The sequence below is a fragment of the Desertihabitans aurantiacus genome, from assembly GCF_003344635.1.
GTDB classification, from domain to species: domain Bacteria; phylum Actinomycetota; class Actinomycetes; order Propionibacteriales; family Propionibacteriaceae; genus Desertihabitans; species Desertihabitans aurantiacus.
This window is the reverse complement of the sequence record NZ_QPKK01000005.1, coordinates 1-42526: the sequence shown is the minus strand read 5'-3', so window position 1 is coordinate 42526 and position 42526 is coordinate 1. Positions and strand designations below refer to the sequence as shown.

Genomic DNA, 42526 nt, shown 5'->3' with positions numbered 1-42526 from the left:
CGGGCGCAGGGGCCTGCCGGGAGGGGCCGTCGACCCGTGGGAGCTCCTCGGTGGGGACGTCGTCGGAGACGGGCAGGATCGACCAGGGGTCGTCGGTGGCGCGGCGGGCGGGGTCCGGCGTCGCGGCGGGACCGTCGCTCACCGCTGCAGCACCGTGGCGGTGACCCGCTGCCAGCCCTCGAGCACCCGCGACACGGCGCTGCGCTCCCGCGGCGGCTCGTGCGGCAGCTCAGCGACCGCGCGGGCGACGACGTCGGCCGGGGCGTCGGTGCTCACGGTGAGCACCCGCTCCCCGCTCTGCCAGGCCAGCGTGGTCGGCACGGTCTGCTCGCTGCGCCAGACCCGCGCCGCCTCGTCCCACTCGTAGCCGGACGCCGGCGCACCCAGCTCCCCGGACTGCTCGGCCACGTCGAGGACGTGCACCCCGTCGCTGTAGGTGGCGTGCAGCACCCCGTCGGGGGTGGCGCGCAGGTGCACCAGCGGCAGCCCGCCCAGCGTCTCGTGGCAGGACCAGCCCTGGGCGGTCAGCCGGTCGGCGTCGGCCACCGGCAGCGCCCCGGCGCTGCTGAAGGCGGCCAGCCCGGGTGCCAGCCGGGCGTCGAAGGTGCTGGCCCCGATCTGCAGCTGCGTGTAGCCCACCGACTCCCGGACCTCGCCGGTCTCGTCATAGCGCTGGGCCTGCAGCACCAGCCCCGAGTCCTCGTCGACCCACCACCGGGCCACCAGCCGGCCCCGGTCGCGGGCGTCCACCACGGTGGCCGACCGGCCGGCGACCTCGGCCGCGCCGAGGTGGCCGGTGAGCTGGTGCTCCCGGCCGAGCAGCTCCGGGGAGATGGTCGCCTCCGGCAGCGGCATCGAGCCCTCGCCGACCTGACGGTCGGCGGCGTCGTGCACCCGCACCTGGGCGCTCTGCCCGGGCTGCACCACCACGTCGACGCTGGCCCGCACGCTGCGGCCGGCGTCGCGGAACCAGACCTGCTGGGTGCCGGTTCGGCCGAGCACGGACCCGGCGACGGCGCTGTTGCGCAGCACCACCAGGGACTCCTCGTGGCTGAGCTCGCTGCGCCGGACGACCTCGCCGACCGCGGGCGCGGCCCCGCCACCGAGCTCGCCGCGTCCGCCCGGGGTGGTGAGCAGCACCGCCGCCAGCCCCTCCGGGACCAGCGGCACCTCGGTCAGCGCCACCCCGAACGAGGCGTCGGTGCCCTCGTCGGCCAGGTCGACCCGGCGCACCTCGTCGGGTGCGGCGGTCCAGCCGACGGTGGTGAAGGCGATGAGCAGCACCGAGGCCAGCACGCCGGCCGCGCCGAGGCGGCGGCGCAGCACCCGGTGGGTCATGGGCAGCGCGGCCGGCTGGCGCGGCTGGTCGAAGGGCCGGGTCCACAGCGGGACCGAGGCCTGCTCGCCGGCGATCCCCACCAGCCGGCGGGAGAGGTCGTCGGGGGCGCTGCCGCCGGCCAGCCGGCTGGAGCCCAGCAGGTCGCGGACCCGTCGGAGGGACTCCGCCTCGGCGCGGCAGGCGTCGCAGCCGGTGAGGTGGGTGAGCAGCCGCTCGCGCGTGGCGTCGCCGAGCGCGCCGTCGACGAGCGCCGACAGCTGGTCGGGACGGGTGCCGCAGGGACGGCGAGCGGGCAGGGCCATCAGGTGACGGCCCCCCGGACCCGGTCGACCGACTCCGGCACCCCGCGGTAGCGCTCGCGCCCGGCCAGCGGGCTGCGGTGGGCCAGCGCGGCGCGCAGCTGCGCCCGGCCCCGGTGGATGCGGCTGCGCACGGTGCCCAGCTTGGTGTCCAGCACCTGCGCGACCTCCTCGTAGCTCAGCCCCTCGATGTCGCAGAGCACGACCGCGGCCCGGAACTCCGGGGACAGCGCGTCCAGCGCGGCGGCGACGTCGTGGTCGAGGTTGAGGTCGTCGACCTGCTCGGCCGGCGCGGCCTCGCGGGAGACCAGCCGCTCGGCGGTGCCGTCGGCGAACCCGTCGAAGCGGATCCGCTGCTTGCGGCGGGCCTGGTCGAGGAAGAGGTTGGTGGTGATGCGGTGCAGCCAGCCCTCGAAGGTGCCGGGCTGGAAGGTGTGCAGGGAGCGGAACACCCGGACGAAGACGTCCTGGGTGAGGTCCTCGGCGTCGTGCGGGTCACCGGTGAGGCGGTAGGCCAGCCGGTAGACGCGGGCGGAGTGCTCGGCGACGACCTGCTCCCAGCTCGGCGGCGTCCACCCGGTCTCGGGGGCCTGCGCGGGCGGCTCGGGGGCCTCGGCGGGGCGCCGGCGGCTCGTGCCGCGGGACCGGATCGGAGACCATGCCGCCATGTCGTGCACCCCTTCCAACCAGCTCGCGCCGCGCGAGTGGACCACCACCGTGGACCACCCACCTGTGCCGGACCTGTGAGCCGGCTGTCCACCGGCCCGGTCCGCGCACCAGTGTAGGTGCTGGCACCGTCCCCCGGGCCCGTCGACGGCGGCACGCCCGCCGCCCGCGGAGCCCTCAGCGGTCGACGACCAGCCGCATCCCGGTGTGGCCGAGGGAGGAGTCGTCGGTGACCGACGTGCGCGCTGCGACCCGGTACCGGTTGCAGTAGGAGCGGTGGCACAGGTAGGAGCCGCCGCGGACCACCCGGGTCACACCGAACCGCGGTCCCTGGGGGTCGACGCGGGTGGCCGGCTTGTCGTGGCGGTGGTAGGTGGCCGAGAAGCGGTCGGAGGTCCACTCCCAGACGTTGCCCGAGGTGTTGTACAACCCGTAGCCGTTGGGCTGGTAGGCGTCCACCGGGGCGGTGCCGAGGTAGCCGTCCTCCCCGGTGTTCACCGTCGGGAAGGTGCCCTGCCAGATGTTGGTGCGGTGCTCCCCTCCCGGGGTCAGATCCTCCCCCCACGGGTAGGTGGCGCCCTCCAGACCGCCGCGGGCCGCGCGCTCCCACTCCGCCTCGGTGGGCAGCCGGCCTCCGCGCCATCGGGCGTAGGCGCGGGCGTCGTCGTAGGACAGGTGCACCACCGGGTGGTCGAGGACGTCCTCGACGTCGGAGCCCGGACCGCGCGGCGCCCGCCAGGTGGCCCCGCGCACCCCGCGCCACCACGGCGCACCGGGGACGCGGGCCTCCATCACGTGGTCGGCGGCGGCCGGGTGCACCAGCAGGTGGAAGACGAAGGACCAGCCGAACCGCTCGGCCTCGGTGCGGTAGCCGGTGGCCTCGACGAACTCGGCGAAGTCGGCGTTGGTGACGGCGTGCGCGGCGATCGCGAAGGCGCCGGTGGAGACGCGCCGGACCGGGCCCTCCCCGTCGGCGGGGAACACCTCCGCGGCTTCTGAGCCCATCCAGAACTCCCCCGCCGGGATCTCCACCAGCGGCGAGCGCGGGCTGGGGTCGACCGCACGGGCGGTGCCCCCTCCGGCCGGTGCGGCCGGGACGGGGTCGGCGGCGGGGGCGGTCGGCGTCCCCAGGCTCTGGCGGGTGGGGCCGCAGCAGCCCCCGGCGTCCTCGTGCATCAGCGGTCCGTGCTCAGAGCAGCCCGGCCCCGTCGAGCTGGCGCCAGAACGTGTCCAGCTCCTCCTCGGTGGCCTCGACCATCGGCGGGCGGACGCGTCCGACCGGACGGCCGAGCCGGCGCAGCACGCCCTTGACCATGGAGCAGCCCTGGGTGGCGAAGACGCCGGTGTAGACCGGCAGCAGCCGGCGGTGCAGGGCGAGCGCCCCGGCGACGTCGCCGGCCAGGTGCGCGCGGACCAGCTCGGCGGTCTGCGGTCCGCAGAAGTGGGTGGAGGTGCCGACCACGCCGACCCCGCCGACCGCCAGCATCGGCAGCGTCGCCGCGTCGTCGCCGCAGTAGTAGGCCAGCCCGGTCTCGGCCACCACGCGGGTGGTGGCGACCAGGTCGACCTTGGCGTCCTTGACCGCGACGATGCGCTCGTGCCGGCCCAGCTCGAGCAGGGTGGCGGTGCTGATCTCGGTGCCGGCCCGGTGCGGGATGTCGTAGAGCATCACCGGCAACGGGGTGCTGTCGGCCACCCGGGTGAAGTGCTCCAGCAGCGCGCGCTGCGGCGGCTTGGAGTAGTACGGCGTCACCACCAGCAGCCCGTGGGCGCCGGCGTCGGCGGCCTGCTCGGCCAGCTCGAGGGTGTGCCGGGTGTCGAAGGTGCCGACCCCGGACACCACGCTGGCCCGGTCGCCGACGGCCTCGACGACCGCCCGGACCAGCTCACGCTTCTCGGCGTCGGTGGTGGTCGGGCCCTCCCCGCCGGTGCCGTTGACCACCAGCCCGTCGTGCCCGCCCTCGTCGACCAGGTACCGGGCCAGCGCGACGGCGACGTCGAGGTCGAGCGAGCCGTCCTCGGCGAAGGGGGTGACCATTGCCGAGAGCACCCGTCCGAAGGGCGGCTCCATCAGCGGACCTCGCCGATGACGACCAGCGGGTCACCGTCGCGCACCACGTCGCCGGGCCGGGCGACCACCTCCAGGACGGTGCCGGCCCGCTCCGCCAGGACGGGGATCTCCATCTTCATCGACTCCAGCAGCACCACCTCGTCCTCGGCGGTGACGCTCTGCCCGACCGTCACGTGCACGCGCAGGACAGAGGCGACGAGCTCGGCGGACACGGTGTGGCTCATGCCCGGCATCGTAGGCCGTCACGACGGCCGGCGCCGCACCGGCGAAACCCGGCGCGCGTCCCGGCTGCGGGCGGTCGGGCGGGTCTAGGCTGTCGCGGGTGAACCAGTCGCCGCACGGTCCCACCGCCCCCACCCCCGACCTGTGGGCCTGGACCGAGACGTTCGTCCCCGAGCCGCCGCACGCCGCCGAGGCCCGGGCGTCCGCGGAGCAGGCCGGTGAGCCGACGGTCAGCCGCGGCGGCGCCGCCCTGCTCACCCTGCTGGCCCGCACCGTCGCGGCCCGGGCGGTCGTCGAGATCGGCTCCGGCGCCGGCGTGTCGGCCCTGGCGCTGTTCGCCGGGATGGCGCCGAACGGGATCCTCACCAGCGTCGACACCGAGGCCGAGCCGCAGGCCGACACCCGCCGCACCCTCCTGGCCGCCGGCATCGCCAGCAACCGGTTCCGGCTGATCTCCGGACGCGCGCTGGACGTCCTCCCCCGGCTCAGCGACGGCGGCTACGACCTGGTGCTCGTCAACGGCGACAAGCTGGAGTACGTCGAGTACATCGCCCAGGCCCAGCGGCTGCTGCGCAGCGGCGGGCTGGTGGTGGTGGAGGGCGTGCTGCTGGGCGGGCGCACCGCCGACGCCAGCAACGAGGACGACGAGACCATCGTCGTCCGCGAGGCGCTGGAGGCGGTCGCCGAGGCCGAGGACCTCACCTACTCGCTGCTGCCGGTCGGCGACGGCGTGCTGGTCGCGGTCAAGCACTGACCCGGGAGAGGCCCGCGCGGCTGGGTAAGGCTGCTGGCATGACCGCTCCGCTGACCCTCGTCGCTGGCGCCTCCCGTGGCCTCGGCTTCCTCATCGCCCGCGAGCTGCTCCAGCGCGGGCACCGCGTCGTGCTCTGCGCCCGCGACCCCGACGGCGTGCAGAGCGCCGTCGAACGGCTGTCCGAGCACGGCGAGGTGCACGGGGACACCTGCGACGTCGCCGACCGCGCCGACGTCGAACGGCTGATCTCCTCCGTCGAGGCTGCGCACGGCCCGCTGGACGCGCTGTTCTGCGTGGCCGGAGTGATCCAGGTCGGCCCGGCGGAGGAGATGACGCTGGAGCACTTCGACACCGCGATCGACATCATGCTGCGCGGCCCGCTGCACCTGGTCTGGACGGCGCTGCCGGGGATGCGGGAGCGGCGTCGGGGCCGGATCGGCGTGGTGACCTCGGTGGGCGGGGTGGTCGCTCCCCCGCACCTGCTGCCCTACGCGACCGCCAAGTTCGGCGCGCTGGGGTTCGCCGAGGGGCTGGCCGCCGAGCTCGCCGGCAGCGGCGTGACCGCCACCGCGGTGGTCCCCGGCCTGATGCGCACCGGCTCCCACGAGGAGGCCCTCTTCACCGGCGACCAGGCGCTGGAGTACGACTGGTTCGCCCCGGCGGCCTCGCTGCCGCTGCTGTCCACCAGCGCCGAGCGCGCGGCGGCCCGGATCGTCGCCGGCGTGCTGGCCGGCCGGGCCCGGATCGTGCTGACCCCGGCCGCCTCGCTCGCCCAGCGGGTGCACGGCATCGCCCCCGGGCTCACCACCCGGGCGATGGGGCTGGTCTCCCGGCTGCTGCCCGACGCCGCCGACGGGCCGACCGGCACCGTCCCCGGGCACGAGGCCGAGCGCCGCTCGTCCTCCCGCCTGGTCAAGGTGCTGACCACCCTGGGCCGGCGCGCGGCCGACCGCTACAACACCCGGGCGCACCGCCGCTGAGGCACCGGCGTCCGGGCCGGCGGCTCAGGTCGCCGGCACCCGGACGTTCTTGCCGACCACGGTGATCCCGCCGTCGGAGACGGTGAACCCGCGGGCGCGGTCCTGCTCGTGGTCGACCCCGATCTCGGCACCGTCCTCGACCACCACGCCCTTGTCGAGGATGGCGTTGCGGACGACGGCGTTGCGGCCGACGGTGGTGCGGTCCAGCAGCACCGAGTGCTCGACATTGGCCCACTTGTCCACCCGCACCCGCGGGGAGAGCACCGAGGAGTCGACGTCGCCGCCGGAGATGATGCAGCCCGGGCTGACGATGGAGTCCTCGGCCGTCCCGCGCAGCACGAACTTCGCCCCCGGGGCCTGCGGGGCGTTGGTGAAGATCGGCCACTCCTCGTTGTAGAGGCTGAAGGCCGGGCGCACCGAGACCAGGTCCATGTGGGCGTGGTGGTAGGCGTCGATCGTCCCCACGTCGCGCCAGTAGCCGCGCTCGGACTCGCTGGTGCCGGGGACGGTGTTGTGGGTGAAGTCGTACACCTGGGCCTGCTCGCGCTCGACGAAGTAGGGCACGATGTCGCCGCCCATGTCGTGGCGCGAGGACGGGTTGGCCGCGTCCTCGCGGAGCGCGGTCTGCAGCGCGGAGCGGGTGAAGATGTAGTTGCCCATCGAGGCGTAGGACTCCTCGGGGCTGTCCAGCAGCCCCGGCGGGTCGGCCGGCTTCTCCAGGAAGCTGCTGATCCGCGCCGACGCGTCGGCGTCGATGATGCCGAAGGCGCTGGCCTCCGAACGGGGGACGCGCAGCCCGGCCACCGTGCAGGCCAGCCCGGACTCGATGTGGGCGTTGAGCATCTGGCCGATGTCCATCCGGTAGATGTTGTCGGCGCCGAAGACGACGATGTAGTCGGGGTCGGCGTCGATCACCAGGTTCATCGACTGGTAGAGCGCGTCCGCGCTGCCCAGGTACCAGCGCGGGCCGAGCCGCTGCTGGGCCGGCACCGGGGTGACGAAGTCGCCGAGCATGGTCGCCATCCGCCAGGTCTGGGAGATGTGCCGGTCCAGGGAGTGCGACTTGTACTGGGTGAGCACCGCGATCCGGTGCAGGCCGCTGTTGGCGAGGTTCGACAGCACGAAGTCGATCAGCCGGTAGGTCCCGCCGAACGGCACGGCCGGCTTGGCCCGGTCCACCGTGAGTGGCATCAGCCGCTTGCCCTCGCCACCGGCCAGCACCATCGAGAGGACCTTGGGACGCGACATGCCCCGAACCTAGACCGCGGTGGTACGACGCGACAACGCGGCCCGCCGCCCGTCTCACCCCGCCCGTGGCGCGGCCGTGCGGGACCGCGCCCCGGCGACGCCGGACCGCTGTGCCACGATGCCGCCATGAGCAGCGTGACGGACCGGCTGTCGGTCTCGGTCCTCACCCGGGAGTACCCCCCGAGCGTCTACGGCGGCGCCGGGGTGCACGTCGCCCAGCTGGTCCCCCAGCTGCGCCGGTTGTGCGAGGTGGAGGTGCACTGCACCGGCGAGCCGCGCGAGGGGGCGACGGCCCACCCCGAGACGTTCCCGGCCGGGGCCAACGCGGCGTTGCGGGTGTTCGGCGCCGACCTGTCGATGGCGGCCGCGATCGGGCCGGTGGACCTGCTGCACTCCCACACCTGGTACGCCAACCTGGCCGGCCACCTCGGCTCGCTGCTGCACGACGTGGCGCACGTGGTGACCGCGCACTCCCTCGAACCGCACCGGCCGTGGAAGGCCGAGCAGCTGGGTGGCGGGTACCGGTTGTCGTCGTGGGCGGAGCGGACGGCCTACGAGGCCGCCGACGGTGTGATCGCGGTGAGCGCCGGGATGCGGCGTGACGTGCTGGTCTCCTACACCGACCTCGACCCGGACAAGGTGCACGTGGTGCGCAACGGGATCGACCCCGAGGAGTTCCGGCCCGACCCCGGCACCGACGTGGTCCGCGGGCTCGGCATCGACCCGGACCGTCCGTCGGTGGTCTTCGTGGGCCGGATCACCCGGCAGAAGGGGCTCATCCACCTGGTCCGGGCGGCCGAGCAGCTGGACGCCGGCACCCAGCTGGTGCTGCTGGCCGGGGCTCCCGACACCCCCGAGATCGGCCGCCAGCTCGAGGAGGCGTTCGAGGCGCTGCGGCGGCGCCGCGGCGACGTCATCTGGGTGCAGGAGATGCTCCCGCGCGCCAGCGTCCGGCAGGTGCTCACCGCCGCCACCGTCTTCGCCTGCCCGTCGGTGTACGAGCCCCTGGGCATCGTCAACCTGGAGGCGATGGCCTGCGAGACGGCGGTGGTGGCCAGCGCGGTCGGCGGCATCCCGGAGGTGGTGGTCGACGGCGAGACCGGGCTGCTGGTGCCCTACGACGCCGCCCGGGCCGACGACCCGGCCGCGGTGGCGGAGTTCGAGACGGCCTTCGCGGCCCGGCTGAACGAGCTGGTCGCCGACCCGGAGCGGGCCGACCGGATGGGCCGGGCGGGCCGGCAGCGCTGCCTGGAGCACTTCAGCTGGGAGCGGATCGCCGCCGAGACGGTCGCGGTGTACCGGGCGGCGCTGGAGCGCCGGGCCGGGTAGCCGGAGCAACGAGTGGGTGTGGCAACGGCGAGGAGGAGTTCGGACGACGCCGAAGCGGGGCGGAGGCGTGGCTGACGGTGACGGTGTGGGTGATCAGGTGTTCCCTTCAAGACACTCGGTCGACCTTGGTTCACGGTGAACGGAACCGGCAGCTCGGAACGTTCGGGGTATCGGTGTGGATCTGAGCGCCGCCGTCGATGTCCGGCTTCCCGACGACACCCCGGCCCGGCGTAGCGGTGTGCCCCCCGACCCTCACACCAGGCGTCCACTACGCCGACGCACGACGCCGTTGCAGTGACCCGAGGTGAGGAAGGGACTGAACCGCGCACCAGAGTCACCGGCGCGGGGAGCAGGGGTAGGGTCCGGTCCATGGACATGCTGGGTGGCAGTCAGATCGCTGAGGCAGGCCTGACCGACTGGCGCAAGCTGGCCCAGGGACTCCATGCCCGTTACCTGGTCGGAGACTTCCGTGCCGCGGTGCGCTTCGTGACCGCAATCGCCGAGGCCGGCGCCGCGATCGGGCACCATCCGCTGGTGGCAATCGGCCCGGGCTACGTCCACCTCGAGCTGGTCAGCAACGACGCCATCTACCGCGAGGCCGACGGCACTGAGCACGTCGTGGAGTGGGTGACCCAGCGGGACGTCGACCTCGCACGACAGATCACCGAGATCGCCGCCGACCACGAGCTCGTGGCGGACCCGGCCTCGGTGAGCGTCCTCGAGCTCGGCCTCGACACGGCCCGCTCCGCGACCATCGCCCCGGTGTGGGCCGCCCTGCTGACCGGGCGACCGGAGGCCCAGGGCCACGGGTCGCCCAGCGACGAGGTCCGCGACCCCCTGGGACGCGTCCCCAACCTGTGGTTCGGGGACACCGACGAGCACGACGACGACCCTCGTCAGCGCTTCCACGTCGAGGTCTACGTCGCACCCGAGGTGGCCGAGCAGCGCATCGCCGCCGCGCTCGCCGCAGGCGGTACCGTCGTCGACGGGAGCGGCGCACCAGGGCTCACCGTGATCGCCGACCAGGACGGCAACACCGGCATCGTGTGCGTCGACACCTCCGCGGTGAAGAAGAGCTGACCGCGATCGCGGTTGCAGAGCGGCCGCGCCGGAGGTGGCAACGGCCTGCGACGGCCGCATGTTCGCGGTCATCGACTCAGCGGCCAGATCGACCCCGAGGGTCCTTCCACCGCTCCGAGTAGCCATCCCGGCCCAGCGCCCGGACGGCGGGGCCGGGCACGACGACGGCCGGCGCCCCGGTCGTCCTGGGTGCGCCGGCCGTCGGTGCGGTCGGAGGGGTGCGGGCACCCCGTCGGGGGTCGGCGTCAGCCGACCACACCCTGCAGCGCGCCGGCCAGCTCCTCGGCCTCCTGGGCGTTGAGCTCCACGACGAGTCGACCGCCACCCTCGAGCGGGACCCGCATCACGATGCCCCGGCCCTCCTTCGTGACCTCCATGGGACCGTCGCCGGTGCGGGGCTTCATTGCAGCCATGCCAACCTCATCTCTGTTCGTGGGACGGAGCCATTATCCCGTACGGGGAGACCTGCGTCATACCGACACCCGCCCGGCCAGCTCCGAGAGCGAGCGCAGGCTGCCGCGCAGACCGATGCGCAGCGCGGGCCCGGAGAGCGGCGCGAGCGCCACCGCGGGGGCCGGGCCGGAGACCTCCTCGAGGCTGGTGATGCAGGTGCCCTCGCCGTCGCTGACCAGCGTGAACCGGCCCAGCCCGCGGAAGACCGGGCCCAGGTGCTCGACCTCCAGCAGGTAGCCCGGCACCGAGCGGGTGACCCGCATCCGGTCCACCAGCCCGTGCCGACGGACACCCCAGCCGGGCCGGCTGACGGCCTCGACCAGGTCACCGACCCGCGACCCGTCGCCCTCCAGCACCCGGACGCTGGTCAGCGGGATCCAGCGGTGCTGGCCCTCCCAGTCGCTGAGCACCGACCAGACCTGCTCGGGCCGGGCCGGGCTGCGGTGCTGGACCTCCAACCGGTACGCCATGGTCATCTCCCCGGCTCGACGTGGCAGTCGACGAGGTGGTCGTCGACCAGGCCGACGGCCTGCATCAGCGCGTAGGCCGTGGTGGGGCCGACGAAGCGCAGACCGAGACCCTTCAGCTCCCGCGACAGCTGCTTGGAGCGGACGGTCTGGGCCGGCACCTCGGCGAGCGTGGCCGGTCGCGGACGGTCCGGCTCGGCGAAGGAGAGCACGGTCTCGGCGAAGCGCTCCCCCGCCGCCACCACCGCGCGGGCGTTGTCGACGGCCGCCTCGATCTTCAGCCGGTTCCGCACGATCCGGGCGTCGGCCAGCAGCCGGGCCACGTCGTCGGCGTCGAAGGCGGCCACCTTCTCGGGGTCGAAGCCGGCGAAGGCGTCCCGGAAGCCCTCGCGCTTGCGCAGGATGGTCAGCCAGCTGAGCCCGGACTGGAACGCCTCCAGGGTCAGCCGCTCGTACAAGCCGCTGGTGCTGGTGACCGGACGCCCCCACTCCTCGTCGTGGTAGCGCACGTAGTCGGGGGTGGACAGACCCCACGGGCAGCGCAGCAGGCCGTCCTCGCCGCGGACGGCCCCGGAGGCGGTCACCTCCACGGCCGCTCGGCGTCCTGGGGCACCAGACCGGGCTGAGAGGGCGGTGCGGGCTGGGAGAGCGGTGGGGTCTGGGACCCCGGGCCGGACGGCGCCCGCCGGGCCAGCGTCTCCTCCAGCTCGGCGATCCGGGCGTCGCGCCGGTCCAGCTCGCGGGCGAGCCGGTCGACCACCTCGTCCACCTGGTCCATCCGGTAGCCGCGCAGCGCGGTGGAGAACCGCAGGGCATCGAGGTCGGCACCCGACCAGTGACGGTCCGGCAGCGCCGGGGTGAAGGTGTCGCGCACCGGCTCCTCGGCCATGCCGCCGAACCGGCCCGCAGCGGCGACCGCGCCGACGGCGAGCACGCCGACGGCCACCACCAGCAGCACCCACTCCATGGCGGTGATCGTAGCCACCACCGGTCGGCACCGGGTGAGGGCTCTCCCCGGTCGCCTACCCTGGCGCGGTGAGCACGAGCACCTGGACCGTCACCGGCATGACCTGCGAGCACTGCGTCGCCTCCGTCACCGAGGAGGTCGGCGAGCTCCCCGGCGTCCGCTCGGTCGACGTCGACCTGGCCTCGGGTCAGGTCCGGATCAGCAGCGAGGCGCCGCTGCCGCGCGAGCAGGTGGCCGCCGCCGTCGAGGAGGCCGGCTACACCCTCGGCTGACCGGTCCTCACCGAGCCGCTGCGGCCTCACCCGGGTCGAGGGCCCGACGGTAGGCCTGCGGGCTGATCCCCCGCGCCGTCTTGAACACGGTGCTGAGCGCCGAGCCGTCGCTGTAGCCGACCCGCCTGGCGATCGCGTCGAGGGTGAGCTCCGGCTCGAGCAGCAGCTCGGCCGCCCGGGTGAGCCGCCACTCCCGCAGGTAGCTCATCGGTGGGACACCGACGGTCTCGGTGAAGCAGCGGGCCAGTGCGGAGCGGGAGGTGCCCACCGCGGCCGCCAGACCGGCCACCGTCCAGGCCCGCTCGGGGTGCTCCTACAGCAGCCGCAGTGCGGGGCCGGCCACCGGGTGCAGCGAGGCGGCGTACCAGCCCGGGACCTCGGCCCCCTGCCGGGCGAACCAGGCCCGGACCACCGAGACCAGCAGCAGGTCGAGCAGCCGGTCGAGGACGGCCTGCTGCCCGAGCTCGTCGCGGCCGATCTCCTCGGCCAGCAGCGGCACCAGCGGTGAGCTCCAGGTCGACGGCTCGAGCACCAGCAGCGCCGGCAGCGCTTCGACGACGCGGCCGCTGATCTCGCCGCGGAGGTGGTAGCAGCCCAGCAGCAGCACCGTGGACCCGTCCGGGTCGTTGCCCCAGGTGCGGGTGCCCAGCCGCAGCCGGTCGGCCAGGTCGGTGCCGTCCGGGTCGGTCCGGCGCCCGCCCGGCCCGCAGACGACCTGCGGCGCCAGCCCCGGCTCGCTGGACAGGGTGACCGGGTCACGTCCGCGGGCCACCGCCACCGACCCGGCGGGCACCTCGCGCGTCGCGCCGCCGGGCGACTCCACCCACACCGTGCCGGTGAGGACCGCGACCAGCCCGAGCGGTGTGCCGTCGTCCATCCGCAGCGACCACGGCGGCTCCATCACCGTCCGGAAGAGGAAGGCCCCGCGACCCCGTGGCCCATCGAGGAGGTTCGCCAACGCGTCCACCTCCACGAGCCTAGGACGACCGAGCACGCGAGCGGGACGGCCGGCCCTTCCGCGTGGGGTGGGGACCGGCGGTTGGCTCGGTCCATGACGATCTCTCCTCCATCAGACCGCACCGTCCACCAGCCGGTGCCGACCGGCGAGTTCACCGCCGGGCTGACCGCAGCCGGCGTACCGGCCGAGCTGGTCGCCGTGCTGGCCGAGCTCTTCGACGAGCTACGCAGCGGCCGGAACGCGACACCGACCGACGTGCGCAGGGCCACCGGCCGGCCGCCCCGGAGCCTCGCCGACGTCCTCGCCACCGCCGCAGCGGATCCGGCTCCGGCACCCGGGCGGTGAGGACGGTGCGCACCGTGGTGATGACCGGCGGCACGTCGGGCCTGGGCGCGGTCGCCGCGCAGCGGCTGACCCGCGAGGGCGGTGTCCGGCTGCTGCTGGGCGCCCGGCGCGAGACCGCCGGAGCGGAGACGTCCCCGCTGCACCTCGACCAGCTGGCCTCGGTGCGGGAGTTCGCGGATGCTGTGCACCGCTGGTTGGACGGGGCCGCCCTCGACGGGCTCGTGCTCAACGCCGGGACGCTGCGGGCCGACGCCGACGGCCGGACCGTCGACGGCGTCGAGACCACCTTCGCGGTCAACCACCTGGCCCACCACCTGCTGCTCCGCCTCCTGCTGCCGGCCCTGTCGACCCGGGCGGTGGCGGTGCTGACCACCAGCGGCACCCACGACCCTGCCACCGGTGCCGGACTGCCACCGCCCCGGCACGCCGACGCCGGGCTGCTGGCGCACCCGGAGCGGGACCCCGGCCGCGAGAGGAGCCCGCGCCGGGCGGGCCAGCACGCCTACACCGCGTCCAAGCTGTGCGCCCTGCTCACCGTCCGCAGGCTGACCCACCTCCCGGGTGGCCCGCCCACGGCGATCGCGTTCTGCCCCGGGCAGGTCTTCGGCACCGGGCTGGCCGGGCAGCTTCCGCTGCGGTCGCGGGTGGCCTGGTCCGTCCTCGGCCACCCGCTGCTGCGGCGGCCGCTGCGCAGGCTCGAGCCCGCCCTCAACGGTGCCGAGGAGGCCGGTGCGGCACTGGCCGACCTCACGCTGGGCCGCCTCACCCCACCACCTGGCCGCTGCTACGCCGCGCTGCGTTCCGGTGTCCTCAGCTGGCCCGACCCGTCCGCTCCGGCCCGCGACGACCAGCTCGCGCAGGCGCTGTGGGACGACAGCGATCGCCTCGTGGGGTACCGGTCCTGAGCCGCGCTCAGGACTCGGTCTCGGCGGTGCCGGCCCGTTCGGTCAGCCGCGGGACGCGGTGGTTGACGATGATGTCGAGCGCCTCGTCGACGTCGTCGGTGAGCTGGAGCAGGTCGACGTCGCGGGGGCTGATGCAGCCCTCCTCGAGCAGCCGGTCGCGCACCCAGTCGACCAGGCCGCTCCAGTAGCGCGTGCCGAACAGCACCACCGGGAAGTTGGTGACCTTCTGGGTCTGCACCAGGGTGAGGGCCTCGAACAGCTCGTCCAGGGTGCCGAACCCGCCGGGCATCACCACGAAGCCCTGGGAGTACTTGACGAACATCGTCTTGCGGGCGAAGAAGTAGCGGAAGTTGATGCCGAGGGTGACGTGGTCGTTGAGGCTGCTCTCGAAGGGCAGCTCGATGCCGAGCCCGATCGAGGTGCCGCCGGCCTCGGCCGCGCCCTTGTTGGCCGCCTCCATGATCCCCGGTCCACCGCCGGTGATGACCGCGTAGCCGGCCCGCACCAGCCGGGCGGCGATCTCCTCCGCGGCGGCGTACATCGGGTGCTCGGCGCCCAGCCGGGCCGAGCCGAAGACCGAGATGGCCGGACCGGTCTCGGCCAGCGTCCCGAAGCCCTCGACGAACTCGGACTGGATCCGCAGCACCCGCCACGGGTCGGAGTGCACCCAGTCGGTCGCGCCGCGGCTGTCGAGCAGCCGCTGGTCGGTGGTGCTCTGGTCCTCCCGGCGCCGCTCCACCGGGCCCTGCCGGTGCCGGGAGACGGGCCGGGACTCCACCGGCGCGGGGCCGGTGGACGGGTTGCGCGGCTCGGGGGTGCTCACTGGCCCCTCCTGGGACGGTCTGCGGCGCTGCTGGTCACGCGCACACCCTAGGAGACACCCGCCGGGCTCGGGGACGGGCCATGATGGGCCCATGCCTGCCCAGGGTCAGCAGATCACCGTCGACGGCCGCACGCTGAGGCTGACCAACCTGGACAAGGTGCTGTTCGCCGAGACCGGCGCCACGAAGGGCGAGATGCTGCACTACTACAGCGAGATCGCCCCGCTGCTGCTGCCCCAGCTGCGGCGGCGTCCGTGCACCCGCAAGCGCTGGCCCGAGGGCGCCGGCGGCAGCGGGCGCGAGCTGGTGTTCTTCACCAAGAACCTCGACTCGGGGACGCCGGACTGGGTGCCGCGGGTGCGGGTCGAGCACTCCGACCGCCCGGTCGACTACCCGGTGGTGGCCGACGTCGCCACGCTGACCTGGCTGGCCCAGCTCGCCGCCGTCGAGCTGCACGTGCCGCAGTGGCGTTTCGACGACGACGACACCCCCGGCCACCCCGACCGCCTGGTGCTCGACCTCGACCCCGGCCCCGGCGTGGGGCTCACCGAGTGCGCGCTGGTGGCCCGCAGCGCCCGCGACCTGCTGGCCGAGATCGGGCTCTCCTCGGTGCCGGTCACCAGCGGCAGCAAGGGCATCCACCTCTACGCCGCCCTGGACGGCGAGCGGACCAGCGACGAGGCGAGCGACCTGGCCCGCCAGATCGCCGGTGTGCTGCAGAAGATGCACCCCGACCTCGTCATCGCGGTGATGCGCCGCAGCGAACGGGTCGGCAAGGTGTTCATCGACTGGAGCCAGAACAACGCCGCGAAGACCACCATCGCGCCCTACTCGCTGCGCGGCCGCGGACGCCCGCGGGTGGCCGCCCCGCGCACCTGGGAGGAGCTGGACGACCCCGACCTCACCCAGCTCGAGCTGGCCGAGGTGCTCGAGCGGGCCGCCACGATGGACGACCCGATGGCCGCCCTCCTCGACGAGCGCCCGACCCGACCCCAGCGCCCGAGCCGACCCCAGCGCCCTGAGCCTGTCGAAGGGCGATCCTCTGGCCGTCCGACCCGACCCCAGCGCCCGAGCCGACCCCAGCGCCCTGAGCCTGTCGAAGGGCGATCCCCCGACCCCACCGCCGACACCGAGCAAGCACCCTCCCCGCTGCCGGCCCTCTCCCCCATGATGGCCACCTCCCCCCGCGGCCGCACCGCCGCGTTCACCGAGACCGGCGACTGGGTCTTCGAGATGAAGTGGGACGGTGTCCGGGCGGTCGTCGCGGTGGACGCCGACGGCGCTCAGCTGACCTCGCGGCGTGGCCTGGCGATGAGCGCCACCTACCCCGAGCTGGCCCGCGACCTGGCGGCGCTGGCGGGACGCCGGGTGGTGCTCGACGGCGAGGTGGTCGCCCTCGACGAGCAGGGACGTCCCAGCTTCGAGCGGCTGCAGCACCGGATCAACCTCACCCGCCCCTCCGACATCACCCGGGCGATGACGTCCACGCCGGTCCAGCTGCTGCTGTTCGACCTGCTGGTGCTCGACGGCGAGCCGGTGGTCGACCGGCCGCTGGAGGAGCGGCGCACCGCGCTGGAGGAGCTGGTGCAGGGCACGGCGGGCCTGGGCGCCCGGGTGCAGGTGCCGCCGGTGCTCGGGCAGGACTTCGACACCGCCATGGAGGTGAGCCGCGGCCTCGGCGGGGAGGGGCTGGTGGCCAAGCGCTGCGGCTCGCGCTACACCCCCGGGGTCCGCTCCGAGCAGTGGCTGAAGGTGAAGAACATCCGTACCCAGGACGTCGTCGTGGTCGGCTGGACCGAGGGCCGCAACGGCCGCACCGGCGAGATCGGCGCCCTGGTGCTGGCCGTGCAGGGCGAGGACGGGCTGCACTACGTCGGCAAGGTGGGCAGCGGGTTCAGCCAGCGCTCGCTGCGGGAGGCGGCCGGCCTGCTCGAGCCACTGGCCCGCTCCGACGCACCGGTGGGCGACATCCCCCGCGCCGACGCAGCCGGGGTGCACTGGGTGGATCCGCTGCTGGTCGGCGAGGTGCACTACATGGACTGGACCGACGTCCGGCGGCTGCGCCACCCCACCTGGCGGGGGTGGCGGCCCGACGTGCTGCCCGAGGACGTCCGTGCCGAGCAGCCCCTCCCCTGACGCCCGCTCACCACAGCGCCGCCACCAGCCGCCCGAACAGCTCCTCGGCGTCGACGTCCAGACCGCGGCGACCGAACCAGTCGCCGACGTTGCGGCAGTCCCGGTGCAACAGCTCCATGCCGTTGGGGTTGACGGTGACGTCGACCACCTGCGGCAGGTCGATGACGACGACCCGCGAGCCGGCCAGCAGCAGGTTGAAGGGCGAGAGGTCACCGTGGGCCAGTCCGAGGGAGGCCATCCGCTCCATCGCGTCGACGACCTGGTCGTACCAGCTCCGCAGCTCCTCCGAGGTGCCGCGGCAGTCGGCCAGCCGCGGCGCGGCCTCCCCGTCGACCGCGATGTACTCCATCAGGATCTCGGTGCCGTCGACCTGCACCGGGTACGGCACGCCGACCCCCGCCTGCCACAGCCGGACCAGGGTGTCCCACTCGGCCTGGGCCCACTGCCCGGCCGCGACGGCCCGTCCGTGGCTCGAGCGCCGGGCGAGCGCCCGGGCGTCCCGGCTGTTGCGGGTCCGCCGGCCCTCGGTGTAGACGGTCGAGCGCTGGAAGTCGCGCCGGTCGGCGTCGAGGTAGCGCTTGGCCACCAGCAGCGAGTCGCGGTCGGGGTCGCCGGGCACGGCCCGGCGCAGCAGGTGGCAGACGGCCTCCTTGCCGCTCTTGAGCACGCCGAGCTCGGTGTCGACCGCGGCGTCGGCCGTGACCACCCAGGAGGGGCGGGGTTCGGGGCCGCGGCTCAGCCGGGTGACCGAGGTCTAGGTGGACCAGCGGCCCTCGGGCGGGTCCTCGACGGTGACCCAGTCGACGGGACGGGGCGCGGCCTCAGCGGGATGCGGTTCGGCCGGGGTGTCCGGCCGGGAAGTGCGTTCGGGCACGGGTGGAGCTCTCCCAGTTCGGGTGGGGCACGCGGAGCGTGCACGTGGTGGTGGGCACTGCTCGACCTCCTCCCGGACTGGGCCCCCCGCGGGGCCCGGCACGGACAGCCTGACCGCACCGGCGGGTGGTGTCCACGGGTTTTCCTCCGCCCACCCCGGTTGACCCGCCGCCCGGCAGGATGAGGGCCGTGGACGAGCAGCAGCGGGCCTTCATCGAGACCTTCCGGCGCTTCATCGACGACGTCGTCCGCGAGCGGGTGGCCAGCCGGCTCACGCCGCTCGGGCAGCTGGTCGAGGAGCACCTGGGGACGGGGCTGGCCGAGCTGCCGGTGGTCAGCGAGCCGGTGCCCACCCACCGGCTGGTGGACGCCGACATCGCCCTGGAGGCGCTGGCCGCGGCCGACCCGCAGGCCCGGCTCGTCGGGGTGGATGCGGGGCGCGGGATGGCCTCGGAGTCGGTCTCGGAGCTGCTGAGCAGCACCCACACGATGGTCGAGCCCGGTGCGGTGGACTACACCGAGGTCGCCACCGGCCCGGACACCCAGCGCCAGGTGGTGGCGCTCGGGCTGCGGCTGTTCACCTTCGACTCCGCACCGGTGGCGGTGCTGCAGGCAGCGGCGAAGCCGCAGTACGGGATGGACAGCGCCCGGCTCGACGTGCTGGCGGCCGACCCGGCGGTGGCCGGGCGGCTGCTGGCCGAGGTGCGCCGGCTGATGCGCGAGCGGAGCGTGCTGCGCGGTCAGGTGGTGACCTTCGCCGACCACTCCTACGACGGCCGTCCGGCCGGGGCGACGTTCCTGGCCCGTCCGCGGATCGCCGAGTCCGAGATCGTGCTGCCCGACGGGGTCCTCGACCGCGTCGTCGCGCACGTCGTGGGCATCGGTGCGCACCGCGACGCCCTGCGCGCCGCCGGGCGCCACCTCAAGCGGGGCGTCCTGCTCTACGGACCTCCGGGCACCGGCAAGACCCACACCGTCCGCCACCTCATCTCCCGTACCGAGGGGACGACGGTGGTGCTGCTCACCGGGCCCGCCATCGCCCAGATCGGCGTCGCCACCGAGCTGGCCCGGGCGCTGCAGCCGGCGATGGTGGTGCTGGAGGACGTCGACCTCATCGCCCAGGACCGGGACCAGTACGGCCCCCAGCCGCTCCTGTTCGCCCTCCTCGACGCGCTCGACGGTCTCGAGGGTGACGCAGACGTGGCCTTCGTGATGACGACCAACCGGGTGGAGCTGCTCGAGCGCGCGCTCGCCGAGCGTCCCGGCCGGGTCGACCTGGCCGTCCCGGTCGACCTGCCCGACGCGGCGGCCCGGGTCCGGCTGTTCGCCCTCTACGCCGAGGGGCTGGGACTGGGCGCGGATGCGCTCGCCGCCGCGGCGGCCCGGGCCGAGGGGGTCACCGCCTCCTTCGCCAAGGAGCTGATGCGGCGGGTGGTGCTCCGTGCCGTCGAGCGCGGCGCCGAGCCCGACGACGACGACCTGGCGGCGGCCCTCGACCAGCTGCTGTCCGGCCAGGAGGAGCTGACCCGCTCGCTGCTCGGCGGCCGGCCGGGCTGAGCCGCCGGAGGCGCGGATCTCAGGACGTGAGCCAGCGCCGCAGGGCGTCGGCGCAGGTGCGGAGGTCGGCCACCGGGCAGAACTCGTCGTCGGCGTGGGCCTTGCTGGGGTTGCCGGGCCCGAAGTTGACCGCCGGGACGCCGAGGGCGGAGAAGCGGGCGACGTCGGTCCAGCCGAACTTCGCCTGCGGCTCCCCACCCACCGCGGCGAGGAACTGGGCGGCAGCCGGGCGGTCCAGCCCCGGGCGGGCGCCGGGTGAGAGATCGGTGACCTCGACCGGCAGCGGGGCGAAGAAGTCGGTGACGAAGTCCACCGCCTCGGCCTCGGTGCGGTCGGGGGCGAAGCGGAAGTTCACCTCGACCACGCACCGGTCGGGGATGACGTTGCCGGCGATGCCGCCGCTGATCCGCACCGCGTTGAGGCCCTCGTGGTAGCGCAGGCCCTCCACCTCGACCTGGCGCGGCTGGTAGTCCCGCAGCCGCTGCAGCACCTCCGCCGCGTCGTGCGCGGCGTTGTGGCCCATCCAGGCCCGGGCGGAGTGGGCGGCCGTGCCGGTGAGGGTGATCTCGACGCGCAGGGTGCCCTGGCAGCCGCCCTCGACCCGGGCGTTGGACGGCTCCCCCAGCACCGCGAAGGACCCCTCCAGCCACTCCGGGTGGGTCCGGGCGACCCGACCGAGCCCGTTCCGCTCGGCCTCGACCTCCTCGTTGTCGTAGAAGACCCAGGTGACGTCGCGGGTGGGCTCGGCGAGCTCGACCGCGAGCGCCAGCTGCACCGCCACCCCGCCCTTCATGTCGCAGGCGCCGCGGCCCCAGACCGCGTCCACGCCGTCGACCTCGCGACGCTGCGAGGGCAGGTTGCCGGCGACCGGCACGGTGTCGAGGTGCCCGGCGACCACCACCCGCTCGTCGCGCCCGAGCTGGGTGCGGGCCACCACGGTGTCGCCGTCGCGGAGCACCTCCAGGTGCCCGCAGCCGCGCAGCACCCGCTCCACCTCGTCGGCCAGCGGCCCCTCGGCCCCGCTCACCGACTCCAGGTCCATCAGCTGCTGCAGCAGGTCGGGCAGGTCGGCGCGGGGGTCGAGGCTCATGCCGCGACCCTAGGGCAGAGAACTCCGACGACACCGCCGGCCGGACGGCCTACCGTGCTGCGGTGACCGGCTACCGACGTCCCGCGCTGGACGCCCCCGAGCTGCGGGACGCCCGGGGTCAGGTCATCCCGCTCGGACGCCGCTGGCAGCACCTCCCCGGGCCACCCGACGAGCTGTACAGCGTCGGCCGCTACCCGGAGCGGTTCGAGCCCCTGCACCAGGTGGCCGACGCCCTCGTCGAGCACCTGCAGCACACCTACCGGGTCCAGGTCGCGCCGGACGCGTTGCGGCGCCGGGGACCGCTGGACACCGAGGAGATGCTCCGCGCCATCCGGTTGCAGCCGACGACGCCGGACACCTCCGGCCTGACCGTCGCCTGGAGCCGGTACCCGGGGCTCCGGCTCGAGTGGGGCCACCTCGGCCGGGCCGCCTACCCGCAGTGCGGCTGCGAGGCCTGCGACGAGACCTGGGAGTCGGCGGCCGACGAGCTCGAGGAGGACGTCTTCGCCCTGGTCGAGGGCCGCTACGGCGAGCACCTGACCGAGCTCGACGGCCGTCCGGCCACCGGCACCGTGGTGGTCGACCCGGCCGGCCTCCCCGTGCGGAGCAGCCGCACCACCTCCGACCTGCCGCCGCGGGCCCGGGCCGAGCTCGGGCGGCACCTCGCCCGGCTGCCGGACGGTCGCTGGCCGGCCTGGCCCCGACGTGACGCCGACCCGACCGGCTGACAGGGTCCTCCTGTGCGCTGCCTGCTGCTCGACCTCGACGGGGTCCTGCGCCACTGGGACCCCGACATCATCGCCGCCGCGGAACGACGGGCCCGCCTGCCCGCCGGCTCCCTGGCCGCCGCCGCCTTCGACCCCGAGCTGCTCGGGCAGGTGGTGACCGGGGCCGTGGACGACCCGGGCTGGCGGCGCAGCGTCACCGAGCGCCTGGTGCGGGAGCACGGACCGCGGGCGGCCCAGGCCGTGGCCGAGTGGTCGCAGCCGGCCGGCGCGGTCGACCGCGAGGTGCTCCAGGTGGTGCGCGAGGTCCGGCGCACGGCCGAGGTCGCCCTGCTGACCAACGCCACCAGCCGGCTGCGCGACGACCTGGCCGCTCTCGGTCTGCTCGACGAGGTGGACCACGTCCTCAACAGCAGCGAGCTCGGGGTCGCCAAACCGGACCCGCGGGTGTTCGCCACAGCGGCCGAGCGGGCCGGGCACCCGCTGGAGTCCTGCTGGTTCGTCGACGACACGCTCGGCAACGTCGAGGCGGCCCGGGCGGTCGGGCTGCGCGCGCACCACCACACCACGGTCGACGCCCTGCGCGCCTTCCTCGGGTGACCGCTTCCTGGCGGGCGGCCGCCCTCAGCGGGGCCGGAGGACGTAGCTGCGACCGCGTGTCGTGTCGAACTCCACGACCCCGGGCTCGGGCGAGCTCAGCTCCACCTGCGGCCGCACCACCAGCGGGACGGGTGTGCGGAGACGGACCCGGTTCCCCAGCTCCGACCTCAGCTTCACCCTGGTCAGGCCTCCGTCGCGCCAGGCGGCGTCGACGGTGAAGCCTCCCCGGGCCCGCAATCCGCGGACGGAGCCCTCCGGCCACGCGGCCGGCAGCGCGGGGAGCAGCCGGATCTCGTCCCCGACGCTCTGCACCAGCATCTCGACGATGGCCGCGGGACCGCCCAGGTTGGCGTCGATCTGGTAGTAGGTGGTGCCGTTGAGCACGTTGGGGTTGTGCCGCTCGGGCCAGAACAGCACCCGCAGCGCCCGGTGGGCCTGCTCGGCGTCTCCGAGCCGCGCCCACAGCACCGCGCGGAGCGCGACCCCCCAGCCGTCGTCCTCGGTGCTGTCGGTGCGCAGCTCCAGCGACCGCCGGGCCGCCGCCGCCAGGTCAGGCGTGCGGTGGATGTCGATCTGGCCGCTGGGGTACAGCCCGTAGAGGTGGGAGATGTGCCGGTGCGCGGGCTCGGGCGCGGTGGCGTCCCAGTCCTCGAGCCACTCCTGGAGCTGCCCCGAGCTGCCGATCTGGTGCGGTGCCAGACGTGACCGCGCCTCCGCCAGCTCGGCCCGCAGCCCGGTGTCCAGGTCGAGCACCTCGGCAGCACGGACGGTGTTCGCGAACAGGTCCCGCAGGATCTGCAGGTCCATGGTCGGGCCGGCGCACAGCTTCTGCCCGGGGTGGTGGCTGTTCTCCGGGGAGTTCGACGGGTTCGTCACCAGCCAACCGTGCTCCGGGTGGGCCACCAGGGTGTCGAGGAAGAACTCGCACGCCCCCCGCAGCAGCGGGTACACGCGAGCGAGGAAGTCGGTGTCGCGGTGGTAGTCGTAGTGGTCCCACAGGTGCTGGCACAGCCAGGCCCCACCCATCGGCCACAGCCCCTGGGGTCCGTCGTAGGGAGCGGTCCCCCGCCAGAGGTCGGTGTTGTGGTGGGCCACCCAGCCGCGAGCGCCATACATCTCGGCGGCCGTCACGGCGCCGGTGACCGCCAGCTCGCCGACCAGGTCGACCAGCGGCTCGGTGCACTCGGCCAGCGCCGTGGGCTCGGCCATCCAGTAGTTCATCTCGGTGTTGATGTTGAGCGTGTAGTTGCTCTGCCACGGCGGGGCGACCTGGTCGTTCCACAGCCCCTGCAGATTCGCGGCCTGGGTGCCGGGCCGGGAGCTGGAGATCATCAGGTAGCGGCCGTACTGGAGGTAGAGGGCGGCGAACGCCGGGTCGTCCAGGGCGGCCGACTGCTCCACCCGCTCGTCGGTGGGCAGCGTGGCGGCCGGGCTGGTGCCGAGGTCGATCGACATCCGCCGGTACAGCCGGCGGTGGGCCTCCTCGTGCTCCTGGAGCAGACGCCGGTAGGAGACCTGCGCGACCTCGTCGAGCTGGTCGTGCGCCCGTCGTCCCGGGTCCGCGGCAGCCGGGTCGTCGACCGGGTGGTTGGTCGCGGCGGTGAGCAGGACGACGACCTCGGTCGCGCCGCGCACCGCGACGGTGTCGGAGGTGCGCTCCACCTCCCCACCGGTCCGCAGCACCCGGGCCCGACCGGCGAAGCGGATGGCCGGCGGCACGCCGAACAGCGGCGAGGGCGAGCCGGTCAGCACGAGGTCGCCGTCGGCGTCGACAACGCTCGACCACGTCGGGGACTCGGTCGGCGCGGCAGCCCACGGTGGCTTCGCCGGCACCTCCGGCGGGCCGTCGAGGGTGACGTCGAGGTCGAGCGTCCCGACCCGGTCGGCGACGACCCGCAGCACGACTGCCTGGTGGACGGAGGAGACGAAGGCCTCCCGGGTGAACCGCACATCGTCCTGGCGGTACCGCGTCGTCGTGACGGCCCGGTCGAGATCGAGCTCGCGGGTGTAGTCCGAGACCGCCCCCGGACGCCCGGACCGGATCCGCAGGTCACCGAGGGGTTGGTAGCACATCTCGTTGTACCGGGACACCACCTGCTCGGCCGCCAGCGCCTGGGCCTCGTCGTAGCGGCCGGCGAAGACCAGCCGACGCACCTCGGGCAGCGCCTCCCGGGCCCCGGGCCGGAGTGGGTCGTGCGGGCCGCCGGCTGTGATGGTGTCCTCGTTGAGCTGGAGCCGTTCCTCCTCGACACCGCCGAAGACCATGGCACCGAGGCGCCCGTTCCCGATCGGCAGCGCCTCGTGCCACCGGGACGCCGCCGCGCGGTACCACAACCGCTGCGGACCCGGCGTCGAGGAGTCCGCGGCGGCGCGGGGGGCGGTGTAACCGGCGAGCCCGGTGGCGACGGCTCCCGCCATCGCGCCCAGGAGCGCCCGTCTCCGACTGATCTCCATCAGGTCTCTTCTCAGGTCGGGCTGAGGGGGTGTGCCAGCAGCCTGGGATGTATGGGACGTCATACAACCTAGGCACGGCTCGTGGACCGTGACAAGGGCGACGCCGAGCATCCACGGGGGGTGAGGGCGAGAAGGCCGTCCGCCGAGGGCTTGTCAGCCCGGACCCATGTGGGCGAGTATTCATACGTCATACGTCCACCCTGGGAGTGCATCAATGGAGATCCGACGCCCACGTGGAGGCCTGGTCGCGGCGCTCGCCGCCGCCGTCCTCCTGACCACGGCACCCACAGCCGCCGCCGACCCGGCGCCCTCGGACAGCGGGAGCCGGCTGACCGTGTTCGTCTCGCCCGACGGGGACGACGCGAATCCCGGGACCGAGTCCGCGCCGCTGCGCACGATCGAGGCCGCCCGGGACGCGCTGGCCGGCCGGACCAGCGCCGAGGAGCCCGGCACCGTGTGGCTCCGGGGCGGTGACTACGTCCTCGACCAGGCGGTCCTGCTCGAGGGGGCGGAGCACTCCTGGGTGACCTACGCGGCCTACCGCGACGAACCGGTGCACCTCACCGGGGCGCACGAGCTGCCGACCGACGGCTGGCGCCGGCTCAGCGACCTCGGCGCGGACGAGCTGGCCACGCCGGAGCTCTCCTCCCACAGCCGGCTGCACTCCGAGCAGCTGCGCGACGGCGTCTGGGTCTTCGACCTCGGCGCCGCGGGGATCGAGCCCGGCACCCTCTACAAGAACGGCTTCAACTGGCTCCCCCAGCCCTTCGCCCCCGAGCTGGTCGTCGACGACCGCACCCAGACACTCGCCCAGTTCCCCGACGCCGAGGACTGCGCGGAGGGCGACGCGAGCTGCTTCCTCTACGGCAACGGCGGGAAGTGGGACGTCGAGCCCACCGCCGACCTGCTCCAGCCGGACCTCCTCGAGCGGTTCGGCGCGGAGCCCGACTGGGCCGTCAGCGGGACCACCCCGCGCGCCCAGTTCGAGGACAAGAAGCAGATGCTGCCCGACCCGGAGGACCGCGACACCTGGTCCCAGGACGAGATGCGGGCGATGACGCCGCCGCTGTACGAGGTCGGCGGCCGGCTGCTGGAGGACGACCGCTACCAGCGCTGGGCCCCGGAGGCGGTGCCGACCATCGAGGACTCGGGCGCCCGCGGGTTCGGCGAGTACAGCTCCATCCCGGTGCAGGCCGACCCGGGGTGGGTCGAGGACATCGACAACAGCCGCTACGAGACCGAGGGCTGGCTCTCGGGCTACCTCGGCAACAACTACGCCAACGACATGGTGCGGATGCTGTCGTGGAGCGGGACCACCCTCTACGCCAAGTACCCCTCGATGTACATCCCCCGCGACGACTACACCAAGGTCAAGGCGATCAACGTCCTGTCCGAGATGGACTCCGAGGGCGAGTACTACATCGACCGGTACCAGGACAACGACCTGCTCTACTTCAAGCCGGCCGCGGGCACGGTCGAGGGCAAGCAGGTCACCCTGCGGGCCTTCGACGACAACCACTTCCGGCTGGAGGGCACCACCGGCGTCACCCTGCGCGGGCTCGCCCTCTCCGACTCGCTGATCAGCAGCATCCAGCTGCTCGACGCCGAGGACACCCTGCTCGACGACCTGGAGGTCTTCAACGTCAGCATGGACGCGGTGCGGATCGGTGAGACGACCGAGTCGATCACCGCCCTCCCCGACTACGAGACCGTCCGCGGCGGGCACGGCAACGTGGTGCAGAACTCCTACCTGCACGATCTCGGCGGCGGCGGCGTCCTGCTCGGTGGTGGCGACCGGACCACGCTCGAGCGCGGCGACAACGTGGCACGCAACAACGAGATCGCGCGCTTCTCCGAGCTCGCGACCTACACCCCGGCCGGCTACCTGTACGGGGTGGGCAACCGGTTCGAGAACAACTACGTCCACGACGCCCCGCACATGGCCGTGCAGATCATGGGCAACGACATGCTGGTCGCCCACAACTACTTCTACGACCTGGTGCAGAACGCCGGCGACCAGGGCGTGGTCTACACCGGGCGCGACTACACCTACCTGGGCAACGAGATCGCCTACAACGTCTTCGAGAAGATCGGCGGCGACAACGACGCCTTCTACATGGACGACGGCGTCTCGGGCATGCGGTTCCACCACAACCTCATCAAGGACGCCCACTCCGGGGTGTTCTTCCAGTCCGGGCACAGCAACACCGCGACCGACAACGTCTTCATCGACGTCGACCGCACCGGCCACGACCAGCTCTACCACCGCAACGGCGAGAAGGGCCTGCCCGTCCCCAACGGCTGGGTGGTGCAGAGCCGGTACAACGCCTTCCTCGACGTCCGCGAGGGCGAGAAGTACAGCGCCACCCCCGAGGACGTCGAGCGCTGGCACCAGCACTACACCGACGGCCGCGCGCGGTACTCCGACGGCGCCCCGATCGTCTTCCCCGAGATCCGCGACTGGTACGTGCCCCGGGTGTCGGCCACCGGAGAGGACTGCAAGGCCGCCCACTACTCCGTGCACGCGACGAACGGCTGCGACCGCGGAACGGTGTGGGAGGACCCGGACTCGGTCTACGTCCCGGCCCGCAACGTCATCGACCACTCGGTGATCATCGGCGGTGGGGAGTACCAGGCCGGCGAGAACAGCTTCGACGACCCGCCGGCGACCTACCGGCTCGACCGGTGGAGCGACCGCATCAACACCAACCTCGCGAAGCCGGCGTCGGTGGAGGAGGCCGGCCTCGACCTGTCGACGCTCAGGTTCTCCTACCGCAGCGGCGTCGCCGAGACCTTCGGCCGGGGCTGGGCGGCTCGCTGGAACCGGCACATGACCCTCGAGGGGATCGGTCTCCCGGGCGGTCCCGCCGACGGCGGCGGCCTCGGCTCCCTGACGCGGTGACCACCGCGCCGGAGGCGGCGGCCGGACACCGTCGAGCAAACATAGGATGTGTTATGTTCTGCCTGCCGCAGATCACTTCCCCCGCCTCGCGAGAGAGCCAGGGGCACGGTCGGCGGCGTGAGCAACGGCGCACACGCACGAGCGGACGGAGCAGGGGATGACCAGACGAGGGACGGGTGTCGTGGGGGCCGCGCTGGTGGCCTCGCTGCTGGCGGTGTCGGCCTGCGGGAGCGGCCCGGACAGCGCCAGCGGGAGCAACGAGGTGCGGATGCTGGTCAACCTCACCGACAACCTGACCCAGGAGTACTGGAACGAGCTGGTGCAGCCGTTCGAGGAGCAGACCGGCATCGACGTCCGGATCGAGGGCCCCACCGGCACCAACGTCAGCGAGACGTTCAGCTCCCAGCTCGCGGCCGGCACCGGTCCCGACGTCATCCAGTCGATCTTCCCCGACGAGCAGATCGCCCCCGAGCTGGTCGACCTCACCGGCGAGACCTGGGTCGCCGACACCCCGATGGTCGACACCTACGCGATGGAGGGGAAGCACCTGGTGGCCGGCATCGGCTCCCAGGCGCAGTCGCTGGTCTACTACAACAAGACCGCCTTCGAGGAGGCCGGGATCGAGGCCACCCCGCAGACCTGGGAGGAGTTCTCCGACGCCCTCGCCAAGCTCGCCGATGCCGGCTACACCCCGCTGCAGACCGCCGGGCAGTGGCAGACGGGTCTGCAGCTGCAGCAGCTCTCCCACCCGACGGTGAACACCTTGCACCCGCGGTGGCAGTCCGCCGTCAGCGCCGGGGAGCTGACCCTCGGCCAGGTGTTCCAGCCGATGTTCGAGCGGTACGCGACCTGGATCGAGGCCGGCTACGTCCAGCAGAGCGACGTCGGCCTGGACCCGAGCACCGCCGATGCCAACTTCATCGGCGGGAAGGTGGGCATGTACCCGCTCGGCAGCTGGCTGGTAGCCAGCATCGACAACGCCGGGGAGCTGCCCTTCGAGGTGGGTGTGTTCTCGCCGCCGGTCGAGGAGGGCATGAGCTACCCCGGCCCGCAGGGCGCGACGATGGCCTCGCCCTACATGGTCTACGCCGGCAGCGAGCGGACCGACAACGCGCTGCAGCTGGTGAAGTACCTGGTGACCGACCAGGCCGCGATCGAGAGCCAGCTGGTGCAGGACGGGGTGTTCCGCACCGGTACCGCCGTCCAGACCTCGCCGGTCGGCCAGGAGATCCAGCAGATCGTCGACGAGGCCCCCGAGCTGGTCGCCGTGGGCGAGGGCGCGGGCGACACCCGGCTCCCCGTCGTGGGGCTGAACGACAAGTTCACCGAGATCACGCAGAGCCTCTACACCGGCACCTCCCCCGCGGACGCGGCGGCCGAGCTGGACGCCTGGGCCGAGCAGAACCGCTGACGCGGCGAGCCGACCAGAGCGAGGAGGGAGCCGTCATGAGCAGCACCGTCGTCGACCGGACCCGGGCGCCGAGACGTGCCGTCGGAGGCGACACGGTCGTCGGGGCACCGCAGGGGCCGCGGCGTCGTCGGGGCATCGGTGCCGTGCTGGTCGAGGCGTCCATGGTGGTGCCTGCCCTCGTGGTCTTCGTCGCACTCCTCGTGGTGCCGGTGGGCTACGCCGTCTACTACAGCTTCACCGACTACAACGGGTTCCCGAACCGGACGCCGGAGGTGGTCGGGCTCGACAACTACGTCCGGCTCTTCCAGAGCACCGACGTCACGGGCGCCCTGGTGGTCACCGGTGCGGTCGCGGTGGCCGGTTCGCTGCTGGTCAACGCGCTGGCCCTCGGCCTGGCCCTGCTGCTGTGGCGCACCACCCGGTTCACCGCGATCGCCCGCGTGGTGATGTTCTACCCGCACGTGCTGAGCCTGGTCGCCGTCGGCTTCCTCTGGTCGGCGATCCTCGGCCCGCAGGGTGCGGTGAACTCGCTGCTGGGCTCCCTGGGCGCCAGCCCGCTGCCCTTCCTCAGCGACGAGACGTGGGCCCTCGCCACCCTGATCGGCGTCATCGCCTGGGCCCAGTTCGGGGTCCAGCTGCTCATCTACCTGGCGGGGCTGCAGGCCGTCCCGGCCGAGCTGCTGGAGGCGGCCCGGGTCGACGGCGCGGGACGCTGGCACACCTTCCGCCACGTCACCTGGCCCGGGCTGGCGCCCTCGGTGACGGTCGCGCTGGTGACCTCGATGATCTCGCTGCTGAAGACCTACGACGTGGTGGTCTCGCTCACCGGGGGCGGTCCGGCCGGGTCCACCAAGACCTTCGCGTACCAGATCCTCGCGGTGGACTTCCCCAAGCGGCAGGTCGGGCTGGCCTCGGCCGAGGCCGTGGTGCTGATCATCATCGCGGCGGTGCTGTCCTTCGCCGTGCTCGCGCTGCGCCGGCGCCACGACGAGGCGGCGGCATGAGCACCGACGTCCAGGGCCCGTCGCGCCGCCGGCGTCCGTCCGGTGAGCAGCGCTCCCCCGGCTGGTACGTCTCGGTGGTGGCGATCTGCGCGTTGATGCTGGTGCCGATGTACCTGCTGGTGGTCAACGCCTTCAAGGACCAGCAGGACATCGTCAGCCGGCCCTTCGCCCTCGACCCCGGGTCGATGACGCTGGAGCACCTGGCGGCCGCCTGGAGCAACCCCGACTTCGACATCGCCTTCGGTTACGCCGTGACCACCGCCCTCGTGCTCTGCGTCAACATCGTCTCCATCGGCGTCTGCCTGCCGGCGGCCTACGTCATCGCCCGGTCGTCCCGGCGCATCTTCCGGGTCGCCCTGCTGTTCTTCATCGCCGGCATGTTCGTGCCCACCCAGGTGGTGCTGGTGCCGGTGATCTTCGTGCTGCGGGCGCTCGGGCTGATGGCGACGTTCCCGGGGCTGGTGCTGTTCATGGCCTCCACCACCATCCCGTTCACCGTCTTCGTGTTCACCGGGTTCATCCGGATGCTGCCGCCCACCCTGGACGAGGCGGCGGCCATCGACGGCGCGGGCCGGTACGGCACGCTGGGACGGGTGATCATGCCGTTGATGGCCCCGATCATCGCCACCGTCTTCATCCTCAACTCGCTCAGCGTGTGGAACGACTTCGCCAGCCCGCAGCTCATCCTCGGCCCCGGGTCGGGTCTCTACACCGTGACCACCGGCATCTACGCCTCGGTCGGGGAGTACTCGGCCAACTACACCCGGGTGTTCCCCACGCTGCTGCTCGCGGTGCTGCCGATCCTGGTGGTCTTCGTGCTCACGCAGCGCTGGGTGATGAGCGGGCTGACGGCCGGCTCGATCAAGGGCTGACCGGTCGGGGCTCAGGCCTCCGGGCTGCCGGCGTGGTCGGGCAGCCGGCGCCGGCGCCAGGCCTCCAGCACGTGGGCCGACATCGCGTCCCGTGCGAGCTCGGGGTCCTGACCCGCGATGGCCGCCCGCACCGCCTCGTGCTCGCGCAGGGTGAGAGCGAAGGCGTCGGCCCGGTCGACCCCGTGGTAGCGCATGCTCTCCAGCGCCCGCTCCATCAGGGTCTGGGCGATGCTGCGCGCCAGGCGGTTCGCCGACAGCGACATCACGGTGTGGTGGAAGGCCACGTCGGCCGCGCGGAAGGCCGCCTCGTCCTCGACCGTCTCCCACATCCGCGACATCGCCAGGTCGAGCTCGGCCAGCTGCTCCCGGGTGCGCAGCCGCGCCGCCTCCGCCGCCATCACCGACTCCAGCTGCGCGCGGACCGTGCTGAGCTCGTCGAGGATGCCCAGGGTCTCGTCGTGCTTGATCAGCGAGGTGAGGACGATGCGGTCGAGGGTGTCCCAGTCGGCCATCGGTCGCACAGCGGTGCCCCGGCCGCGGGCGATGGTGATCAGGCCCTTCTCCTCGACCCGCTTCACCGACTCGCGGATCACCGTGCGGCTCACCCCGAACTGCTCGCTCAGCGCCCCCTCCGCCGGCAGCACCTCGCCGGGCTGGAGCCGTCCGCCGACGATGGCGTCGACCAGCTCCTCGACCACGGCGACGCCCAGCATCGGGTTGGGCGGCCGCTTCTCGGCCAGGATCGGGCGGGGTCGCACCAGCTCGGACGTCATGGAGTGAGTGTAGGACATCATACCTCCACTGCCTCCGACCTCGACCGAGCCGGCCGCACGACTTCGTCCTGCGCGACCCGGCGCACTAGCCTCTGCGCCATGACCGACGCGAGCCGCAACGCCTCCGGCTGGGGCCTGGCCACCATCAGCGACGCCGGCCAGGTGCTCGACACCTGGTTCCCTGCCCCAGTGCTGGGCGCCACCACCGGTGCGGCGCCGGCCGAGCTGGTCCCGACCACCGACGCCACCCGACGGGTGCGCACCGAGGTGGTCGAGGTCTCCGTCGACCTGGACGCGCCCCCGGCGAGCACCGCCGACGCCTACCTGCGGCTGCACCTGCTGAGCCACCGGCTGGTCCGGCCCAACACGGTCAACCTCGACGGACTGTTCGGGGTGCTCCCGAACGTCGTCTGGACGACCGCCGGGCCCTGCGCGGTCGAGGGCTTCGAGCTCGTCCGCGCGACGCTGCGGGCCCGCGACGGCCACGTCACCGTGCTCGGGGTCGACAAGTTCCCGCGGATGGTCGACTACGTGGTGCCCGCCGGCGTCCGGCTGGCCGACGCCGACCGCGCCCGCCTCGGCGCCCACCTCGCCCCCGGCACCACCGTGATGCACGAGGGCTTCATCAACTTCAACGCCGGCACCCTCGGCTCCTCGATGGTGGAGGGCCGGATCAGCCAGGGCGTGGTGGTCGGCGACGGCTCCGACATCGGCGGCGGGGCCTCGATCATGGGCACCCTCTCCGGCGGCGGCACCGAGGTGGTCTCGATCGGCGAGCGCTGCCTGCTCGGCGCCCAGTCCGGGCTGGGGATCGCGCTCGGCGACGACTGCGTGGTCGAGGCCGGGCTCTACCTCACCGCCGGCACCAAGGTGCTGCTGCCCGACGGCGCGGTGGTCAAGGCCCGCGAGCTGTCCGGGGCCAGCGGGCTGCTGTTCCTGCGCAACTCCCAGAGCGGGGTGGTCGAGGCGCGGCCGCGGGCGGGGAAGACGTTCTCGCTCAACGAGGCGCTGCACGCCAACTGACCCGCGCCGCGACCTGGCGGTGTTGACCGTCTCGGGCAGAATCGGGCTGCTCGCCCGACCGTGGGCCCCGACCCCGAGGACCAGATGACCGAGGACCGCCCGCGCCGGGGCGCCACCGCCGTCGGCTGCCTCGTCGTGCTGGCGCTGGTGCTGGCCGTGGCCGGCGGCGGCTACACGCTGGTGCGCTCCCGCGGGGTGCTCGAACCGCCACCGCCGCAGAACCGGTGCGTGGCGACAGCCGACGAGCGCTCGGTGACGCTGACGCCGGACCAGGCCCACTACACCGCCATCGTCACCGGGGTGTCGGTGCGCCGTGGGCTGGCCCCGCGTGCGGCCTCGATCGCGATGGCGACGGTCTACCAGGAGACCGACATCCGCAACCTCGACTGGGGTGACCGCGACTCGGTGGGGCTCTTCCAGCAGCGCCCGTCCCAGGGCTGGGGCACCGTGGAGGAGATCCTCGACCCGCACTACGCGACGGGACGCTTCTACGACGCGCTGGTGCGGGTCGACGGCTGGGAGAGCGGTGACATCAACGACGTCGCCCAGGCCGTCCAGCGCAGCGGCTACCCCGAGGCCTACCGCGACCACGAGGCCGACGGACGGGTGCTCGCCAGCGTGTTCACCGGCCACTCCCCCGCCGGGCTGCGCTGCGCCCTCGGCCCGCTGACCGGTGCCGACCCCGACGCGCTGGTGGACTCCCTCACCGAGACCCTCGGCGACCTCGAGACCGACCTGCGCGAGGCGGGCGAGGACGGCCCGGCGGTGCTCGAGGTCGACACCGACGCCGACGCCACCGCGTGGGCGGTGGCCTCGCACGCACTGGTCGAGGCCGCGCGCCACGGCGTCACCACCGTCGCCGTCGGCGACCGGGTGTGGCAGCACGACCCGGACGCGCTCGCCGGCTGGGAGCCGTCGGAGGAAGACCTCGGCCGCACCGTGCGGATCACCTTCGCCCCGGGCTGAGGGGCCCTCCGGCGAGGTCGGGTCCGAGGTGGTCCGGGTCGGCGAGGACGTCGATGGCGAGGATCTTCTCGTCCGCGACGGTGAAGGCCATCACCGAGAAGGGCTCGCCGCCCGGGGCCACGACGACGCCCACCACGCCGGCGGCCGCGTCGACCAGCACGACGCGGGCGCTGGGCGCCAGACCCGCGTAGGTCCGGGTGCTGACGGCCACCGACCGGGCGCCGCGGACGACCATCGACGCGCTCCGGCGGCGGCGACCGCCCTCGGAGCGCAGCACGACGTCGGGGTGCAGGAGCTCGATCAGCCGCTCGAACTCGCCGCGGTGGGCGGCAGCGAGGAAAGCCTCGACCACCGCACGCTGACGGGCGCCGTCGGCGTCGGAGCCCGGCGCCCGCCCCTGGACCTTGCGGCGGGCCCGGCTGACGAGCTGGCGGGTGGCCGCCGGGGTCCTGTCGATGATCGGCGCGATCTCGGTGAACGGCACCGAGAACACGTCGTGCAGCACGAACCCGAGCCGCTCGGCCGGGCCCAGGGCGTCCAGCACCACCAGCAGCGCCAGCCCGACCGAGTCGGCGAGCAGCACCTGCTCCTCGGGCCCGGTGTCCACCGGATCGGCCCCCTCCAGCGGACCGGGCTCCCGCTCCCTGCGGGTGCGACGGGACCGCAGCAGGTTCAAGCAGACCCGGGCGAGCACCGTGGTCAGCCAGCCGTCGAGGTTGTCGATCGCCCCGGCACCGTGGCGTTGGAGCCGCAGCCAGGTCTCCTGGACCGCGTCGTCGGCCTCGCCGGCCGACCCGAGCAGCCGGGAGGCCATCGCGTGCAGCCGGGGGCGCCGCTGCTCGAACTGCTCGGCCAGGTCCTCATCCACCATCGTCACACTCCTCCGTCGCCGCGGGTCGATGGGGTGACCCCCCAGCAGGGGCCGGTGTGACACCGACCCACGACGACACAGGAGCCCTCCGATGATCATCATGACGATCCGCACCCAGGTGCGCCCCGAGCACGCGGCGGAGGTCGAGTCCGCCGTCGCCGGCTTCTTCGCCGCCCTGCGCCGCGAGGAGCTCGCCGGCATCCGCTACACCTCCTGCCGGCTCGCCGACGGCGTCACCTACCTGACACTGCTCGAGCTCGCCGACGGGGTGGAGAACCCGCTGCCCACCCTGCCCGAGTTCGCTGTGTTCCAGGACGGCATCCGTCGCTGGGCGGCGGCCCCGCCGGTGGCCGAACGCTGGACCGTCGTCGGCCGCTACGCGGGCTGACCCCCGTCCGGGCCGACATCGTGCTCCTCGTCTACCTCGTGATCACCCTCGTCACGATCGTCGCGAACACGGCCATCGCGGTCGCCGACCTGCGTCGGTCCGCCTTCGTCGTCGCCAACGCCACCGAGGTCGGCGTCCCGGCGTCCTGGCTACCGCTGCTCGGCGCTCTCAAGGCCGCCGGCGCCGCCGGGCTGCTGGCCGGGCTCGTCGGTGTGGCAGTGCAGGTACCGCTGCTCACCCGGCTGGGGCTGGTGTCCGCGGCTGGCCTCGTGCTGTTCTTCTCCGGCGCACTCGTCACGCACCTGAGGGCGGGGGTCCTGCACAACCTCCACGTCCCCGCCGCCTACTGGCTGCTGGCCGTCGCCAGCGCCGGTTCGCTGCTCGTCGTCGGCTGACCCGGACGCGGTGCCCGGGCGGGCTCACCGCCCGGGTCACCCGCATCAGAGCGGGCGCAGCCGCAGCCCCTGCATGCCGCCGTCGACGGCGAGCTCGACGCCGGAGGTGGAACCGCTCAGCGGGCTCGCCAGGTAGGCGATCGCCAGGGCGACCTCGTCGGCGCTGACCAGCCGGCCGTGCGGCTGGCGGGCCTCCAGCGCGGCGCGCTCGGCGGCCGGGTCGTCGGCGCGCTCCAGCAGACGGCCGATCCACGGCGTGTCGGCGGTGCCCGGGTTGACGCAGTTCACCCGGATCCCCTCGCGCAGGTGGTCGGCGGCCATCGCCCGGGTGAGCGCGGAGACCGCGCCCTTGCTCGCCGAGTACAGCGCCCGCTGCGGCAGCCCGGCGGTCGCCGCGATCGAGGAGGTGTTGACGATCGCCGCCGACGGCGAGCGGCGCAGGTGCGGCAGCGCCGCCCGGGCCACCCGCACCATGCCGACGACGTTGACGTCGAGCACCCGGTGCCACTCGGCGTCGTCGTTGCCGGTGACGTCGCCCTGGGCGCCGATGCCGGCGTTGTTGACGACGACGTCCAGACGTCCGTGCTCGGCGACCACCGCCGCCACCGCCGCCTCCACCGACGCGGTGTCGGTGACGTCGACCCGGTGCGAGGTGAACCTCTCCGATGGCTGCAGGTCGAGCACGGCGACGCTGGCCCCGCGCTCGGCGAGCACCTCGGCCGTCCGCGCCCCGATCCCGGACGCGCCGCCGGTGACGACGGCGACCAGACCCTCGAACTCGGCTGCCACGCTCACTCCCCGCTCCGGTAGGTCTGGCGCTGGCGTCCGAGGCCGTCGATCTCCAGCTCCACCACGTCACCCGCGCCCAGGTAGGGGAACCGCCCGGACAGCGCGACCCCCTCCGGGGTGCCGGTGAGGATGAGGTCGCCCGGCTCGAGCGTCATGTAACGGCTCAGGTCACGGACCAGGTCGGCGACGGAGAAGACCATGTCGGCGGTGCTGGAGTCCTGGCGCGGCTCGCCGTTGACCCAGCTGCGCAGCCGCAGCCCGGCCGGATCGATCTCGTCCGCGGTGGCCACCCAGGGCCCGAGCGGGAGGAACCCGCGGCAGCACTTGCCCTTGCTCCACTGCCCGCCGCTCTCCTCGATCTGGAAGGTGCGCTCGGACAGGTCGTTGGCCAGCACGTAACCGGCGACGTGGGCCAGCGCGTCGTCCTCGGGGCCCAGGTTCGCCGCCTCGCGACCGATGACCACGCCGAGCTCGACCTCCCAGTCGGTCTTGGTGGAGCCGCGCGGGATGGTCACCTCGTCGTCGGGTCCGGCCAGGGTGGCGGGGCTCTTGAGGAAGATGATCGGACGCTCCGGCGGCGCGGATCCGCTCTCGGCGGCGTGCGCGGCGTAGTTCATGCCGATGCAGATCAGCGCGCCGCCGCGGGGCAGCGCCGCCCCGACCCGCTCGCCCTCGACGCTGGTGACGGGCAGGGTGCCGGCGCGGGCCGCCTCGGCCAGCCGGGCCGGGCCGTCGGCCCAGAAGTCGAGGCCGTAGTCGGCCACCACCCCGCTGGCGTCGTAGTGCTGCCCGTCCAGCTCGACCACCGGGCGCTCCTGGCCCGGTGCCCCGATCCGCATCAACCTCATCGTCGCTCTCCTCCGTCGTTCTCGTCGTCCCAGCTCATCGTCGGGACCCGGCCACCAAGCCGCGCGCGTCCAGCTCCTCGAACAGCGCCTCCGGGACGTCCTGCGCGGCCAGCGCGAGGTTGTCCCGCACCTGCCCGGCGTCCTCCACCCCGAGCGCCACCGCGGTCACCCAGCGCTCGCGGAGCGGGAAGGCGATCGCGGCCGCCGGCAGCGTGGTCCCGTACTCGCGGCAGACCGCCGCGATCGCGCGGGCCCGCTCGAGGACGTCCGGCGTCACGGGGGCGTAGTCGAAGTGGGTGTCCGGGCCGGGCTCCTCCACGGCCAGCACGCCGGAGTTGAAGACCCCGACCGCGACCACGGTGACCCCGGTCTCGTCGCAGGCCTCGAACAGCTCGTCGCCCTCCTGGCGCAGCAGGGTGTGCCGCCCGGCCATCATCATCACGTCGGCGTCGGTCTCCCGGGCGATCCGGGCCAGCGCGGGCGCCTGGTTCATGCCGGCGCCCCAGGCCCGGACCAGCCCCTCGTCGCGCATCCGCGACAGCTCGGGCCCGCCCTCGGTCAGCGCCTGCTCGAGGTGGTCGTCGCAGTCGTGCAGGTAGACGATGTCGATCCGGTCCAGCCCCATCCGCTCCAGCGACTCCTCCACGCTGCGGCGCACGCCAGCGGCACTGAAGTCCCAGACCCGGACCAGGTCGTCCGGCACCTCGAACAGGTCGCTGTCGCGCCCGCGGGCGTCCGGGTTGGGCCGCAGCAGCCGTCCCACCTTGCTGGAGACGACGACCTCGTCCCGTGGCAGCTGCTGCAGCGCCCGGCCGAGCCGGCGCTCGGACAGCCCGAGCCCGTAGTGCGGGGCGGTGTCGAAGTAGCGGATGCCGCCCTCGAAGGCGGTGACGACCGCCTCGGCGGCCACGTCGTCGCCGACCTCGCGGTAGAGGTTGCCGAACGGGGCGGTGCCGAGGCCGATCCGGCCCAGCGCGATCCCCCGGGACTGCAGTCGTGTCGTCATCGTCGTCAACGCTCCCACCGGTAGACGCGTGCCGCGGTGCCGGTCAGCACCGCGGTCCTCTCCTGCGGCGACGCCCCGGTCAACGCGTCGCCGACGAGCTGCAGCCACCGGTCCCAGCTGATCGCGGCCGAGACCGGCCAGTCCGAGCCGACCAGGCACCGCTCGGCGCCGAACAGCTCCAGCGCCTGCTGCAGGTACCAGGGCACCTGCTCGTCCGCCGGACGTCCCGGGTCGAGCTCGGCGCCCAGCCCGGACAGCTTGCACACCACCTGCGGCAGCTCGGCCAGCCGCCGCAGGTCCTCCAGCCACTGCCGGACCCGTTCGGGGGCCCGCAGCGGCGGCTTGCCGAGGTGGTCGAGCACCACGGTGGTGCCGGGGGCGGCCCGGACCAGCTCGGTGGCCGCCGGCAGCTGGTCGGCGGTGATGCAGACGTCGAACGCCAGCCCGCGCTCTCCGAGCAGCCGGAGCCCGCCGAGCAGCTCCTCCGAGCGCAGCAGGGACGGCGGCTGTCCCTGCAGCGGACGTCGGATGCCGACCACGAGCGGACGCTCGGCCAGGGCGTCGAGGTGGCGCGCCAGACCGGCGTCCTCCAGCGGGGCGTAGGCGACCATGCCGACGAGGTCGATCCCCAGACCGCGTCCGAGCTCGGTCTGCTCCTCGACCCAGGCGACCTCGTCCAGGGCCTGGTCGGGTCGGCAGTCGGCCTGCATCATGATCGACCGGGTCGCCGGGACGGCCGGAGCCGCCTCGGTCACGTCGTGGGTCCGGTCCAGCCGGGGCAGCCCGCGCAGCCATGGGTGGTCGAGCCGGTCGACGTCCCACAGGTGCAGGTGGGTGTCGGTGACCGGCTCGGCGGCGGGCACGGTGCTCACCGGCTGTCCTGGGCGGCCCGCTCGCGCCAGTAGCTGCCGTCGGGGAAGGAGTGGCTGGCCAGCGTCTCGGTGCGGATCTCGGCGGAGTAGCCCGGCTGGCTCGGCAGCACGTAGGCGCCGTCGCGCACCACGCAGGGGTCGACGAAGTGCTCGTGCAGGTGGTCGACGAACTCGGTGACCCGGTTGGTCAGGTCGCCCGAGACGGCCACGTAGTCGACGATCGACAGGTGCTGCACCAGCTCGCACAGCCCGACCCCGCCCGCGTGCGGGCAGACCGGCACACCGAACTTGGCCGCCATCAGCAGCACCGCGACGATCTCGTTGACGCTGGCCAGCCGGCACGCATCGATCTGGCAGAAGTCGATCGCCTCCGCCTGCAGCAGCTGCTTGAACAGCACCCGGTTCATGCCGTGCTCGCCGGTGGCGACGCCGACCGGGGCCACCTGCCGGCGGATGGCGGCGTGGCCGAGGACGTCGTCGGGGCTGGTGGGCTCCTCGATCCAGTGCAGGTCGAACTCCGACAGCGCCCGCACCCACTCGACCGCCTGGCCGACGTCCCACACCTGGTTGGCGTCGATCATCAGGTGACCCTCGGGCCCGAGCACCTCCCGCGCGATGGCCAGTCGGCGCTTGTCCTCGGCCAGGTCGCGCCCGACCTTGAGCTTGATGTGGGTGTAGCCCTGGTCGACGGCCTCCTGGGCCAGCCGGCGCAGCTTCTCCTCGGAGTAGCCCAGCCAGCCCGCCGAGGTGGTGTAGCAGGGGTAGCCGGTGCGCTCCAGCTCGGCGATCCGCTGCTGGCGGGTCGGCTCCTGGCGGCGCAGCAGCTCCAGCGCCTCCTCGGCGGTGAGGACGTCGGACAGATACTGCAGGTCGGCCACCTCGACCAGCTCCTCCGGCGTCATCCGCGCCAGCAGTCGCCACAGCGGGACGCCGGCCCGGCGCGCGGCGAGGTCCCACACCGCGTTCATCACCGCCGCCATCGCCAGGTGCACCGCCCCCTTCTCCGGGCCGAGCCAGCGCAGCTGGGAGTCGGTCTTGAGCTCGCGGTAGAGCGCGGTCGGGTCGAGCGTGTCGGCGTCCCGGCCCACCAGCCGGTCGGCCCAGGCCCGGATCGCGGCGCAGACCACCTCGTTGCCGCGGCCGATGGTGAAGGTGAAGCCACAGCCGTACAGCGGCCCGTCGGTGACGATGCGCAGGTAGGCCGCGGAGTAGTCGGCGTCGACGTTCATCGCGTCCGATCCCGCGGCGTCCAGGGAGGTGGGGAACCTCAGGTCGCTGACTTCGACCCCCGTGATCGTCGACATGGTGCTCCTCGTGCTCGGCGTGCGGTGGTCTGGGCGACCCGCCGCTCGGACTCTAGTAAAGATCGGATGAATCCTCCACACTGACTCCCATGAGTGACCAGCGTTCCCAGACCGACGTGGTCCTGCACGCGGTGCAGGAGATGATCGCCTCCGGCCGGCTGCGGCCCGGCGACCGGCTGCCGGTGGAGAAGGACCTGGCCGAGGAGCTGCAGGTCTCGCGCGGGTCGCTGCGCGAGGCGGTGCGGGCGCTCTCGGCGCTGGGGGTGCTGCAGACCCGGCAGGGTGCCGGCACGTACGTGACCAGCCTGGCGCCGGACCGGCTGCTCGGCGGGCTGGGGTTCTGGGTGCGGCTGCAGGCCGGGGACGGGGCCGAGCACGCCCACAGCGTGCGGCGGGCGCTGGAGGTGGAGTCGGTGCAGCGGGCGGCGGTGCGCTTCACCGCCGAGCACGCCGCACGCGGACGGGCCATCCTCGACGACGCGCACGCGGCGATCTTCGCCGACCAGGTCGACCACGAGCGGGCGATGCAGGCCGACCTGGAGCTGCACCGGCTGATCGCCGAGGCGGCGGAGAACCCGGTGCTGGCGGCCCTCATCGACGCGATGTCCGCCCCCACGCTGGCCAGCCGGTGGCAGGCGCTGTTCAACTCCCCGCGGCTGCACGACACCCACCGCGAGCACGAGGCGATCCTGGCCGCCTGCACCGATCACTCCCCCCGCCGGGCGCGCAGCTGGATGGAGGTGCACCTGTACGGCGTGGAGGGGCTGCTGCCGGACGCGCTGTCCGACCCGGGCTGAGCCGCCGCCTCAGGCATGGGTGCCGCGCCGGTCGTCCAGCCGGAGCCGTCGCCCGGCGTCGGTCGGCCGCGTGTGGGGTCCGGCCACGCTGCCCCACGACCCGTCGCCGCCTCCGGCGGTGATGGCCTCCACGTCCACCTCCAGCCCGAGACCAGGGCGGTCGCCGAGGACCACCGAGCCGTCCTGCAGCTCGTGGTCGACCTGCAGCCCGAAGGGCAGCCCGAGGTCCTGCACCTCCAGGACGAGGTGGTTGGGCACCGCGGCGGCCGCGTGCGCGAGCGGGTTGGTGTCGTAGGCGACCGGGCTGACCGGCAGACCCAGCCCGTGGGCCAGCGCCGCCACCCGGAGGAAGTGGGTGATGCCCCACACCGAACCGGTCTGCACGACGTCGACGGCGTCGGCCCGCAGCAGGGGTTCGAACCGCTCCAGGCCGGTGAGGTTCTCCCCGCTCGCGACCGCGGCCCGGCAGCCGTCGCGCACCCGGCGGTGGCCCTCGACGTCCCAGCGCCGCACCGGCTCCTCGACCCAGCTGAGGTCGACCTGCTCCTCCAGCCGGGCGAGGTAGCGCAGGGCGTGGCTGGGGTGCCAGGACTCGTTGACGTCGAGCATCAGCACCGGCTGCTCGTCGGGTGCCAGCGCCGGCGACAGCGCGTCGCAGACCACCGCGAACCGGTCGAGGTCGCGGGAGAGGCTGAGACCGCCCTTGAGCTTGGCGGCGGTGAAGCCGCGCTCGGCGAAGCGCCGGTAGAGGGCGTGCAGCTCCTCCTCGTCCAGGCCGGTGTCCAGACCGGAGGCGTAGGCCGGCACCACCCGGTCGGCCGCACCGAGCAACCGCCACAGCGGCTCGCCGGCCGCCTTGGCCTTGATGTCCCAGAGCGCGGTGTCGAGGGCGCCGATCGCGCCGAAGCTCGCGGCGTGGCCGACCTTGAAGGCGCGGTCGAGCATGGCGTCGTAGATCGCCGTGACCGACCGGGGGTCCCGCCCCAGCACGGCCTCGAAGACGTCCTCGACCCCCGGGTGGGCGCCCAGGCCGACCCCGGTGATGCCCGCGTCGGTCTCGACCAGCAGCAGCGGGACGTCGGTCCGGCCGCTCTCGACCACGCCGTTGACGTCGCCGATCGGCCGTCCCCAGTCGTGGACGGTGGTCAGCGAGCGGTACCCGGTGACCTTCACCGCCGCCGCTCCGACCCGACGACCTCGGTGGACCACCCGGCCTCGTCGTTGGTTCCCATGACCCGCCCTTCCCTGGGTGCGCGGGACCGGGGCGGGCCCGCGCTGGACCGACCAGCGGACGGCGACGTGCGCCATCGGACCGTTCAGCTGTGGCCGGCGTGATGACGGTATCGCCGACCCGTCCCCGGGCGCAGGTGAGCACGCCGCCGGCGGCGAGATGCTAGCGCTAAACCCGGTCGCTGCCCAACACCGTGCCACCAACACTCCGACGTCGAGCCGACTCCACCTCCTCCCAGTTCCGTGCTGACGCCACTCTCGCCCTGCCTCGCCGATAGCGCTAACATCAGCGTTGACCACAGGAGGAGGACTCGATGACGAGGACGAGCGGGGCGCCTGCGGGCACCGAGCGGAGCGCGGTGGTGACGGGCGCCGGCGGCGGGCTGGGCCGCGCCATCGCCCTGCGGCTGGCCCGGGAGGGCTACGCCGTGGCGGCCCTCGACCTGCCGGGCGCCGGCCTCGAC

Annotated in this window: 45 protein-coding genes; 21 read left to right on the top strand and 24 right to left on the bottom strand. The window is 73.7% G+C overall.

Features of this window, described 5'->3' with window-relative positions:
• Window positions 1–138 precede the first annotated feature (138 nt).
• The 5 genes from DVA66_RS01355 to DVA66_RS01335 form a co-directional block, all read right to left on the bottom strand.
• Complete coding sequence (locus tag DVA66_RS01355) at window positions 139–1641, bottom strand: sigma-E factor regulatory protein RseB domain-containing protein (protein WP_114558410.1); 1503 nt, start codon at window positions 1639–1641, stop codon at window positions 139–141.
• Entirely contained in the window at window positions 1641–2306 is a 666-nt protein-coding gene (gene sigE / locus DVA66_RS01350) for an RNA polymerase sigma factor SigE (protein ID WP_114558416.1), read from the bottom strand. Before sigE ends, DVA66_RS01355 begins: the two co-directional genes overlap by 1 nt.
• Before the next feature lie 175 nt (window positions 2307–2481).
• A complete protein-coding gene (locus DVA66_RS01345; RefSeq protein ID WP_114558409.1) occupies window positions 2482–3480 on the bottom strand; it encodes a formylglycine-generating enzyme family protein in 999 nt (332 codons plus the stop codon).
• 13 nt (window positions 3481–3493) lie between these two features.
• A complete protein-coding gene (dapA, locus tag DVA66_RS01340; RefSeq protein ID WP_198671382.1) occupies window positions 3494–4378 on the bottom strand; it encodes a 4-hydroxy-tetrahydrodipicolinate synthase in 885 nt (294 codons plus the stop codon).
• Window positions 4375–4599 (bottom strand): biotin/lipoyl-binding carrier protein, encoded by a 225-nt coding sequence (locus tag DVA66_RS01335; protein WP_114558407.1) that lies wholly within the window; start codon window positions 4597–4599, stop codon window positions 4375–4377. Before DVA66_RS01335 ends, dapA begins: the two co-directional genes overlap by 4 nt.
• Window positions 4600–4697: 98 nt before the next feature.
• Between DVA66_RS01335 and DVA66_RS01330 the strand changes: the two genes are divergently transcribed.
• Together DVA66_RS01330 and DVA66_RS01325 are read left to right on the top strand one after the other, a co-directional pair.
• Window positions 4698–5351: an O-methyltransferase gene (locus DVA66_RS01330; protein ID WP_114558406.1), complete on the top strand. Its 654-nt coding sequence runs from the start codon at window positions 4698–4700 to the stop codon at window positions 5349–5351.
• Window positions 5352–5389: 38 nt separating this feature from the next.
• Window positions 5390–6331: an SDR family NAD(P)-dependent oxidoreductase gene (locus tag DVA66_RS01325; protein ID WP_114558405.1), complete on the top strand. Its 942-nt coding sequence runs from the start codon at window positions 5390–5392 to the stop codon at window positions 6329–6331.
• 24 nt (window positions 6332–6355) lie between these two features.
• Here DVA66_RS01325 and glgC read toward each other — a convergent pair whose 3' ends face one another.
• Window positions 6356–7579: a glucose-1-phosphate adenylyltransferase gene (gene glgC / locus DVA66_RS01320; RefSeq protein WP_114558404.1), complete on the bottom strand. Its 1224-nt coding sequence runs from the start codon at window positions 7577–7579 to the stop codon at window positions 6356–6358.
• Window positions 7580–7726: 147 nt separating this feature from the next.
• Between glgC and glgA the strand changes: the two genes are divergently transcribed.
• Both glgA and DVA66_RS01310 read left to right on the top strand, forming a co-directional pair.
• Window positions 7727–8908 carry a glycogen synthase gene (gene glgA / locus DVA66_RS01315; RefSeq protein ID WP_114558415.1) on the top strand — a complete coding sequence of 394 codons (1182 nt, stop codon included), beginning with the start codon at window positions 7727–7729 and terminating at the stop codon, window positions 8906–8908.
• A gap of 369 nt (window positions 8909–9277) precedes the next feature.
• Window positions 9278–9988 (top strand): 4a-hydroxytetrahydrobiopterin dehydratase, encoded by a 711-nt coding sequence (locus DVA66_RS01310; RefSeq protein ID WP_114558403.1) that lies wholly within the window; start codon window positions 9278–9280, stop codon window positions 9986–9988.
• 245 nt (window positions 9989–10233) lie between these two features.
• Here the strand turns inward: DVA66_RS01310 and DVA66_RS01300 are convergent, their stop codons facing one another.
• Genes DVA66_RS01300 through DVA66_RS01285 form a run of 4 tightly spaced genes read right to left on the bottom strand, consistent with a single transcriptional unit; the run spans window position 10234 to window position 11875 of the window.
• Window positions 10234–10401 (bottom strand): DUF3117 domain-containing protein, encoded by a 168-nt coding sequence (locus DVA66_RS01300; RefSeq protein WP_114127609.1) that lies wholly within the window; start codon window positions 10399–10401, stop codon window positions 10234–10236.
• Between the two features lie 57 nt (window positions 10402–10458).
• Window positions 10459–10917, bottom strand: coding sequence for an SRPBCC family protein (locus tag DVA66_RS01295; RefSeq protein WP_114558401.1), 459 nt, complete (start codon window positions 10915–10917; stop codon window positions 10459–10461).
• Window positions 10914–11498, bottom strand: coding sequence for a DNA-3-methyladenine glycosylase I (locus DVA66_RS01290; protein ID WP_269801580.1), 585 nt, complete (start codon window positions 11496–11498; stop codon window positions 10914–10916). Before DVA66_RS01290 ends, DVA66_RS01295 begins: the two co-directional genes overlap by 4 nt.
• Entirely contained in the window at window positions 11489–11875 is a 387-nt protein-coding gene (locus DVA66_RS01285; RefSeq protein ID WP_114558400.1) for a DivIVA domain-containing protein, read from the bottom strand. Before DVA66_RS01285 ends, DVA66_RS01290 begins: the two co-directional genes overlap by 10 nt.
• Before the next feature lie 68 nt (window positions 11876–11943).
• Between DVA66_RS01285 and DVA66_RS01280 the strand changes: the two genes are divergently transcribed.
• On the top strand, window positions 11944–12147 hold the full coding sequence (locus DVA66_RS01280; RefSeq protein WP_114558399.1) for a heavy-metal-associated domain-containing protein: 204 nt from the start codon (window positions 11944–11946) through the stop codon (window positions 12145–12147).
• A 7-nt stretch (window positions 12148–12154) separates the two neighbouring features.
• On the opposite strand, the gene DVA66_RS21470 is transcribed toward DVA66_RS01280, so the two are convergent.
• Together DVA66_RS21470 and DVA66_RS01275 are read right to left on the bottom strand one after the other, a co-directional pair.
• The gene (locus DVA66_RS21470; protein ID WP_232821671.1) at window positions 12155–12436 is read right to left on the bottom strand and encodes a helix-turn-helix transcriptional regulator; all 282 of its coding nucleotides are present in this window, start codon (window positions 12434–12436) and stop codon (window positions 12155–12157) included.
• 24 nt (window positions 12437–12460) lie between these two features.
• Window positions 12461–13114 carry a cupin domain-containing protein gene (locus tag DVA66_RS01275; protein WP_232821670.1) on the bottom strand — a complete coding sequence of 218 codons (654 nt, stop codon included), beginning with the start codon at window positions 13112–13114 and terminating at the stop codon, window positions 12461–12463.
• An 84-nt stretch (window positions 13115–13198) separates the two neighbouring features.
• On the opposite strand from DVA66_RS01275, the gene DVA66_RS01270 reads away from it, so the two are divergent.
• Together DVA66_RS01270 and DVA66_RS01265 are read left to right on the top strand one after the other, a co-directional pair.
• On the top strand, window positions 13199–13450 hold the full coding sequence (locus DVA66_RS01270) for a Rossmann-fold NAD(P)-binding domain-containing protein (protein ID WP_157973763.1): 252 nt from the start codon (window positions 13199–13201) through the stop codon (window positions 13448–13450).
• Window positions 13451–13455: 5 nt separating this feature from the next.
• Window positions 13456–14355: an SDR family NAD(P)-dependent oxidoreductase gene (locus tag DVA66_RS01265; protein ID WP_114558397.1), complete on the top strand. Its 900-nt coding sequence runs from the start codon at window positions 13456–13458 to the stop codon at window positions 14353–14355.
• Between the two features lie 7 nt (window positions 14356–14362).
• Here the strand turns inward: DVA66_RS01265 and DVA66_RS01260 are convergent, their stop codons facing one another.
• Window positions 14363–15178, bottom strand: coding sequence for an LOG family protein (locus tag DVA66_RS01260; RefSeq protein WP_408608882.1), 816 nt, complete (start codon window positions 15176–15178; stop codon window positions 14363–14365).
• A gap of 91 nt (window positions 15179–15269) precedes the next feature.
• On the opposite strand from DVA66_RS01260, the gene ligD reads away from it, so the two are divergent.
• Window positions 15270–17312 (top strand): non-homologous end-joining DNA ligase, encoded by a 2043-nt coding sequence (gene ligD, locus DVA66_RS01255; protein ID WP_114558395.1) that lies wholly within the window; start codon window positions 15270–15272, stop codon window positions 17310–17312.
• A 7-nt stretch (window positions 17313–17319) separates the two neighbouring features.
• Here ligD and DVA66_RS01250 read toward each other — a convergent pair whose 3' ends face one another.
• Complete coding sequence (locus DVA66_RS01250) at window positions 17320–18018, bottom strand: serine protein kinase RIO (RefSeq protein ID WP_198671379.1); 699 nt, start codon at window positions 18016–18018, stop codon at window positions 17320–17322.
• 356 nt (window positions 18019–18374) lie between these two features.
• On the opposite strand from DVA66_RS01250, the gene DVA66_RS01245 reads away from it, so the two are divergent.
• Entirely contained in the window at window positions 18375–19742 is a 1368-nt protein-coding gene (locus DVA66_RS01245; RefSeq protein WP_198671378.1) for an AAA family ATPase, read from the top strand.
• Between the two features lie 19 nt (window positions 19743–19761).
• On the opposite strand, the gene dapE is transcribed toward DVA66_RS01245, so the two are convergent.
• Window positions 19762–20832 (bottom strand): succinyl-diaminopimelate desuccinylase, encoded by a 1071-nt coding sequence (gene dapE, locus DVA66_RS01240; protein ID WP_114558393.1) that lies wholly within the window; start codon window positions 20830–20832, stop codon window positions 19762–19764.
• A 62-nt stretch (window positions 20833–20894) separates the two neighbouring features.
• Between dapE and DVA66_RS01235 the strand changes: the two genes are divergently transcribed.
• Both DVA66_RS01235 and DVA66_RS01230 read left to right on the top strand, forming a co-directional pair.
• A complete protein-coding gene (locus DVA66_RS01235; protein ID WP_114558392.1) occupies window positions 20895–21560 on the top strand; it encodes a DUF6226 family protein in 666 nt (221 codons plus the stop codon).
• Between the two features lie 12 nt (window positions 21561–21572).
• On the top strand, window positions 21573–22157 hold the full coding sequence (locus tag DVA66_RS01230; RefSeq protein WP_114558391.1) for an HAD family hydrolase: 585 nt from the start codon (window positions 21573–21575) through the stop codon (window positions 22155–22157).
• Between the two features lie 24 nt (window positions 22158–22181).
• Here DVA66_RS01230 and DVA66_RS01225 read toward each other — a convergent pair whose 3' ends face one another.
• On the bottom strand, window positions 22182–24611 hold the full coding sequence (locus tag DVA66_RS01225) for a glycoside hydrolase family 95 protein (protein WP_114558390.1): 2430 nt from the start codon (window positions 24609–24611) through the stop codon (window positions 22182–22184).
• 214 nt (window positions 24612–24825) lie between these two features.
• Here DVA66_RS01225 and DVA66_RS01220 point away from each other — a divergent pair, with 214 nt between their 5' ends.
• From DVA66_RS01220 to DVA66_RS01205, 4 genes are all read left to right on the top strand, one after another.
• Window positions 24826–27513 carry a right-handed parallel beta-helix repeat-containing protein gene (locus DVA66_RS01220; RefSeq protein WP_114558389.1) on the top strand — a complete coding sequence of 896 codons (2688 nt, stop codon included), beginning with the start codon at window positions 24826–24828 and terminating at the stop codon, window positions 27511–27513.
• A 157-nt stretch (window positions 27514–27670) separates the two neighbouring features.
• Entirely contained in the window at window positions 27671–28924 is a 1254-nt protein-coding gene (locus DVA66_RS01215; protein ID WP_114558388.1) for an ABC transporter substrate-binding protein, read from the top strand.
• 35 nt (window positions 28925–28959) lie between these two features.
• Complete coding sequence (locus tag DVA66_RS01210) at window positions 28960–29928, top strand: carbohydrate ABC transporter permease (protein ID WP_114558387.1); 969 nt, start codon at window positions 28960–28962, stop codon at window positions 29926–29928.
• Window positions 29925–30800 carry a carbohydrate ABC transporter permease gene (locus DVA66_RS01205; RefSeq protein ID WP_114558386.1) on the top strand — a complete coding sequence of 292 codons (876 nt, stop codon included), beginning with the start codon at window positions 29925–29927 and terminating at the stop codon, window positions 30798–30800. The genes DVA66_RS01210 and DVA66_RS01205 overlap by 4 nt, the downstream gene beginning before the upstream one ends.
• A gap of 11 nt (window positions 30801–30811) precedes the next feature.
• Here the strand turns inward: DVA66_RS01205 and DVA66_RS01200 are convergent, their stop codons facing one another.
• A complete protein-coding gene (locus DVA66_RS01200) occupies window positions 30812–31573 on the bottom strand; it encodes a FadR/GntR family transcriptional regulator (RefSeq protein ID WP_198671377.1) in 762 nt (253 codons plus the stop codon).
• Window positions 31574–31672: 99 nt separating this feature from the next.
• Here DVA66_RS01200 and dapD point away from each other — a divergent pair, with 99 nt between their 5' ends.
• Window positions 31673–32596: a 2,3,4,5-tetrahydropyridine-2,6-dicarboxylate N-succinyltransferase gene (gene dapD / locus DVA66_RS01195; RefSeq protein ID WP_114558385.1), complete on the top strand. Its 924-nt coding sequence runs from the start codon at window positions 31673–31675 to the stop codon at window positions 32594–32596.
• 84 nt (window positions 32597–32680) lie between these two features.
• On the top strand, window positions 32681–33562 hold the full coding sequence (locus DVA66_RS01190) for a hypothetical protein (RefSeq protein ID WP_157973762.1): 882 nt from the start codon (window positions 32681–32683) through the stop codon (window positions 33560–33562).
• On the opposite strand, the gene DVA66_RS01185 is transcribed toward DVA66_RS01190, so the two are convergent.
• Window positions 33543–34433, bottom strand: coding sequence for a sigma-70 family RNA polymerase sigma factor (locus tag DVA66_RS01185; RefSeq protein WP_114558383.1), 891 nt, complete (start codon window positions 34431–34433; stop codon window positions 33543–33545). The two genes, DVA66_RS01190 and DVA66_RS01185, sit on opposite strands and share 20 nt — an antisense overlap.
• Window positions 34434–34524: 91 nt before the next feature.
• On the opposite strand from DVA66_RS01185, the gene DVA66_RS01180 reads away from it, so the two are divergent.
• Window positions 34525–34821, top strand: a complete 297-nt coding sequence (locus tag DVA66_RS01180; protein WP_114558382.1) for a hypothetical protein — start codon at window positions 34525–34527, stop codon at window positions 34819–34821.
• A gap of 20 nt (window positions 34822–34841) precedes the next feature.
• Entirely contained in the window at window positions 34842–35216 is a 375-nt protein-coding gene (locus DVA66_RS01175) for a DoxX family protein (RefSeq protein ID WP_114558381.1), read from the top strand.
• A 45-nt stretch (window positions 35217–35261) separates the two neighbouring features.
• Here DVA66_RS01175 and DVA66_RS01170 read toward each other — a convergent pair whose 3' ends face one another.
• From DVA66_RS01170 to DVA66_RS01150, 5 genes are read right to left on the bottom strand one after another with little or no spacing between them, the layout of a single operon-like run.
• Window positions 35262–36011, bottom strand: a complete 750-nt coding sequence (locus DVA66_RS01170; protein ID WP_232821669.1) for an SDR family NAD(P)-dependent oxidoreductase — start codon at window positions 36009–36011, stop codon at window positions 35262–35264.
• Complete coding sequence (locus DVA66_RS01165) at window positions 36008–36853, bottom strand: fumarylacetoacetate hydrolase family protein (RefSeq protein ID WP_114558380.1); 846 nt, start codon at window positions 36851–36853, stop codon at window positions 36008–36010. The genes DVA66_RS01170 and DVA66_RS01165 overlap by 4 nt, the downstream gene beginning before the upstream one ends.
• Before the next feature lie 34 nt (window positions 36854–36887).
• On the bottom strand, window positions 36888–37859 hold the full coding sequence (locus DVA66_RS01160; RefSeq protein WP_114558379.1) for an aldo/keto reductase: 972 nt from the start codon (window positions 37857–37859) through the stop codon (window positions 36888–36890).
• A 5-nt stretch (window positions 37860–37864) separates the two neighbouring features.
• Entirely contained in the window at window positions 37865–38731 is an 867-nt protein-coding gene (locus DVA66_RS01155; RefSeq protein WP_157973761.1) for an amidohydrolase family protein, read from the bottom strand.
• Window positions 38728–40035 (bottom strand): L-fuconate dehydratase, encoded by a 1308-nt coding sequence (locus tag DVA66_RS01150; protein ID WP_114558377.1) that lies wholly within the window; start codon window positions 40033–40035, stop codon window positions 38728–38730. The genes DVA66_RS01155 and DVA66_RS01150 overlap by 4 nt, the downstream gene beginning before the upstream one ends.
• An 89-nt stretch (window positions 40036–40124) precedes the next feature.
• Between DVA66_RS01150 and DVA66_RS01145 the strand changes: the two genes are divergently transcribed.
• A complete protein-coding gene (locus tag DVA66_RS01145; RefSeq protein ID WP_114558376.1) occupies window positions 40125–40832 on the top strand; it encodes a FadR/GntR family transcriptional regulator in 708 nt (235 codons plus the stop codon).
• A gap of 9 nt (window positions 40833–40841) precedes the next feature.
• Here the strand turns inward: DVA66_RS01145 and DVA66_RS01140 are convergent, their stop codons facing one another.
• Entirely contained in the window at window positions 40842–42005 is a 1164-nt protein-coding gene (locus DVA66_RS01140) for a mandelate racemase/muconate lactonizing enzyme family protein (protein WP_114558375.1), read from the bottom strand.
• Window positions 42006–42376: 371 nt separating this feature from the next.
• Between DVA66_RS01140 and DVA66_RS21865 the strand changes: the two genes are divergently transcribed.
• Window positions 42377–42526 (top strand): SDR family NAD(P)-dependent oxidoreductase (locus DVA66_RS21865; RefSeq protein ID WP_114558411.1); only part of this gene is annotated, 150 nt, incomplete at its 3' end.

What these genes read in the sequence shown, in the direction of transcription:
- DVA66_RS01355 (WP_114558410.1), bottom strand. Translation starts at nt 1,641, where the DNA reads ATGGCCCTGCCCGCTCGCCGTCCCTGCGGCACCCGTCCCGACCAGCTG.
- sigE (WP_114558416.1), bottom strand. Translation starts at nt 2,306, where the DNA reads ATGGCGGCATGGTCTCCGATCCGGTCCCGCGGCACGAGCCGCCGGCGC.
- DVA66_RS01345 (WP_114558409.1), bottom strand. Translation starts at nt 3,480, where the DNA reads ATGCACGAGGACGCCGGGGGCTGCTGCGGCCCCACCCGCCAGAGCCTG.
- DVA66_RS01335 (WP_114558407.1), bottom strand. Translation starts at nt 4,599, where the DNA reads ATGAGCCACACCGTGTCCGCCGAGCTCGTCGCCTCTGTCCTGCGCGTG.
- DVA66_RS01325 (WP_114558405.1), top strand. Translation starts at nt 5,390, where the DNA reads ATGACCGCTCCGCTGACCCTCGTCGCTGGCGCCTCCCGTGGCCTCGGC.
- glgC (WP_114558404.1), bottom strand. Translation starts at nt 7,579, where the DNA reads ATGTCGCGTCCCAAGGTCCTCTCGATGGTGCTGGCCGGTGGCGAGGGC.
- DVA66_RS01310 (WP_114558403.1), top strand. Translation starts at nt 9,278, where the DNA reads ATGGACATGCTGGGTGGCAGTCAGATCGCTGAGGCAGGCCTGACCGAC.
- DVA66_RS01300 (WP_114127609.1), bottom strand. Translation starts at nt 10,401, where the DNA reads ATGGCTGCAATGAAGCCCCGCACCGGCGACGGTCCCATGGAGGTCACG.
- DVA66_RS01295 (WP_114558401.1), bottom strand. Translation starts at nt 10,917, where the DNA reads ATGACCATGGCGTACCGGTTGGAGGTCCAGCACCGCAGCCCGGCCCGG.
- DVA66_RS01285 (WP_114558400.1), bottom strand. Translation starts at nt 11,875, where the DNA reads ATGGAGTGGGTGCTGCTGGTGGTGGCCGTCGGCGTGCTCGCCGTCGGC.
- DVA66_RS01270 (WP_157973763.1), top strand. Translation starts at nt 13,199, where the DNA reads ATGACGATCTCTCCTCCATCAGACCGCACCGTCCACCAGCCGGTGCCG.
- ligD (WP_114558395.1), top strand. Translation starts at nt 15,270, where the DNA reads ATGCCTGCCCAGGGTCAGCAGATCACCGTCGACGGCCGCACGCTGAGG.
- dapE (WP_114558393.1), bottom strand. Translation starts at nt 20,832, where the DNA reads ATGAGCCTCGACCCCCGCGCCGACCTGCCCGACCTGCTGCAGCAGCTG.
- DVA66_RS01225 (WP_114558390.1), bottom strand. Translation starts at nt 24,611, where the DNA reads ATGGAGATCAGTCGGAGACGGGCGCTCCTGGGCGCGATGGCGGGAGCC.
- DVA66_RS01220 (WP_114558389.1), top strand. Translation starts at nt 24,826, where the DNA reads ATGGAGATCCGACGCCCACGTGGAGGCCTGGTCGCGGCGCTCGCCGCC.
- DVA66_RS01215 (WP_114558388.1), top strand. Translation starts at nt 27,671, where the DNA reads ATGACCAGACGAGGGACGGGTGTCGTGGGGGCCGCGCTGGTGGCCTCG.
- DVA66_RS01210 (WP_114558387.1), top strand. Translation starts at nt 28,960, where the DNA reads ATGAGCAGCACCGTCGTCGACCGGACCCGGGCGCCGAGACGTGCCGTC.
- DVA66_RS01205 (WP_114558386.1), top strand. Translation starts at nt 29,925, where the DNA reads ATGAGCACCGACGTCCAGGGCCCGTCGCGCCGCCGGCGTCCGTCCGGT.
- DVA66_RS01200 (WP_198671377.1), bottom strand. Translation starts at nt 31,573, where the DNA reads ATGACGTCCGAGCTGGTGCGACCCCGCCCGATCCTGGCCGAGAAGCGG.
- dapD (WP_114558385.1), top strand. Translation starts at nt 31,673, where the DNA reads ATGACCGACGCGAGCCGCAACGCCTCCGGCTGGGGCCTGGCCACCATC.
- DVA66_RS01190 (WP_157973762.1), top strand. Translation starts at nt 32,681, where the DNA reads ATGACCGAGGACCGCCCGCGCCGGGGCGCCACCGCCGTCGGCTGCCTC.
- DVA66_RS01185 (WP_114558383.1), bottom strand. Translation starts at nt 34,433, where the DNA reads ATGGTGGATGAGGACCTGGCCGAGCAGTTCGAGCAGCGGCGCCCCCGG.
- DVA66_RS01180 (WP_114558382.1), top strand. Translation starts at nt 34,525, where the DNA reads ATGATCATCATGACGATCCGCACCCAGGTGCGCCCCGAGCACGCGGCG.
- DVA66_RS01165 (WP_114558380.1), bottom strand. Translation starts at nt 36,853, where the DNA reads ATGAGGTTGATGCGGATCGGGGCACCGGGCCAGGAGCGCCCGGTGGTC.
- DVA66_RS01160 (WP_114558379.1), bottom strand. Translation starts at nt 37,859, where the DNA reads ATGACGACACGACTGCAGTCCCGGGGGATCGCGCTGGGCCGGATCGGC.
- DVA66_RS01150 (WP_114558377.1), bottom strand. Translation starts at nt 40,035, where the DNA reads ATGTCGACGATCACGGGGGTCGAAGTCAGCGACCTGAGGTTCCCCACC.
- DVA66_RS01145 (WP_114558376.1), top strand. Translation starts at nt 40,125, where the DNA reads ATGAGTGACCAGCGTTCCCAGACCGACGTGGTCCTGCACGCGGTGCAG.